Below are 51,816 nucleotides of genomic sequence, written 5' to 3'. Positions count from 1 at the left end.
AGCCAGGATCAAACTCTCCATAATAGTGTTTCCGTCCCGAAGGACTTCCACCTTACAGAAGCTTAATTACTCAAGCTTTGCTAGCTTTTTAAAACCTTTATGACAGGTCACTCATGTTCAGTTTTCAAGGAACAAATGTCTAATTTAGTTCTTCGTGTTGACCGCCATTCTCTCAGCGGCGACTTGATTAATATAACACATCCGCCTAGTTAATTGCAAGCTTTATTTTTTATTTTCTTTTAAATAAAAAACTGTGCTATACTCTCAGGCCAAAAGCGGCAAGAAATAATATAGCACAGTTTAGATTGCTAGGTCAATACCTTTTTAAGAATCCATTTTGTTCATGATCTCTTCTATATAGAGCTGACGTTCAATTGATAAATTTACAATGGTTCCATTAATAGATACCCAAGGTCTTGTCGGATAATTGCGGTCTGAAAAGACAATTTCTCCTATGCGGTCATCGCTCAGCCTTACAATCGTACCATTGTGAAACTGGGTTACTTTATCAATGAAGGTCTGAACATAAGCCGGTTCGAGTTTACCGAATGAATCCTGTTGGATCTGTTCAAGTACCATGTACGGCGAAGTCGCTTTACGATAAATTCGTTTCATCGTCATCGCATTAAAGATATCCGAAATTGCCACCAGCTTCGCGTACGGGTGAATCTTCGCGGATACAACACCTAAAGGATAGCCGCTTCCATCGACTCGTTCATGGTGCTGCAGCGCCGCGAGCTTCACACCTTCGTTAATGGCCGTTACTTTTAATAGGATCTGGTAGCCTAATACGGTATGCCGTTTCATCTCTTCCGCTTCTTCAGCGGTCAATTTGGTAGGCTTATTCAATATGGCCCTGTCTATCTTGGCATTGCCGATATCATGAAGGAGACCGGCAAGTGCTGCCGGAATCCAATCCTTCTTCGGAAAATCATTCCACTGTGCGAGCATGTAGCAGCTCATTGCCGACATAACACTTTTGTGATAAAGATAATCTTCATTCTTAACCGAGCTCGGTGAGAAGGTTAAAATTTTGTACTCTTGAATATGTGAGAGAAGAGCTTCTAGTTGATTGCGTATTTCAAGAATAGAATTACCCATTCCGCTCATGACTTGATTAGAGACGCCTTTGAGCAGTGCAACTGTACGATCATATTGGTCCATAATAGGAGATTTTGGTGATGCGTCTTTTGCCTGTTCCTGCACTTTATCGCCGGCAGCGGCAGCTTCTTCTTTCTTATCTCCTAATGAACCAACGACGACGGTAGGGATTAAAAATGCTTGAAGGATTTCAAGCTCCCGAGGAGTTATAACTTTTCCCTTATGAAAAAGAACACTGCCAAGAGGGGTAAGAACGTCCTGTACAATCTTATCCCCGAGCTTAATTTGCGATACCGCTACCGTTGCCATTGCTCTCTCCTCCACCTATATGCGGTGAGTCACTCTTCTTAAGTCTCATCCGTTTCCGAAGATGTTCCTTCCACTTGAGCATCTTCTTCCAGCTCTTCATTCGTTTCCTGCTCATCACTTCGAGCTACGCGCGTGACGGTAGCAACGGAATCCTCCTCACGGATATGAATCAGCTTCACACCCTGAGTATTACGACCCATTGTCGAGATTCCATCCATGCTCATACGAATCATTGTACCTGATGATGTCATAATCATCAGATCCTCATCGTTTTGAACCACTTTAAGACCTACGATTGGTCCGTTCTTCTCAGTTACATTGAGTGTTTTAATTCCTTTACCACCGCGAGTTTGGATCCGATATTCACTGATCGGCGTCCGTTTACCATAACCTTTTGAGGTAACAATAAGCACTTCGTTCTCCGGCACGACAACGTCCATATCAATAACAAAATCATCGTCATCACTGTTGATACCTCTAACCCCGGTTGCCGAACGGCCCATCGGACGTACATCCTGCTCAGGGAATCGAATAGACATCCCTTGGCTTGTTCCCATGATTATTTCCTGGTTGCCATCCGTCAGTTTCACACCTATCAACTCATCGTCTTCACGAAGGTTAATCGCTATCAGACCAATTTTGCGGATATTAGAGTAATCATCAAGAGGCGTTTTCTTCACAACCCCCTGCTTGGTAGCGAAGAAGAGGAATTGTTCCGATTCAAATGACTCAACCGGAATAACCGCATTAACCGTTTCGCCCTGTTCAATCTGAAGAAGGTTAATAATCGGTGTCCCTCTTGCTGTCCGGCTCAAATCTGGAATCTCATACGCCTTCAAGCGGTAGACTTTGCCTTTGTTGGTGAAGAACAGCAGGAAGTGATGCGTATTAGAGACGAAAAGATGCTCAACAAAGTCATTATCCTTCGTATCCATACCAATTACACCTCTACCGCCGCGCTTCTGGCTGCGGTAAGTGGTAACCGGCAGACGCTTCACATAGCCGGAATGCGTCACCGAAACGACGACATCTTCACGAGGGATAAGGTCTTCATCTAGAATCTCATCATCGCTTGCCATCAGTTCAGTCCGGCGCTCGTCTCCGAATCTTGATTTCACATCCTCAAGCTCTTCGCTGATGATTTGGAGAACCAACTGCTCATCAGCAAGAATCGCTTTTAATTCCGCAATTTTCTTCTGGAGTTCAGCGTACTCTGCTTCAATCTTATCCCGCTCTAGTCCAGTAAGTCTTTGCAGACGCATGTCCAAGATAGCCTGTGCTTGATCGTAAGTTAGACTGAAACGTGAGATTAGACCATCTCGCGCTTCCTCAGCAGTCTGAGAAGCTCGAATAAGTTTAATAACCTCATCCAAATGATCGAGTGCAATACGCAAGCCCTCTAGAATATGTGCGCGAGCTTCGGCTTTCTTAAGATCGAATTCCGTACGCCGGCGTATAACTTCAATTTGATGCTGCAGGTAGTAGTACAGAATATCCCTCAAATTAAGAACACGCGGTTCACGATTAACAAGAGCCAACATGTTGTAGCTGAAGTTCATCTGCATTTGAGTTTGCTTGTATAAGTTATTCAATACGACGCTTGGCGTAATATCGCGGCGCAGCTCAATGACAACACGCATACCATTGCGATCGGACTCATCACGGAGATCCGTAATACCTTCAATTTTCTTCTCTCGTACGAGCTCTGCAATTTTCTCAACGAGACGAGCTTTATTGACCTGGTACGGCAGCTCGTGCACGATAATCCGTGCTTTACCGCCATTCTCCTCAATCGTTGCTCGTGCACGCATCGTTACTGATCCGCGTCCGGTTGTGTAAGCTTGGCGAATGCCTTCGCGCCCCATTACAAAGCCTGCTGTTGGGAAATCGGGACCTTTTATATAATCCATCAGTTCAATTGGAGTGATATCCGGGTTGCGGATCATAGCTTGGACACCATCAATAACCTCGCCCAAGTTATGCGGAGGAATGTTTGTAGCCATCCCTACCGCGATACCAGTCAATCCATTGACCAATAAGTTTGGAAAACGCGCGGGTAAAACGGTCGGCTCATGCTCTTCTCCATCATAGTTGGGAGCAAAGTCGATTGTTTCTTTATTTATATCACGGAGCATCTCCATCGCAATCTTAGATAGACGCGCTTCGGTATACCGCATCGCAGCTGCAAAGTCTCCGTCAATCGAACCAAAGTTACCATGCCCATCGATCAGCATGTAACGAAGCGAGAAATCCTGTGCCATACGGACCATTGTTTCATAGACTGCAGAATCGCCATGGGGGTGATACTTACCGATGACTTCGCCAACAATCCTCGCGGATTTCTTATACGGCTTATCTGAAGACATGCCCAGTTCTGACATCGCAAATAAAATGCGGCGGTGCACCGGTTTTAATCCGTCTCTTACGTCGGGGAGCGCGCGGCTTACGATAATGCTCATCGCATAATCCATAAACGATTCTCGCATCTCGACGCCGATGTCGCGATCTCGTACTTGCGAACGTTGTTCTTCCGCCATTGTTGACCTCCTAAAGTTTCGAAGAAAAACACACTTCGATAGCATTACCTTTGTAACAAATAATGGAAATCTCTTTGTTATAGTTTTTGCACAATAACGCCTTTATTAAACCTTCCGGAAGATAATCTTTGCTGCACTCGTATTTTTCGTCATTGATCCGGAAGTGGTAGGTATTCGCCCTGGCCGCTTTAACTGTATTGCCATAAACTATTCAAGTGACAGCATGCTCAAACCACAGGTCAAAAAATAGGCATTATCTTTATTATAACATCGTTTTTAATCGATGTCTCCTGCATGCTTATACGTCCTTAGAATTGCAACTAGAGAAATCGAAAGGCGGAGCCTCTTTGGCTATTCAACGGGTTAGTAGTAAGTGGGCAAAAACCAATGTGCTGATTAAATCTGAGGAACTGCGGGATCAGATACCGGTAACTGTGGAATGGAGCCAAGATGCATTAAACCAGATGCTGAATAAATATGGAATGGTTTATGTAAAGCCTGATTTCGGCACTTACGGTTCAGGAGTTATCCGGGTTCAGAAATCAAGCAGTGGGAACTATTCGTTCCAGGTTAAAACAAAGAAACGAGCCTTCCCCTCCTTCGAGCAAATGATTGTTCCTCTGCAGCGGATTATATCCAATCGTCCGTATCTCATACAGCGGGGTATTTATCTTTTAAAATATTCCCGCCGGCGATTTGACCTTCGAGTCATGGTTCAGAAAAATGATACGAATGAGTGGGAGTCCACTGGGATCATCGGTCGGCTCAGTCATCCTCGCAAGATTGTAACAAACTATCACAGCGGCGGCACACCTATGTCGATTGAGAAGCTGATGGGACGGCATCTCTCACATGCAGACATCGCTGCTTACAAAACTCAATTATGCAAACAAGGGGTTGCAATCGCAACTCAACTGCAAACGAAATATCCAAGACTTAAAGAGATTGGTGTCGATGTGGCCGTTGATACATCGCTTAAACCTTGGATTCTTGAGGTTAATACACTTCCTGACCCTTATATATTTCGCAAATTACAGGATAAGCGTATTTTCCGTAAAATCAGGCGCTATTGTAAATTATACGGCCGCTTATGAGAAAAGCCGTCCGGCTGAAACCGGACGGCTTTATGAATACTGAGTCCTATACGTCTAAGTTCTTAACAAACTTAGCGAATTGTTGGATGAAATCACGACGAGGCTCAACGTTGTCACCCATTAAGGTTTCAAACATGTTATCTGCTTCAATCGCATCATCAATCGTTACCTGCATCATCGTACGGCTCTCTGGATCCATCGTTGTTTCCCAAAGCTGGGTCGCATTCATCTCTCCAAGACCTTTATAACGCTGGACATTTACTTTAACGCCATCTCCGAACTCAGCAATGATCTGATCACGTTCTTTCTCACTTTGAGCATAACGGATCACTTTATTGCGTTCAATTTTGAAGAGCGGCGGTTCTGCGATATAAATATAGCCGGCTTCGATGATTTTGCGCATGTACCGGAAGAAGAACGTGAGCAGCAGTGTACGAATATGAGCGCCATCGACGTCCGCATCGGTCATAATGATAACTTTATGGTAACGAGCTTTGGTAATATCAAAGTCTTCGGCAATACCTGTGCCAAGCGCTGTAATAATTGCCCGAATCTCCGTATTGGACAAAATACGATCCAAACGTGCCCGCTCAACATTGAGGATTTTCCCGCGCAAAGGCAGAATAGCCTGGAAATGACGATCCCGTCCTTGCTTGGCCGATCCACCCGCGGAGTCACCTTCTACGATGTAAATTTCACTGATGGAAGCATCCTTGGAAGAACAATCAGCAAGTTTACCAGGCAGAGAGCTGACTTCAAGCGCGCTTTTCCGTCGTGTTAACTCACGTGCTTTTCGCGCAGCTTCACGCGCACGGGCTGCTTGCAGGCCTTTATCCACGATTTTCTTTGCAACCGATGGATTCTCATCTAGAAACTCAATAAGCTTCTCAGCGAACAGCGATTCCACTATACCGCGAACTTCACTGTTACCCAGCTTTGTCTTGGTTTGACCTTCGAATTGCGGTTCAGGAATTTTGACGGAGATGATCGCGGTCAGTCCCTCACGAACATCATCACCTGACAAGTTCGAATCATTCTCCTTAATCGCATTCATTTTGCGGGAATACTCGTTAATGATCCGGGTCAGAGCACTCTTGAATCCTGATTCATGCGTGCCGCCTTCATGCGTGTTGATATTATTGGCGAAGGAGTAAATATTCTCTGTATAACTGTCATTGTATTGAAGCGCTACCTCGACAGAAATATTGTCCTTAAGCCCTTCCACATAAATTGGATTCTCATGCAGAGATTCCCGGCTGCGGTTTAGATATCGGACAAACTCAATGATACCGCCTTCGTATTTATACGTGTTGGTCGCTCCAGTACGTTCGTCGAGCAACACGATTTCAATGCCTTTATTTAAGAAAGCAAGCTCACGAATCCGGTTTTGAAGGACTTCATACTCATAGACAAGCGTTTCTGTAAAAATTTCATGATCCGGCTTAAAACGGGTAGTCGTTCCCGTTTCATCCGAATCACCGACGATTTTGACATCATATTGCGGAGCGCCGCGGCGATATTCCTGCTGATAAATCTTGCCTTCGCGTTTAACTGTAACAATAACCTGCTCAGACAAGGCATTAACAACCGATATACCAACTCCGTGAAGACCGCCGGACACCTTATAACCTTCTCCGCCAAATTTTCCTCCGGCATGAAGAACCGTCATAACGACTTCCAGGGTTGAACGTTTCATCTTCGTATTCTCGCCGACAGGAATTCCCCGTCCGTTATCAATAACGGTAATACTGTTATCTTCATGTATAGTCACTAAAATGCGATCGCAATATCCTGCGAGCGCTTCGTCAATACTATTATCCACGACTTCCCAAACCAAATGGTGAAGCCCTTTGGAGCTTGTGGATCCGATGTACATACCCGGACGTTTCCGTACGGCTTCTAAACCTTCTAGTACTTGAATTTGATTCTCATCGTACCCGTGCTGCTGATTTACCGACATTCTCGAATTCACTGCTCCTCTCAACTGCTCTTGCCACATCAATTAGTCTAATCGCCTACACATGCCGCTTAATTCGTCACCAATTGATGCGATCGTTTCTTCAACGTGGAGGATGATATGGGCGAATAGTATATTTTGTGCTGCGTAACAACAATCGATTTCGCTTCTTCTTCTCCTATGACTTCAACGTCTTTCCGCTTTCGTGCCTGCGCAACGAATTGCTTGGACAGTTTGGAGGATTGCTCGATAGAAATATCAAAAATCGCTACAAGCTCTGCAGCGCGAATAATTTTTTCTCCACCCAAATGAATGTACATGGGAGCCTCCACCCTTCATTCCTAACGTGCTACCTGACCATCTCGCACATGATAGATACGAGAATCTTGCAGCTTATTGACATTAACGCTTTCAAGACCGGTCGTTGTAATAAACGTTTGTACTTTACTTTGAAAGGTTTCAATCAATTGCGTCTGTCTGTTCTGATCAAGCTCAGACAAGACATCATCGAGCAGCAGAAGCGGATACTCACCAATTTCTTCATGGATGAGCTCGATCTCTGCTAATTTAAGCGACAGTGCGGTCGTTCGCTGCTGCCCTTGCGAACCGTATACGGACGCCTCTTTGCCATTTATATAAAAGGCCATATCATCACGATGAGGACCGACAAGTGTAAGCCCTCGGCGGAGCTCCTGATCCTTTACCTGTGTTAACTTTATCATAAACTGCTCAAATAAAACAGATTCTTCTTCGATGCCGTCCGATTCGAAGGACGGGCGGTATACGATTGTTAACTCTTCTGAACCAGCAGTTATGCCTGCATGGATCTGCTGGGCCCACTTTTGGAGTTTATAAATAAAGTTTTGCCTTTTTTTCACGATTTTAACACCATGCTCGGCAAGCTGCATATTCCACACGTCCATCATGGCCTGCTGCGTGCTTCCAGGTGAAGCCGTCTTTAAGTAATTATTGCGCTGCATCAGGACTTTGGCGTATTGGCCGAGTGAATGCAAATAACCGGGCTGAACCTGGCCGATTTCCATATCAAGAAATCGCCTGCGAATGCCCGGTGTACCTTTGACAATTTCTAAATCCTCCGGCGCAAACATCACAACATTCAATGCACCGACAAAATCACTCAATTTCCGCTGTTCGAGTCCGTTAATCTTCGCCTTCTTGCCTTGTGTCGACAACGTTAAATCAAGTGTAAGCCCTCCGTACTTCTTATCGACTTCACCTCTTATTCGCGCTTCCGAGGACTGCCAGCCAATAAGCTCTTTATCCTTGCTTGTTCGATGAGACTTCGTGAGTGCCAGCACGAAGATGGCCTCGAGCAAATTTGTTTTCCCCTGAGCATTGGGACCAATAAATAAATTCACTTGACTATCCGTCTTAATTTCAAGCTGCTCATAATTGCGATAATGGTTTAACTGAATCGAATTTAAGTACACCCCGCTGCCTCCCGGTTCTTGCTCGCGAATAAGCCCTTTGGCGCTTTAACGCTTCACGACCGTAAAGACTTCGAATCCTTCTACCTTTACTTTGTCACCAGGGTAGAGCTTGCGTCCCCGGCGATTATCCGGCTCCCCATTGATGACAACCTTCTTCTCCTGCAGAAAAAACTTGGCCGCTCCGCCAGTATCGATACATCCTGACAGTTTCAAAAACTGTCCAAGGGGGATATATTCTGTCGTTATTTCAATTTCATTGTCATTCATTGTTTATCGCTCCTGTTTAGCCGGTTGTCCGGTACGGCAATATTAGATGCAAGCTGTGTGGGTGATCCGTCGGCTTAATTATTATAGGGCTCATTGCTCCAGTAAAGCCAATAAACAAATATTCGCTGTCGATGACTTTAAGCGCATCGAGCATATATTTGGAATTAAACGCAATACGAAGTGCGTCTCCATTCATTTCTTTAACCTCTAATTGCTCGGTTACCCGCCCAAGTTCTGTGGAGCTTGAGGAAATTTCGATCGTGCCGTCTTCCTGCGTAATAAGGCGAACAATGTTCGTTTTTTCTTCACGTGACATGAGATAAGCGCGGTCGATGGCATCGGTTAGTTTTTTTGTGTGCAGAACGAGTTCTGTTTTGAATGTCTGCGGAATAATCTTAGAAGTATCTGGATAAGTACCGTCCAAGATACGGGAATAAAACAGCATATTACCCATTTTGAACAGTACTTGATTGTCTGCAACGACGATTTCAACTTCGCTGCTGTCATCGGGTACAAGCTTGGATAATTCATTAAGCGTTTTACCTGAAATGACAATGTTTGAAAAACGATAGTCAATGCCCGCGGTCACTGCTGCGGAGCGGCTAGCCAATCGGTGACGGTCTGTAGCAACAAACTTTAATTGGCCTTCCGCCAAATTCCATAGTGCGCCGGTGAGAATAGGGGTTTGCTCACTGGTCGATGCAGCGAATACCGTTTGACGAATCATGGATTTAATCAAATCGCCCGGAACGGAGATGGTTTCACTTTCTTCGATTGTTGGCAGTATCGGAAATTCTTCAGGATCAAGGCCGACCATTTGAATATCCGTGGATCCTGAGCGAATCATCGTTTGGTGATGTTCTTTAACTTCAATCTCGATTTCATCGGAAGGCAGTTTTTTAACAATCTCAACGAAAAATTTTGCAGGAAGGACTACACTTCCGGGTTTTTCTACTTTCGCTATAACATATTCTCCGTTTTCCACTGGAATAAAGCTTTGAATTGAAATATCGGTATCGCTTGCCGTTAAAGTAACGCCTTGATGGGTTACATCAAATTTGATTCCGCCAAGAATAGGGATAGCCGGCCTTGATGACGATGCTTTGGAAACTTGTTGGATAGCATCGTTTAATTGATCTTTTCTTATTGTTAATTTCATGATTTCACTCCTATGTGCAGGGTATGCGAAAAAGGTAAGAAATTCGCAGTTTTGCACTTTATATTGATGATGTTCTTTAGTTATTTAAAGCTAGTCGTAGTAGTAGGGACGCTGAATATGTGGATAAGTGGATAAAGTGCCGATAAAGTAAGCCTATCCACATGTGTATAGAGTGTGCATAGGCTTAAAAGTTGTTCACGTGTGATTTTTAATTTTTTCGGTCAGCGTTTGAACGATTTTATGGAGCTCCGAATCGATCTTCAGCTGCTGCGTGATTTTCTCATGGGCATGAATGACCGTGGTATGGTCCCGGCCCCCGAAGGCTTCACCGATTTTGGGAAGCGAATAGTCGGTTAATTCTCGAGACAGGTACATGGCAACTTGCCTTGGGAACGCGACAGCTTTGGTTCGTTTGCGAGCCTTGAATTCTTCTAGTTTCAGGCCGTAAAGCTCTCCAACCTTCTGCTGAATGTCCTGCATGGTGATCATTTTCGGTCTGCCGGAAGGAATAATGTCTTTGAGGGCCTCTGCAGCAAGGTGGGATGAAATATCTTCGTTTATAAGCGAGGAATATGCCACAACACGGATTAGAGCACCTTCAAGTTCCCGAATGTTCGTATCAATATGACTGGCGATATAAGCCATAGCCTCGTTTGGAATCTCCAGGTTCTCAGCTTTGGCCTTCTTTCTTAGAATCGCAATACGAGTTTCTAAGTCAGGAGGTTGAATATCGGTTATAAGTCCCCATTCAAAACGGGAGCGCAGTCTTTCCTCGAGCGTCGGAATTTCTTTCGGCTGCCGGTCACTGGAAATAACGATTTGCTTGCGTTCCTCATGAAGCGCATTAAATGTGTGGAAAAACTCTTCCTGCGTTTGTTCTTTACCCGCGAGAAACTGAATATCATCAATGAGAAGAACGTCGATATTTCGATATTTATTACGGAAACTCTCTCCACGGTTGTCCCGGATCGCATTAATAAATTCATTCGTAAACTTCTCAGAAGACAGATAAAGGACCCGTGTACTTGGATTATGCTCCAAAATATAATGACCAATTGCATGCATCAAATGCGTTTTCCCAAGTCCTACTCCCCCATATAGAAATAACGGATTGTAGGCCTTGGCAGGCGCCTCCGCTACGGCTAGCGACGCTGCATGGGCAAATCGGTTATTTGCTCCAATAACGAAATTATCGAACATATATTTGGGATTAAGCATATGAGAAAACGTTTCTTCCGGCCCGACATTAACGGTAGGCAGGATTTGAGGCTGAACGACAATTGGCTCAGGAGGCTTATTCTCTTCAATTACAAATTTAATATCATATTGACGGCCCATAAATTCTTGCAGCGTAGTCCGCACAAGCTTTGTATAGCGACTTTCAAGCCATTCAGCTGCAAAAGTCGTAGGCGCTGTTACAACAACCATTGAATCGCCATTAAAAGAAGCCTTAGTAGCTTTGAACCAAGTGTCAAAACTTGGCTTACTGAGCTTCGTTTGAATGATCGACAGCACCTGCTGCCACATTTCATGCGTATGGCTATCCACAGATTGTCACTCCTTATCAAATTCACCGAAAACGCTGTTGTTGTGCATATAGGATGTCGAATTTTAAGAAATAGTGTAGTTTGATCCACAATACTAAGGATATGCACATGAATTTATCAGAAGGGGAGAAATGTTGTTCACATTGTTATCCACAGGCTGTTGATAATGCACAGAGTCTTGCGAAGTCATCCACATCAAAAACAAATCTATCATAGCAAAATAACCCTTGATATTCAACGATTCCGCGGAATTTATCCACAAATTCTATAGGTTGTGTATAAAAGTTATAGACAACACTAGATATTGTTTATATCTTGTTACTAGTTCGACATAATGCGGGAAATCAAGAAAAATGTATCCACATGTTATTAAAATTTTCCGAGATGCCCATATTTTTTAGGTTATCCACAAGTGTGCCTGGCTAGTCGATTCGGTTGACTTTTGTGGGGTGGCATGGTTTAATTAAAAAAGGCGTTTTTTCGCGATTACCGTTCGCAGTTGAGTACGCGAACTGCGAAGCTGTTTACCGCTTTTTGAGAAAACTGACCCTTAGCGATCGTGAATAACGACGAGAAATAGGTTTTCGCAAGGCGCATTTAGTTAGGAAATAGGAGGTGCTAATGAAATGAGACCGACATTTAGACCGAATGTGAGCAAACGTAAGAAAGTTCATGGCTTCCGTAAACGTATGGCTTCTGCTAATGGACGTAAAGTATTGAGCGCGCGCCGTCAACGTGGAAGAAAAGTATTGAGTGCGTAAGTATAAGACCACTTCGTGTGGTCTTTTTTTCATTTATACGGGAATAATGAAATTATGAGGGTCGTAGGAGAAGAATGAGCCGTGCAAAGAAAGCTGCGATTACGTAACCGCGAAGATTTTAGCCGGATTTATCGCAATGGCAAATCGTTCGCCAATAATCAATTTGTCGTTTACTGGTCTCGCCAATCCAAAGCGGATCCTTTGCGGCTAGGTGTCTCGGCCAGCAAAAAGATCGGCAATGCCGTCGTACGGAACCGTATGCGCCGGCTTGTGAAGGAGATCGTGCGCCACCATACGGATCGGATTACAGGACAGCTTGATATTATCGTCATTGTCCGTAAACCTGCCGTCGGCTTGAAGATGCAGGAACTGGAGAAAAGCATGCTCCATGTGCTAAAACGCGCAGGACTATTGAAGCAGTCCCGTTAACGCTTGAAATCGCTTTTTTCAAGCACCGGAGGCTTGTTTCTTTGTGCCATAAAATGTGATATAGTTTACGAGAATGAATTTGCTGGCGGTCAGTCCTTCGGACTTGACGCTTTGATGGTGCGCAGAGAGGAGTTTTACATGTTGTCCCGTATTTCGAAACGTACATGGTTAACTGCATTTGGCTTACTTGCGGTGATGCTTTTGTTGAGCGGATGCTCATCAGCTACGCACCCTGTTTCAATGGATCAGCTGTCACACGGAAACTTCTGGCAGCGGAATGTAGTGTATTATTTTTCACTAGCGCTTGAAAATTTTGCAAAATGGTTCAACGGAGAGTATGGAGTCGCGATTCTTCTGATGGTTATTATCGTCAGAACGCTAATTCTTCCTCTTACATTGAAGCAATACCGCAGTTCAAAAGCGATGCAGGCACTTCAGCCAGAACTGGCTAAATTGAAAGAAAAGCATAAGGACAACCCTCAAAAGCAGCAGGAAGAAACGATGAAGCTGTTTCAGCAGCATCAAGTTAATCCGCTTGCAGGATGTTTGCCATTACTCGTACAGATGCCAATCTTTATCGCATTGTATAACTCGATCTATATGAATGAAAACATACGTGAGCATACATTCCTGTGGCTTCAGCTTGGAGAGAAGGATCACACTTATGTTCTGCCGATCCTGGCGGCGATAACTACTTTTATTCAATCCAAAATGATGCAGTCGCAGCAAAAGGCAATGCCTGCTATGCAGGGGATTATGATGATTTTCCCTGTCTTGATCTTTGTAATGGCGCTTAACTTCCCAGCGGCACTTCCGCTTTACTGGATCTTCAGTAATATCTACACGATTATCCAAAACTATTTCTTGTACGTACGCAACTCTAAGGACAAGGAGAGTGTACCTGCAAAATGACGAAAATCGTAGCATCGGGAAAAACGATCGAAGATGCTGTACGTAAGGGTTTAACGGAATTGCAAGTGACCGCCGATCGTGTCCAGGTAACGGTGCTTGAACAGCCTTCCAAAGGGCTGTTCGGGTTCATTGGCACGAAGGAAGCGAAGGTTGAGCTTGAGCTCATACCTGAGATTGCGGTAGTTGAAGCAGATGTAACGGTCGACCCTATTGTGGAGACGGAGCGTTTCGTTACAGATGTAGCACGTACGATGGGGCTTGACATTACCATTGCTCGACAAGATTCGAAGGATGGTTTAATACTCGCACTTTCCGGAAGCGGTGATCTTGGCATGCTGATCGGACGTCGAGGTCAAACGTTGGACGCTTTGCAATACTTGGTCAATATAGTGGCCAACCGTTATTCTGACAGTCATCTACGGATCATTCTCGATGCTGAGGATTTTCGAGAGCGCAGGCGTAAGACCTTAGAGGATTTATCTGACCGATTAGCGGGGCATGTCATTCGTACGAGGAAAGAAGTTGTACTCGAGCCCATGTCGCCGCAAGAGAGAAAGATTATTCACGCGCAGCTTCAAAATCATACAAAAGTTAAAACAATAAGCAAGGGCGATGAGCCTAATCGGCGTGTCGTCATTTCACTTAAATAACGACCGCATACTGTCCTAATCTCAGCAATGGCTCTCTTGTGGTCATTGCTCATTTTTTTAAGAACGCCTTGGAGGCTTATAAACACATGATGAACCATGATACAATTGCCGCCATCTCGACTGCTGTCGGAGAGGGCGGCATTGCCGTTATCCGGGTAAGTGGACCGGATGCAGTAGGTGAGTCGGCAAAATTGTTTCGTTCCAAATCGAAAATAACGGAAGCTGAATCCCATACCGTGCATTATGGTCATATTGTGGACCCTAAAACGGGAGATACAGTTGAAGAAATCATATTAACGATCATGCGCGGGCCGCGCTCTTTTACGGCTGAGGATGTAGTAGAACTTAGTACGCACGGCGGTGTTGTCGCTGTGAAGCGTGTGCTTGAGCTGCTGCTGCGTGAGGGTACTGTAAGAATTGCGGAACCTGGGGAGTTTACGAAGAGAGCTTTTCTTAATGGCAGAATCGACTTAACCCAGGCGGAAGCGGTCATTGATTTGATTCGATCAAAGTCCGACCGTGCGTTCTCGATTGCGATGAAACAGTCCGAGGGGGCGCTGTCTAAACGCGTGAAAGCGCTGAGGCATACACTAATTGAGCTGCTTGCTCATATTGAGGTCAACATTGATTATCCTGAGCATGATGTAGCCGATATGACAAGCGCCTTTATCAAAGAACGCTGTAAGGAAGCGGAAGCGGAAATTAACAAACTGTTAAAAACCGCGCGCGAAGGGAAAATATTAAGAGAAGGCATCGTAACGGCTATCGTGGGTCGTCCAAACGTCGGGAAATCCTCGCTGCTTAATGCGTTAGTGCAGGAGAATAAAGCTATTGTTACCGATATTCCGGGTACGACGCGCGATGTCATTGAAGAATATGTGACCCTTGGCGGTATTCCGCTTAGGCTGCTGGATACTGCAGGAATACGCGAAACCTCGGATGTTGTCGAACGAATTGGGGTAGAGCGATCCAGGTCTGCACTTGAGGAAGCAGATCTGATCTTGTTCGTCTTGAATGTGAATGAGCCCCTTCATCCTGATGACCGTTTGCTGATGGAGCAGCTGCGCGATCGACGAGTGGTTATTTTGCTTAACAAAACGGACTTACCCACAGTGCTTGAAATTGCTGAACTGGAGTCGGTTTTTGCAGCTGATTCTATCGTACGTTTGAGTGTGCTTCAGGAAACCGGTCTTGATGTGCTGGAGGGCGTCATCAGCCGGATGTTCTTCAGTGGTGAACTGGAGACTGCCGATCTGACTTATGTCAGCAACGTTCGACATATTACGCTTCTTGGTCATACGCTGCAGTCGCTTGCTGATGCTGTGGAGGCAACGGATATGGGGATTCCGATTGATATTGTGCAAATTGATGTAAGAACCGCCTGGGAGCTGCTTGGTGAATTAATAGGAGATTCGGTATCTGAATCGCTGCTTGATCAAATTTTCTCCCAATTCTGTTTGGGTAAATAAAGATAAATTAATGAGTTGAGATAAGGTAAGGAGGGATAGCAGATGGGATATGTTGCAGGGAAATTTGATGTCATTGTTATTGGAGCGGGTCATGCTGGATGTGAGGCTGCATTAGCTGCGGCACGTATGGGGTGTGAGACGCTTTTACTTACGATTAATTTGGATATGGTTGCTTTTATGCCATGTAATCCTTCGATTGGCGGTCCGGCAAAAGGGCATGTCGTTCGGGAGATTGATGCATTAGGCGGAGAAATGGGTCGGAACATCGATAAAACCTTTATTCAAATGAGAATGCTCAATACAGGTAAAGGTCCTGCTGTTCATGCTTTGCGTGCACAGGCTGATAAATTCATGTATCAACATTTAATGAAGCAGACCATTGAGGCTACCGAACATTTAACACTGCGTCAGGGGATGGCTGAGGATTTAATTGTTGAGGATGGAGTTTGTGTTGGTGTTGTTACGAAAACGGGGGCGGAATATCGTGCTACCTCGATCGTTGTGACAACCGGTACGTATCTGCGCGGAAAAGTGATTATGGGCGAACTGATGTATGAGAGCGGACCGAACAATCAACAGCCGTCCATTAAGCTTTCGGCAAGCTTGAAGGCGCATGGCTTTGAGTTGGTTCGTTTCAAAACAGGCACACCGCCGCGGGTGCACGGGGATACGATTGATTTTAGCAAAACCGAAATCCAACCGGGCGATGAGAAACCAAAATTTTTCTCATATGACACTGAGCATTCGGACAATGAACAGCTTCCATGCTGGCTCACGTATACATCAGAGGAAACGCATAAGATCATTAACGATAATTTGCATCGTGCTCCCATGTTCTCCGGTGCAATTGAAGGTACGGGTCCGAGGTACTGTCCTTCTATTGAAGATAAAATTGTCCGTTTTGCGGATAAACCGAAACATCAGATTTTCTTGGAGCCAGAAGGTAAGAATACTTCGGAGTATTATGTACAAGGACTTTCGACAAGTATGCCTGAGGATGTGCAATTAGACATTCTCCGTTCTATTCCAGGTTTGGAAAAAGTTGAAATGATGCGCACGGGCTATGCGATTGAGTATGATGCTGTTGTTCCAACTCAGTTATGGCCGTCGCTTGAGACGAAGCTGCTGCCTGGACTTTTCACTGCAGGTCAAATCAACGGGACGTCTGGTTATGAGGAAGCTGCCGGTCAGGGTGTTATGGCAGGGATTAATGCCGCCCGTAAGGTGCAAGGCAAGACTCCCGTAATTATAGATCGTTCACAGGGTTATATTGGAGTTCTTATCGATGATCTTGTGACAAAAGGAACTTCTGAGCCTTATCGACTTCTGACTTCGAGAGCTGAATATCGTCTGCTGCTCCGTCATGACAATGCTGATCTGCGTTTAACTCCAACCGGTTATGAGATTGGACTTATACCGGAAGCAAGACATGTGAAGTTCATGCGCAAGAAAGAGCTGGTTGAACAAGAAATCGAACGTCTAAAAACAGTTAAGGTGCGTCCGGATGAAGAGGTTCAAGCACTACTTGCAGAATCGAACTCAACAGCAATTCAAACAACTACCGACGCACTCTCACTGCTTCGCCGTCCTGAAATTACTTACGCTTTCGTCGATGCCGTTGCTCCATCTCCAGAACCTTTGACAGAGGAAATGAAGGAGCAGGTAGAGATACAAATTAAGTATGCAGGATATATTGAGAAGCAGCTTATTCAGGTGGAGAGACTTAGCAAGATGGAGAAAAAACGGATACCGGAGGATATCGACTACAACGCAGTTCATAGCTTGGCTATGGAGGCTAAACAAAAGTTATCGAATATTCGTCCGTTATCGATCGGTCAAGCATCACGTATTGGCGGTGTAACCCCTGCTGACATTTCAATCCTGCTTGTTTACTTGGAACATTATAATCGGGTCGTTGCAGCACGGGGGTAAATAAAATGAATGAAACAGAAGAATGGTTTTCTCGTTTGCTTCGTGAACATAGTATAGAGCTGTCGGATAAGCAGCTTAAACAATTCGATATGTATTTTTGTTTATTGGTTGAGTGGAATGAGAAAATGAATTTAACGGGCATCACGGAGAGAGAGGCGGTATATGAGAAACATTTTTTTGATTCCGTTTCTCTTTCCTTCGTTAAAGACATAAATGATGTACTGAAGCTTGCAGACATCGGATCTGGGGCGGGTTTTCCAAGTATTCCGCTTAAAATTTGTTTTCCGCATCTTCAACTAACGATCGTTGATTCATTGAACAAACGTATTCAATTTCTCCAACATGTTGTTACTCGGCTTGGGTTGGAGAATGTCACTTGTGTACATGGGCGTGCGGAAGATATTGCTAGACTTCCTGAACATCGAGATCGTTATGATCTTGTTACCGCACGGGCAGTAGCTAGGCTTGCGGCGTTAAATGAGCTCTGTCTCCCATTTGTTCAAAGCAAAGGCATATTTGCAGCAATGAAGGGTGCGGATCCTGAAGAAGAGCTTTTGGAATCAAAACGCAGCATGACTGAATTGAAAGCAAAATGGTTATCTTCTCATCATCTAAAGTTACCCTTCGAGCAATCAGATCGACATCTTATCTTAATAGAAAAGTTAAATGGAACACCGAGTAAATATCCAAGGAAGGCCGGCCTTCCTCTAAAGCAGCCGATAGTATAGCTTGGTTGAAAATCGTCCGTGTTGATTGTTCCACGTGAAACAATTCTTTTGTGTTTTAACACACATTATCTTTAAGTCAAGCAGGAAATCAACTTAAAGCCGACGAATTAATAAAGACGACAATCCTCGGCACTTTGAAATCGGGTGGTAGTTGACGCGATGAAAGAACAATTTTCACGACTATTTGGTCTTAGTGATCATAAAAGCAATCAAGATGAAGTGAAACAACTTACGTTAAGCGAGGTTGATCCGAGTCCTTACCAACCCCGTACCGTATTTGATGATGATCGCATTGATGAACTGAGTCAAACGATTAAGACGCATGGTGTTATTCAGCCTATCGTCGTTCGGGTACGCAACGGCCGCTTTGAAATTATTGCGGGGGAACGTCGATATCGGGCGGTTAAGAAACTAGGGCTGGAGACGATTCCGGCTATCATACGTGAGTTTAATGATTCACAAGCAGCTTCAATTGCACTCATCGAAAATTTGCAGCGTGAAGGCTTGACGGCTATTGAGGAAGCTTTTGCTTATCAAAAGTTGATTGACCTTCATAATTTGACTCAAGAGAGTCTGGCGCAGCGGCTCGGTAAGAGTCAATCCACAATTGCAAATAAGATCCGATTGCTTGGTCTTGGCGATACCGTTAAAAATGCGCTTATGGAGCGTAAAATAACAGAGCGTCACGCTAGAGCATTATTATCACTCGATAGTGAAGAACTGCAAGAGAAGGTTCTCGAGGATATCATTACAAAAGAACTGAATGTGAAGCAGACAGAATCGCGTGTAGCTTTCTTTAAAGAAGCGACAGCACCGGCAAAGTCTAAACGCATTTCGTTTACAAAGGACGTTCGACTTGCATTAAACACGATCCGGCAGTCAATCGATATGGTTTCAGGGTCAGGGCTGCAAATCAAGACAAAAGAACAGGACTACGAGGATCATTACGAGATTGTCATTAAAATTCCTAAGCGTTAACCTTAATTCAAAAATATATCCGATGAAGAGCCGTCCTGGAATTAGGACGGCATCGTCGTTTCTGTATTCAAATATAGTAAATGTTCTTAGTGCTCACCGTTGCTATCCGGCGGTGAACTTTTGAGGTTTACCGCATCAACAAGTTATCTACGTAGAGGTGAATGGTTTGTCCAAAACGATAGCGATTACGAACCAGAAGGGCGGTGTCGGAAAAACGACAACGTCCGTCAATTTAGGAGCCTGTCTAGCCTCGTTAGGTAAAAAGGTGCTTCTAGTTGATATAGATCCCCAAGGGAATACGACGAGCGGCATTGGAATAAACAAGGCGGACGCTGCCTATTGTATATATGATGTGCTTATTAATGATGTTCATCCTAATGATGCGACAGTAGCTACTAAAATTGAAGGACTAAATATTATTCCTGCAACGATTCAGCTTGCTGGAGCAGAAATTGAGCTTGTACCAACGATCTCTCGTGAGTTGCGATTGAAAAAGGCACTTTCCTTAGTTAAAAATCAATATGATTATGTCTTAATTGATTGCCCGCCGTCTCTTGGCATATTGACGATTAATTCTCTTACGGCATCTGATTCTGTAATTATACCGATTCAATGTGAGTATTATGCGCTTGAAGGGTTGAGCCAGCTTTTGAATACAGTTAGACTTGTTCAGAAACATCTGAATACCAGCCTTCAGATAGAAGGGGTACTGCTGACGATGTTTGATGCTAGAACGAACTTAGGTATTCAAGTCATTGAAGAGGTTAAAAAATATTTTCAGCAAAAGGTTTATCAAACGATAATCCCTCGTAATGTTCGTCTAAGTGAAGCCCCTTCACACGGACAATCGATTATTACCTATGATCCTAGATCTAAAGGGGCCGAGGTTTACCTTGAACTCGCGAAGGAAGTGATTATGTATGAGCAAGCGGCTAGGTAGAGGTCTTGATGCGCTGATCCCGTCGCTTTCTGTTAATGAAGACGACAAAGTCACGGAAATCCCGTTAACTCAACTTAGACCAAACCCATATCAGCCACGTAAAACATTCGATGATGATGCAATTAAAGAGCTTGCAGAATCAATTAAGCAGCATGGAGTTATCCAACCGATTATTGTTCGAACTGTTCTAAAGGGTTATGAAATTATTGCAGGGGAGCGGCGTTTCCGGGCATCCCAGTTATGCGGCAGTGATACAATACCTGCAGTAATTAGAAACTTCTCTGATCAACAGGTTATGGAAATCGCGCTAATTGAAAATTTACAGCGTGAAGATTTGAATGCGATTGAGCTGTCAGTTGCGTACCAAGCATTAATGGATAAGTTTGATTTAACACAAGAAGAGCTTTCTATGAAGGTTGGAAAATCAAGATCACATATAGCGAACTTTCTTCGGCTGTTAACATTGCCGGATCAAATAAAAGATAATGTTTCACGTGGAACATTATCGATGGGACATGCAAGGGCATTGGTAGGTGTGAAAGATGATACTCGCAAAAAAGAGTTGGCTGAACATGCGATAACTAATGAGTGGAGCGTAAGGGATTTAGAAGAAGCCATTCAAAAGCTGGATCAGCAGGTTCCATTGAAGACGAAACCGACTTCTAAGAAACGTGATCCTTACATTGAAGAAATCGAAGAAACATTAAGAGGCCAGTTTAAAACGACTGTGAAGATTAAACAGCAGAAAGATAAGGGAAGAATTGAACTGATGTATTATAATAAACAGGATCTTGAAAGACTGTTGGAACTGCTGCAGCAGTTTGCGTAATGATTAATCATAACTGATTCATCTATAGCATACTTGAACGGTTATCTTCGTTATAGATGCCGATCGAGTGTGCTATTATTAACATTAGGAAGATAAAGGTTGTCTCATTGCGGGGAAAAGAAAGGCGCATTGGCGATACTAACATAATGTCGAATGGGATATTATCTGGAACATGTGAAGGAAGAGTTATGGAAGCGGTAAGACGAATTGAGGAAAGCTGTGGAGGAGCTTTGAAAGAACCAGGGCAAGCTGTAGAAATGATAGGGAAAAGTTGAGAAAGAGCTTAGGAAGAGTCAAGGAAGAGCCAAGGGAAGCTCGGAAGAGGAAAAAAGAACCGAGCAGGATTGTGGTTGATAAGGAGGTAAGTGTGGGAATGGCAGAAGCGGAATCAATTATCTATTTAGACCATGCAGCAACGTCCTGGCCTAAACCCCCTGAGGTTATAGAAGCAGTTGTAAGAGCAATGGAGCAGGATGCGGCAAACCCTGGGAGAGGAAGCCACCAAATGGCAGTACGGGCAAGCAGGGTGCTGTTTGATACGCGAAAAAGCCTTGCGAAGCTTTTTCGGATTCACAATCCCAATGATATTGCTTTCGCATTAAATACGACGATGGCCCTTAATATGGCTATTAAGGGGTTGCTCCAGCCGGGTGATCATGTGATTGCGACAGCAATTGAGCATAATTCCGTGAGACGACCGTTAGAATATTTAAAACGAGCGCTATCGGTTGAGGTTACATATGTTGAACTTGGCGCAACAGGTGAAATGAATGTTAAACAATTGGAACGATCTATTCAAGCAAAAACAAAATTAGTGGTGGTAAACCACAGCTCGAACTTGCTTGGCTCGATAATTGATATTGCCGCAATTGGAGAGATTACACGAAAAAGAGGTATAAAGCTTCTCGTAGATGCTGCACAAACGGCAGGACTTGTTGATATTGATGTGGAAGCGATGGGGATCGACATGTTGGCGTTTCCGGGTCATAAAGGGCTGTTAGGGCCGCAGGGCACAGGGGGGTTATATATTCACCCTGATGTAGAACTGATGCCTCTCATGCACGGCGGTACGGGCAGTCAATCGGAGTCGGTCGAGCAGCCGACGGTGAGACCCGACCGGTATGAGGCAGGCACGCAGAATACGCCAGGGATTGCTGGATTAAAAGCAGGGATACAGCATGTGCTGCATGAGACGATTCAAAAAATCCATACTAGAGAATGGATGCTTACCCAGAGGTTAATGGAGGGCTTAAGTGCAGTAAATGGAGTTCGGATCCTTGGACCTGCGTTAGGCCGATCCAGAACAGGAATTGTTTCATTTATCATTGATGGAGCAGATCCATCGGAGACCGCTTTTATTCTGGATCAGCATTATAAAATCGCTGTTCGGTCAGGATTTCATTGTACACCGCTTGCGCATGGGACTGCAGGCACATTGGAGACTGGAGCAGTTAGGGCAAGCGTGGGCTGCTTTACAACGGAGTCCGAGGTAGACACCCTAATCAATGCCGTGAAGGAAATCAAACAACACTACAGCTAATGGGTTTATAGGGGAGCGGAATCAAACAATGGATCAATTCTTACAACGTCCTGCAGATTGGTTAACGGTAGGACTGGCAGCGGCCGTTATTATTTTATTCATCAGAAGTTTTGTGCTTGGAAACAGGTTGAAAAGGATCAAACAAAACTTTAATGAGTTTATGAATGGAACTGGTGTGGAAGATTTAGAGCAGATTATCATTTCGATGAAGGAACGAATCAGCCAGCGGGAAGCAAGTCATGAGAAGCTAAAACTCAGCGTTGAAGCAATAGCTGAGAGAATGAAGAACAAAAAAGGAAATGTCGGTTTTCTTCGTTATAATGCATTCGCAGAAAAAGGGAATGATCTTAGCTTCTCGATTGCCGTAGTGGATGATCAAGAAGATGGAATGGTCTTGAGCGGACTGCATAGCCGGGATCAAACCTTCGTATATGCGAAACCTGTGAAACAAGGAGAGTCGCAATACACGCTAACTCCAGAAGAAAAAGAAGCAATCACTCAGGCTGCGCGATCGAAATAGAAGAGGAGCGAATGCTTCTGGCAATTGCAGCGTGCAGACTCTGAGCGATGATCTCTGACATACGCATGACGAGATGCAGGCGAGTGTTTTGCAAAACGAAATATTCCATAAATCCGCCGACGTTGACGATTCCCGTAATATGAATGTCACCAACAGGAGGAAGATCCTTATTGACACCGGCACCGGGACGAACAGGTCCTGTACCCACTTGAATACAGCCGACGCTGGATGTTTGGCCGAGGCAAGCATCAATTCCGATTATAAAGGGCTTACGGTAATACTTATTGATATCAATTAACGTATCATCTAAATTCATGGCGTGAACAGGTTCTTCAAGTGTTCCATACAGCTCGAAATAAGGGCTGCGGTATTTACTAAGAGATGTACCGACTAGAGGGCCGAGGGAATCACCTGTAGAACGGTCGGTCCCTACACAAACGACAATGATTTGGCGTTCCTTGGGCAAGCTGTCGAGTAAGTAAGATAGGCGGTTAATAAGCAGGTTAGTGATATTTGGATCGGTGTAAGGCACTTTAAGCGATGAATCCTTCACTCCAGATAGTTTCATAGATTCCCCTCCCGCAATCTCTACTCACAACAACACAGGTCATAGAAACGGCTCTCAATTACTACTGGTTACTAGTATATGGATGGGACAACCATTTTATACTTGAACGTGAGGGGAAATAATGAATATTCATAAGGAAGGAGGGAGAACGATGCTGATTGCTTTCGACTCTACCCAGCAGGCCCTTCGTGCAGAGATGCTATTAGAATATGCGGATATTGATATAGACATCTGTCCGACCCCCAAAGGAATAACGGCAGGCTGCGCACTATCGATTCATTTTCCGGAGGATGATCTGCTAGTCGTGAAGACGGTTATTGCCAACGAGCATGTCGAGATTCGAGGATTGTTCCGCGAAGGTGAAGAGGGATTCGAGCAGGTCTTTATCTAAATGAGGTAGAGGAGAAGAGGGGGAGTAGAGGCCATGGAGAGAAAACAATTTGAGCTCGGCGATATTGTACAGATGAAGAAGCAGCATCCTTGCGGGACAAACGAAATGGAGATTATCCGGATGGGCATGGATATTCGGATCAAATGCGTGGGCTGTAAGCATAGTGTATTGATTCCGCGGGCGAAATTTGAGAAAAACATGAAGAAAGTGCTGCGGTCTGGAAGTGCAGATGCAGGGGGAGAAGAATAGTCTCGAATAAAAGCAGAGGCTGGTTTAATTTTTAGGATAAGACACTTGCAATCGAACAGGCACCATGATAAAATAATTTTTGCTGACACAATGGAGAGGTACCCAAGAGGCCCAAGGGGGCTGACTCGAAATCAGTTAGGCGTGTCAAAGCGTGCGTGGGTTCGAATCCCACTCTCTCCGCCATACTTAATTACTGGAACGGTCCTATAAGGAACCGTTTTTTTGTTGTCTCCAAAAAAATAGGGAATGAAACCGAATCGTTATATTGGCAGCGTATCGAAAAAAGCAAATGAAAAAAGGGCTCTTGCGAGCCCTTTTCCGACGGTGGTTAATCGAAACGTAATTAGTCATCACTACAAGCTTTTGTTAGAAAACCTCGGTTCACCGGTTTTTATCCAGTGTGCGTGTGTTACAGACAATAGTCTTTGGCACATCCCTCCGCTTCTATGCTGAGTGGACAGAATCACTTTGCGGTTCTTGCTCCATACGGTTCAATGGAACCACACCTCTCTTTTCACCGTCACGAATTATAATGCACAACTATTGCTGAAGCTATTCATCATGAAAAAAAAATTTTAATGCATTCGTTTCCACTTGCGATCTTTGTTTGAGGTCGCGGGGAATTGTTCACCTTTATGAAGGGATACCTTCTTTGGATGATTAACTCCCATGTGGAAAGAAGCTTCACCAATCTCAATATAGGTCCCGTCATTCGGCGCACGATCGCCGGGTCTGAATTCAGTCCATTCACCCATAGCTGGCTGCATCTCCTTCGCAACAATAATGTTTGGACAAAGAATAGTCCGGTGCTTAGTGTGCGACTTTGAGGGAGAGATGATGAGCGGAAGAATGAGGGAGTAGCAAATTTGCCAATATCTAATCGCTACTTGCCAGGAGCCTATAGTATTTGGTATAGTATTCAGGTATGTGGTATGCGAGTAAATCTCGCTCCTTGCTCCCAGTGATGGGGGCCGCTAGTCCAAGAGGAGGTGAAACAAATGCGCAAATATGAAATAATGTACATTATTCGTCCGGACGTGGAACAAGAGGCAGTTCAAGCACTGACTGACAAGTTCCAAGGCATCATCGGAAACGGCGGAGAAGTCACGAAGCATGATGTGATGGGTAAACGCCGCCTTGCGTATGAGATCAACAAGATTCGTGACGGTATTTACGTACTGGTACATTTCAATGCAACTCCAGAAGTTGTAGCTGAACTTGACCGCGTCATGAAAATTACGGATGAAATTATCCGTTTCTTGATCGTCAAAGACGTAGCTTAGTCTTAAATAAGCGCAAGGATTGTCTGATTGGAGGCGAAAACGATGTTGAACCGCGTTATTCTCATAGGTAGATTAACGAAGGACCCTGAAATGCGTTATACGCCAGCAGGTGTTGCGGTAACGCAATTTACACTTGCGGTGGATCGACCGTTTACAAGCGGCGGCCAAGGTGAACGAGAAGCGGATTTTATCCCGATTGTCACTTGGCGTCAACTAGCAGAAACATGTGCGAACTATTTGCGCAAGGGCCGTTTGACAGCTGTTGAAGGCCGCATCCAGGTTCGGAATTATGAGAACAACGAAGGTAAGCGCGTCTATGTGACGGAAGTCATTGCAGACAACGTTCGTTTCTTGGAATCCGGTAACCGTGATAGCGGTGGCTCACGTGAAGAAGGAAGCAGTGGATTTAGCGGTGGCCAAGGTGGAAACCAAGGCGGCTACGGCGGCGGTTCACAAGGTGGAGGCAGCCGTTCAGGAGGCTCACAGAAGAACGACAATCGTGATCCGTTCTCAGATGACGGACGCCCGATCGACATATCGGAAGATGATTTGCCATTTTAATCGAAAGGACGGATGAACATGAGCTTTAAGCAAAGAGATGGCGGCGACGAGCGTCCAGAACGCAAATTCGGCGGTCGTAAAGGCCGTAACAAGCGCCGTAAAGTATGTTACTTCACAGCTAACAAAATTACACACATTGACTATAAAGATACGGACCTGCTTCGTAAATTTATCAGCGAACGCGGTAAAATCTTGCCACGTCGTGTAACAGGAACAAGCGCGAAGTACCAACGTCTACTGACAATCTCCATCAAGCGTTCGCGTCAAGTAGCGCTTCTGCCTTACACAACGGAATAGATTGCATGAAGAGAAGAGCAGCCGAAAGGCTGCTCTTTTTTTATAAGTAATCCCCCGAGAAACACAAAAAGCCACCTTTGGCCAAGACGGCTTTTGAGTAAGGATATGGAATTAGAATTTATTGGCCTGCTGTTCCGCGTAATCGCCGATTATTGGTAGTTTGAACCATTTGCCCTGCAGAGCAAACAGCATTAACACAATCCAGAGTACAAATGTCAGAGGTGACAATATTAATCCAAGAAGCCAGCCGATAATCGGGATAAACCCGAGCACAATATTAATAACGACCAGAACGACCGTTACGATGATGGATTGCATCGCATGAAACTTAACGAAGCGGCTTTTCTTCTCAAGGACAAGAAAAAGAAACCCGGTAATGAACATGCCTAGGTAGCAGAGCAGACCTGCAACTTTAGGGTCAATCCCGGTTGATGACGGTTCTGGATCGAATGATGATGATGACATTCTTATTCACCCTTTCCAATAGATTCTCTTTTTATGTATTCTAATTTAAACAGATGTATGCAGACCCTGGAAAATAAAGAGTTGTAAACATTGCCCGAATTTGTCATCATAAAATCGTTAATGATTTGTAACTTTCGGATATAGGCAATCGTTTAAAATAGAAGAGAACGGTGTAAGTAGATAAAGGAGAATAGGAGAGGGCTTTATCATTATGGAAAAATCAGCAGGGCAGCCATCATCGCGAAGAAAAAAGTGGTTGTTATCGATACTAGTTCTTGTTGTTGTCGCAGGTATTGCTGGTTATTATAACCGCTCCGCTTTGGCGCTGTGGGGCTTTGATTTTTTTCTGTCGGATAACGTAGAGAAGAAGCTCCAGAATTCATACAAGCCGCTTGAAGGCCGTGTAACAACGCCGGTCGTCTATAAGAAAGAAGACCCTTTCTCGTTGCTGCTGCTTGGCGTCGACCAGCGTGACAAGGAAATCGGCCGTTCGGATACGATGATTTATACAGTGGTTAGACCCATTGACGGAGCGATTCTAATGATATCGATTCCGCGGGATACGTACACGGCAATCATCGGTAAAGAGACAAAATCAGGAAAACAATGGGAAGACAAAATAACGCATGCCTATGCTTTTGGCGGTGCGAAAATGTCCGTGGAAACAGTCGAGAATTTGTTTGACTCGCGTATTGATCATTATGCTACAATAAACTTCCAAGGCTTCCGTGATGTGATTGATGCCATGGGCGGCATTTCACTGCCAATTACGGAAGACCTGGTAAATGATGATGCTGATCATGAGAAATTCGTCGTGAAGGCCGGCCAAGATTTGTACAATGGTAAGGATGCGCTTAATTATGTGCGCTACCGGGAAGATGCAGGCGGCGATACAAGCCGGGCAGGACGTCATCAGGTTTTTCTGAATGCCATTATGAACAAAGCTTCTCAAGTGGGCCAATGGGCCAAAATTCCGGATTTAATGGACACGATGGGCCAAAATTTCAGCACGGATCTTACACCGGAGCATATGATTGATCTGGCAAAAAGCATGCTCCAAGCAGGCAACAGAACAATTTACAGCCATACCCTCAAAGGGAACGGCCATCGTAAAGAGAACCATGGCGCATGGTATTATTTTGCCGATGAAGAGGATTTGGCAGCTACACAGCAATTGATCAAGGCTTGGTTGGATCCTGCCAAAACAAAGGCGGAGCTGCCTTTGCCGGAGGAATACCAAGTGAAGGACAAAAAGCCGGTGGAGTCGCTGTCGGCGACATCGGAAGCAGTCAGGAGCAAGAACTAACGGTCTATGGCCGGGGCCCGTTACTTAGTGCCTCCTTAAGTCTGCTAGGGACTTAGAAGAACGAAAGTGGGCGAAATCATTGAATATTGCTTTTTTCTTATTACCTAAGCAAGAGGTCATTTGGCTGACTCTGGATGCAACGCTGCGCCAGACACTCGAGCGAATGGAACATCATCGTTATACGGCGGTGCCTATTCTGGATAAAACGGGCGGATATGCCGGTACCCTTACCGAAGGCGATCTGCTGTGGTTCATGAAAAACAATCCGAGTGTGTCGTTTGAACATGCCAACAAGGTGAGGCTGTCGGACGTACAAATGCGGCTGAATAATCAGGCGGTTCGTATCGATGCGAACATGGTGGATTTGGTTTCTTTAGCGAAGGTACAGAACTTTGTACCTGTTGTTGATGATATGAACCGGTTTATCGGCATCGTCAGGCGGAGTGATATTATCGATTATTGCGAGCAAATGATCGTAAGCGGCGGAACAGCAATTGACACGGAGATGGCTACCGGGTAGTGACCGGGTGAGGTTTGCGCTCATGCCAGAAGCATAGTAGGATATAGGTAACAGTTGGAAGAATCTTCAGATTCGTAAAGGCGTCATCCTCTGGATGACGCTTTTTTATGCGCAGGAGGTAGGAGAACAATGAGCAGGAGTCAGAGAAGAAGATCCGGCAGGAAGGGTCCGTCTCGCGTATTAATGGCAATCGGTTTCTTGGTCGTTCTAATTGTAGGCGGATATTTGGTGTACGGTTTATATCAATCCGATGAAACGGTTCCTGGCAAGAAGCCTGAGCAAACAGAGGGGACAGGCACTGGGGGAACAATCAACGAGGGTAATGATACATCCGGCGAAGGCAGCGGTGCAGGAGATCCAGATGAAACAGGCAGCGGGCACCAAGATAATCAGCAGCAATCGCCGGCAGAGCTGCTTGAAGCAGGTGTGACCGATGCGGATCTTGCAAAAACATATGATATTGTCATTGCTGGGGGACGTGTCATTAATCCGGAGACGAAGCTCGATCAAGACGGCTTAAATATCGGAATCAGCGGGGGAACGATCGGTGTTGTAACCGCAAAACCGCTTCAGGGTAAACGAGTAATCGATGCGAAAGGGCTCGTCGCAGCACCAGGTTTTATTGATAATCTGTCGTACGACCCTAACCCGCTCGGCGTTTGGCAGAAAATCGGCGATGGCGTAACGTCGAATATTGCCATGCACGGGGGGACATCTTCACCGGGCAAATGGTACAGCTATTATGAACGCAATGAGACGCCGGTTAACTTCGGAGCGTCCTACTTCTATACACAAGCCCGCAATCAGTTTAAGCTGAGCCGGTATGATGCAGCGAATGCCAGCCAGATTGCGGAGCTGAAGAAGCAGGCAGAGAAGGCGCTGAATGATGGAGCGCTCGGGATTTCATTCAGCCTCGAGTATGTGCCGGGTATTGAAGCGGCCGAGATTTTACCGCTCATGGAGCTTGCTGAAGAGTACAACGTGCCTGTGTATTTCCATGGACGTTACTCCGATGCGAGCGAGCCTGGAACCGAGCTGGAAGGAACGCAAGAGCTCGTTGATTATGCGGAGAAAACAGGCGCAGCGGTACATATTGACCACATTAACAGTACGGGCGGAACATTCTCCATGCCGGAGGCGCTGGCGATTATTGATGCAGCCAGAGCGAAGGGCTTTGATATTACAGCTTGTACCTATCCATACGATTACTGGGGTACGTATTTGAACTCAGCCCGTTTCGATACAGGCTGGCAGGAGCGATTCCGGATCACCTATCATGATCTGCAAATCGCCGGAACGACAGAAAGGCTGAATAAAGAAACCTTCTCGATGTATCAAAAGGAAGGCAAGCTTGCGGTTGCTTATGCGATTCCGCCGGAGGCAGTTGTGGAAGCTTTCAAGGAGCCTTATGTCATGATCGGCAGTGATGCGATTCTTGAGCCGGGATTCAATAATCATCCGCGGGCATCCGGTACGTTCGCAAGAACGATCGGCTTGTATGTCCGGGATCAGAAGGTGATGTCTCTGATGGACGGGATTGCAAAGCTTAGCTTGCTTCCTGCACAGCGGCTTGAGAAGCAGGCGCCTGCACTTAAGAAGAAAGCCCGGCTCGCTAAAGGGATGGATGCGGATATTGTGCTGTTCGATTACAACACGATTAATGACCGATCAACGGTTGAGCATCCGGATCTGATGTCGGCAGGCATTCAATATGTGCTGCTCGCCGGTCAAGTGGCTCTGGACGATGGGAAGCTGAACAAGAAGGTACGAGTCGGAGAACCGATCCGCAGTCATTTTGACCGTGTAGCTGAACTGGCTGGAAACCTGCAGTGGGCGGATAAGAGCTATCCGCTGGTTAGCTATAACAGTGCCACCTATGTGGACTTGATGTCGTTGCAAGAACATGGTTATGCGGTGAAGTGGGACAAGGCTGCCAATACGTACAGCATAGAGAAAGGCAGGGCTTCGTCAGATCAGGCAGCGGTTAGTCCGGCCAAAGCACCAAGCAAAGGAGAGCTTATGCTGGAGCGGGGTTACGCGGCTAAGGCTAAAGACCAGTCCACAGCCGTTTTATCCATCGGTAAACGTGCATTCGTACCGGTCTCCTACTTCAAAGCAATTGGGTTGGATGCAGAGAATGACGGAGATGTATGGACCATCCAATAATCTGAAGCAGCATGATACTGATGGGCAAGCGGCTATCCACCGGACAACTCCAATTCTGTGTTGTCCGGTGTTTTGTGTTATAATGGGGAGTAAAGCTTAGCTATGATAAGAGTAACTTGAGCAAGAGGTGAACGGTTTGAAGACCGGAGTTAAATCTATTTTGTGGAGTGGCGCTGCACTCCTGCTGCTGCTGTCAATCGCAGTGCCATTGTTGAATGCGATTACCGCATTCGTCATGTTGGTGCCCATGGTTATTTTGTACACAACGCTTTCTAAACGGGCATTTACACTGCATATGCTTGGCGTATACGGCATAGCGATGGTGGTGCTTGGACCGCCGGCTCTAATAATCGGACTGTTCTTCTTAGTTCCGTCCATTGTAATGGGTCATTTATACCGCAAACAAACGCCAGCGCGTAAGGTTTTGACGGCTACTCTTTTAGTATTTCTGGCACAAATGCTGCTGGAGCTCGTCATGTTCGATCTCTTGTTCAATATGTCGCTGCTGAGCGAAATCAGAAAGCTGGTTCGTCAAACGGTCGACAACCTTAATTCGCAGGGATTGTTGATGGATAGTCTGTCAGCGGAATTCACGGACAATTACATCCAAGTGCTGATTCATTCGATTCCGATGGCGTTCATTACGGTTTCTTTTTTGTTGGCTGTTGTAGCACATGCAATTGCAAGACCTATTCTTAGGTCGATGCGATTATCCGTTCCAGGCCTTCAGCCAGCGAAGGATTGGATGCTGCCGCGCATTTTCGTCTTTTATTATTTGATCGCTCTCATGGTCGATATGGCCACTCCGGACAATGGTAATTCGTTTCTGACGGTTATGCTGCTGAACTTAGTTCCGCTCATGCGGCTAGCTTTTTCGATTCAGGCTATGGGCTTCTTCTTCTACATTGCAGATCAGCGCAAATGGAATCGGGCTGTACCATTTTTTTTATGCGCTTTAGTGGCTATTTTCCCACCGCTTAGCTTGATCGGTGTTATAGATGCAGGCTTTCCGATTCGAAAAGCGTTTAAGAAACCTTGATCACAGGGGCGAGTGAGTAGATGCCAAAGTTTCTCGTAAAACGATGGCACGGTATGCACCATTTATGGGCATTCGTGCTGATGATTCTGCTGACGGTTACGTTAGCTTCGTATGAATGGAAGCTGGGGCTGCTCGGATTGGTATTATCCGGCGGCGTGGGGCTGTACTCCGTCTTGGCGGAGCGGTCTTTCCGGCGTGATTTGAAGTCTTATCTCGGAACCTTGTCTTATCGTGTGAAAAAAGCCGGCAACGAGGTTATCAGCGACTTGCCATTCGGTATTATTTTGTACAATGAGGAAAAGACCGTTGAATGGCATAATGCATTCGTCACTCATATGCTCGAGAAGGATTCCGTTGTCGGGGAGTCTCTATACGACTTGTTCCCTACGCTGTCACAGGCGAAGGAGCGGGAAGGGACAATCGAGGCGGCTATCGGCAATTCGATGTATGAGCTGATGTTCCGTTTCGATGAGCGGCTCGTGTATGTTCGCAATATCACTCACCGCTGGCAGCTTGCAAAGCGTTATGAGGATGAGAAGCTGGCGCTTGGGATTGTCATGATGGACAATCTCGAAGAAGTGACGCAGGGAATGGATGACCAGCAGCGCGCAACGCTGATGTCCAAGGCTACCGCCGAAATTACGGAGTGGGCAAGTAAATTCCACGTCTACCTGAAGCGATTAACCTCGGACCGGTATATGGTGATTACCGACCAGAAGACACTGAAGCAGCTGGAGCTCTCTCGTTTCGTTATTCTAGATGAGGTTCGGGAGATGACCGGGGAGAACAAAATTCCCATGACGCTCAGTATCGGGTTTGCTGCAGGTGCGGAGAGCATTGTAGAGCTCGGCCATTGGGTTCAGACCAGTCTTGATTTCGCGCTTGGAAGAGGTGGAGATCAGGCGGCGGTCAAAGTCGGACAGAGGCAATCTTTCTACGGCGGCAAGTCCAATGCGGTAGAGAAACGGACGCGGGTAAGGGCAAGGGTCGTTGCACATGCGCTTCGTGATCTGATTAAAGAAAGCGACAATGTAGTCATTATGGGTCATAAGATGCCGGATATGGATTCGATCGGCGCGGCCATCGGCATATTAAAGGCTGCACTTGTCTTCAATAAAGAAGCTTTTATCGTCTTAGAGGGAATTAATCCGGCCATCCAGAAAATGATGGAGATGCTCAAAGAAGATGAGCGGTTCACCAAACGTTTTGTAACGCCGGAGCATGCGCTGGGAATCATTGGATCAGGGACCCTTGCCGTTGTTGTCGACACGCATAAAGTCTCCATGGTCAAAGAACCGAAGCTGATTGCGCAGACGGAGAAAATCGTCGTTGTGGATCACCATCGCCGCGGTGAAGAGTTTATCAACAACGCGATCCTTGTGTATATGGAGCCATATGCATCATCCACATGTGAATTAGTGACAGAGCTGCTCCAATATATCCATGATCGCATTATGCTGGATGTAAGGGAGTCAACCGCGCTGCTTGCGGGGATAACGGTTGATACGAAGAGCTTCTCGCTCCGTACCGGCTCGCGTACGTTCGAGGCTGCCTCGTTCCTGCGCCGCAATGGTGCAGATTCGATGCTGATCCAGCGGATGCTGAAGGAAGATCTCGCGGAATACATCAAGAAAGCGGACATCATCAAACATGCGGAGATCGTCTATGAGCATATTGCAATAGCCGTTACGGAACAGGGACGGCAGTATTCACAGCTGCTCATTGCACAGTCTGCCGATACGCTGCTGAATATGACGGATGTCCTTGCGTCGTTCGTTATCGGTGAGCGTTTGGACGGTTTAATTGGAATCAGCGCCCGTTCGCTTGGACATATGAACGTCCAGATCGTGATGGAGCGAATGGGAGGGGGCGGACATCTAACCAATGCCGCTGCCCAGCAGGAAGGTACAGTAACCGAAGTGGCCCAGCGCCTCAAGCAGGTGCTGCAGGAAATTGAGAATGAAGAGGGGTTATTCGAATGAAAGTAATCTTTTTGCAGGATGTTAAAGGGCAAGGCAAGAAGGGTGAAGTGAAAGAGGTATCCGAGGGGTATGTACGTAATTTCCTGCTTCCGAAGGGGCTGGCGAAGCTGGCATCGGACGGTAACCTGAAGACGCTTGAAGTACAAAGCGCCGCTGAGCTTAAACGCAAGGCGAAGGAGAAAGAAGATGCGAAGGCGCTTGCGGAACGCCTTGAAGCGATGACGATCGTCGTAAAGACGAAAGCAGGTGAAGGCGGCAAGCTGTTCGGAGCGATTACGAGCAAACAAATTGCAGAGGCATTAGAGTCGCAAGGACATAAAGTCGACAAGCGCAAGCTTGAGCTGGAAGAACCGATCCGTACGCTTGGTGTAACGGAAGTCATGCTTAAGCTTCATCCCGAAGTGAAAGCGAAGCTTCGTGTACAGGCAGCTGAGGAATAAATTGGATATAAAGAGAAGGAGCCATACGAACCATGAGCAATGAGCTGATGTTTGACCGTGTGCCCCCGCAGAATATTGAAGCTGAACAAGCGGTGCTGGGTGCAATACTGCTGCAGACGGAAGCGTTAATTACGTCGATGGAACGGCTTCGCGACGAGGATTTCTATAATCCGGCGCATCAGCTTATCTTTGAAGCGATGGTGGAGCTCGGAGAAGCCAGTCAGCCAATCGATTTGGTGACGTTGACGGCTTACCTGCAGGACCGGCATCAGCTGGAGGAAATCGGAGGGGTCAGCTATCTGGCGAGGCTGGCCAATTCCGTTCCTACGGCTGCTAACGTAGATTATTACGCGCAAATTGTAGAAGAGAAGTCCATGCTGCGACGGTTAATCCGGACAGCTACCAATATTGTTTCAAATGGATATGCGGCTGAGGATGATGTCGGCATTCTGCTGGGTGAAGCGGAGCAGCGTATTATGGAGCTCTCCAACCGCCGTTCCAGCAGCGGCTTTATCTCTATTCGCGATGTGCTGATGGAGGTATTCGAGAAGGTTGAGCTGCTGTATTCGCAGAAGGGCGGAACGACGGGTATTCCTTCCGGGTTCACGGATCTCGACAAAATGACGGCGGGCTTTCAACGAAATGACCTTATTATCGTTGCGGCCCGTCCTTCTGTTGGTAAGACCGCATTTGCCCTTAACATTGCTCAGAATGTCGGCGTTCGCGCACGGGAGACCGTTGCGATCTTCAGCCTTGAGATGTCGGCTGCGCAGCTGGTTCAGCGGATGATCTGCGCGGAATCCAATGTAGATGCCGGCAGACTTAGAACAGGGTATTTAGAGGGCGATGATTGGGAAAAGCTAACGATGGCGATTGGATCGCTGTCTGAAGCGCAAATTTATATTGATGATACGCCGGGTATCACGGTATCGGATATTCGGGCCAAATGCAGGCGGCTCAAGAAGGAACGCGGACTTGGCATGATTCTGATCGATTATTTGCAGCTCATCCAAGGACGCGGCAAAGCGGGCGAGAACCGTCAGCAGGAAGTATCTGAAATATCCCGTACATTGAAACAAATCGCCCGTGAGCTTGAGGTGCCGGTTATCGCACTGTCGCAGCTCAGCCGGGGCGTTGAGCAGCGGCAGGACAAGCGGCCGATGATGTCTGACCTTCGGGAATCAGGATCCATTGAGCAGGATGCCGACATCGTAGCGTTCTTATACCGGGATGATTATTATGATAAGGAATCCGAGAAGAAGAACATCATCGAGATTATTATCGCCAAACAGCGGAATGGTCCCGTAGGTACGGTGGAGCTGGCTTTCCTGAAGAACTTTAATAAATTTGTGGGCTTGGACCGGCAGCACCAAGAGCCAGGACAAGCTTCATAAAACAAGATATATGCATCACATTGATAAGCTAATTCCGAACAATTGTATAGGGAACTGTACAATTGTTCGTTTTTCGTTGACTTTAACGAGTCACACTGCTAAACTAATAATGCTGCCTGAGACTGGCAGTCATTTTGGTTGTGCGCAAAACATGTAATGGGGGTATATCCATGTCAACGGTAGTTGTAGTTGGAACGCAATGGGGAGACGAAGGCAAAGGGAAAATTACCGACTTTCTAGCAGATGGTGCAGATGTTGTAGCCCGTTATCAAGGGGGAAACAATGCCGGCCATACCATTCTCATCGGCAACAAAAAGTACAAACTGACTATGATTCCTTCCGGAATTTTCAATCAAAATAAAGTATGCGTCATCGGAAACGGCATGGTCATCAACCCATCTGCCCTAATCGACGAAATTAACTATATACATGAGCATGGATTCTCATCCGAGAATTTGAAAATCAGTGACCGTGCGCATATCATCATGCCTTACCACCTCGTGCTGGATGGTCTTGAAGAAGAGCGCAAAGGCGATAACAAAATCGGCACAACCCGTAAAGGGATCGGCCCTTGCTATATGGACAAAGCTGCCCGCAACGGTATCCGCATCGCGGATCTGCTCGATGCTGAGGAGTTCGAAGGCAAGCTTCGCCGTCTTATTGTGGAGAAGAACCAAGTGATCCAGCAAGTATACGGCGGAGAGGCGCTTGACTGCGATGCGATCTTGGCGGAGTACCTTGGGTATGCAGAAGTTCTTCGTCCCTATGTAACCGATACTTCTGTCGTATTGAATGATGCGATTGACGGAGACAAGAAGATTCTGTTCGAAGGCGCGCAGGGCGTAATGCTCGATATCGACCAAGGTACGTACCCATACGTTACCTCGTCGAACCCGACTGCAGGCGGCGTTTGTATCGGGTCCGGCGTCGGTCCATCCAAGATTCAACAGGTCATCGGCGTGGCCAAAGCGTATACCACCCGTGTAGGAGATGGGCCGTTCCCAACGGAGCTTAACAATGAGACAGGCGACTGGATCCGTGAGCGCGGACATGAGTACGGTACGGTTACAGGCCGTCCGCGCCGTGTCGGCTGGTTCGACAGCGTAGTTGTTCGTCATGCCCGCCGTGTAAGCGGAATTACAGGGTTGTCGCTCAACTCTCTGGACGTGCTGTCCGGTCTTGAAACGGTCAAAATTTGCACCGGCTACAAGCTGCGCGGCGAAGTTATTGAGCATTACCCAGCCAGCCTGAAGCTGATCTCGGAATGCGAAGCGATCTATGAAGAGTTGCCAGGCTGGAGCGAGGATATTACAGGTGTGAAAACATTGGCAGACCTGCCGGTTAACACGCGCCGTTATGTAGAGCGGGTATCGGAGCTGACAGGCATTCCGATTGCAATCTTCTCCGTTGGCCGTAACCGTGAGCAAACGAACCAAGTTATGCCGATCTACATTTAATCGGTATCGACATGACGATATGAAGAGGACAGCGATGTTTCGTTGTCCTCTTTTTTTTGGTTAAATGGTCAAGGTAACACGGTTCGTGCGGATCGTCAGCAAGGTTCGTTTCTACCCTTGTACCCCTAGTAGTAGACTGATTTTATATCCAATGTTGCGGGTAGGATTGCTTTAGCACAACGTGATAGAGTAATAGCAATTAAGAGAGCGCCATTCTATATGATGACGCTTACATGCAGTAGGGACTTAAAGTAAGCTATTAAGGAGGTTGGGTTGTCATGATCCGATTATTTCAGACGAATAAAGTACGTATTCAGCAGGAATTAGAGGGGGACTGGGATTTTCAGCCGATCGGTCAAGAGGATGAGGTACCGCTTACCTATACATACCGGCTGCCAGTCCCAGGATGCTGGGAAATGCACCCGCAATTTCTGACGTACCGGGGAAAAGGCGTCTATCGCAGAGTTATAGAGGTCGATTCGCATACGGCGGTCCGATTGTGTTTTAAAGGGGTCAGTCACACAGCCGATGTTTACTTTGACGGCAAGCAGGTTGGCCATCACTACAATGCGTATACGCCTTTCACGGCAGTTATTCCGGATGTGGAGCCCGGCCGGCATGAGATTGTGATTGTGGTTGATAATTCGTTTCATGATTCCTCTTCACTCCATCTGCCAAACGACTACTACAGCTATGGCGGCCTCATCCGTCCCGTTGTAATGGAGTTCATACCTGATTTATATATTGAACATATTCATTTCAAACCTATTTTTACGGATGATGGCTGGCAGGGTGAGATTAAGGTTGCCCTGCGGAATATCGGGAGCGAGGAAGCAAGCTTTCACTTAAGAGCAGAGCTCGGAGAAACGTTAGTTGAATGGGAAGAGAGCCGCGTTCCTGCAGGCCATACCAGCAGCTTCACTCTACTGCAGGAGTTCCCTCACGTTCGGGAATGGTCGCCATCGGAACCTCATTTGTATCAGCTGGCTGTTCAATTATTCACCGAAGGAGGCTTCAGTCCCCAAGATGACCTAATCGAGCGGGTAGGATTTCGGACTGTCACCGCGAATAATGGCAGAATCCAAGTCAATAAGCAGGATGTGGTCTTAAAAGGTTTCAACCGGCATGAGGACCATCCGATGACAGGAGCTGCCATCCCATATCAGCTAATGGTTCAAGATATGGAGCTGATCCTGGATATGGGCGCCAATATGGTTCGCACGAGCCACTATCCGAATGATGAACGGTTTCTTGATTTATGCGATGAACGGGGAATCCTGGTATGGGAGGAAAATCACGCGCGAGGACTCAGTCTGCAGCAGATGCAGCATCCGCATTTCGAACAGCAGTGTGAAGACTGCAACCAAGAAATGGTGGTCAATCATTATAATCACCCGAGCATTATTATTTGGGCCATCTTGAATGAATGCGCCAGCGATACCGCCCAAGGGCGGGAGATGTACAGCAGGCAGCTGAAGCAAATCCGCGCTTTGGATCCATCCAGGCTGCTCAGCTTTGCCAGTCATCACCGGGATAAGGAGCTGTGTTTTGATCTTGTGGATGTGGTTTCGTTTAATTTATATCCGCTTTGGTATACGGACGAGGATCCGGCTGAGCTCTGCGAGCAAGCAAGACGTTGGGCGGATGAGCTGGGCGGCTTAGGCAAGCCGATGATCATGAGTGAATTTGGCGCCGACGGTTATTACGGCTTCCGTGAACCAAGCGGGGTGAAAGGCACGGAAGAGCGGCAGGCAGAAATAATAGACCGGAATTTAGCGGCGTATTTAGCCAGGCCGTTTATCTCGGGCATGCTGATCTGGCAGTTTAGCGATTGCAGAGTAACGGAGGGAACAGGCTGGCTCTTGACGAGAGCCGGGACGCAGAACAGCAAAGGAATTGTCGACCGGTACCGCCGGCCGAAATTAGCCTGCCAAGTCGTGAAAAAGCATTTTAACAGCTAGTTTGCCAAAGCTGCTGCAGCCCCCGCAGACCTTCAGCATTTCGGTGATCCGTCACTGAATGCTGAAGGTTTTTTATGATGGGAGGAAGTTGTCATAAGTAAGCAGCACGGAGATCAGCGCCATAGGAAAGAGAAAAGACGAAGAAATGACAGCTTAAGATGAATGCTTCCTCTGCCGGCTGCCCATACTAAGAAGTATGTGTTAAAAGCAGTTACGATAAATGGTTACTCTATTTCGCAGATAGAAGGGCGGAAAGGGCTGACCTGGTGGAGGATGATAGAGATGTGGAAAATGACAGGATGGCTGGCCAAATCGGTCGCTGCAGGATTAATTATCAGTTTTTTGTCGATATGGACGACCGGTTACATCGTGAACAGCTATGTGGAGACGCTGCTGAAGCAGTTTAACATCCCGCTGGAAGAGAAGCCTTTTGCGCTGAATGGGGTATGGGGCAGCATCTGGGGCGCTGATCCCGCGTTGAAAACAGACGGGGCAGCAGCTGACGGCAAGAAAGCAAGCAGCGGGGATGGAGAATCGGCAGCTGGAAAAGACGACACAGCGGATGAGGGTACACCGCCGGTTGCTGTCGATGCGTTCGGCGATCTTCCGTCCGGGGCACTTAGCGACATCGGAGGAGGTTCGGGGCCTAAGGGGAACAGCGGATCGGAGGATTCAGCCGCCGGAGCTGATTCTTCGGCAGGCAGTTCAGGGGCGGCAGGCAATGACAGCGGCAATGGAAGCAGCAACAGCGGAAGCACGAGCGAAGCGGATTCATCCAGCGGCAGCAGTGGGAGCGGGGCGGATGAGGCTTTGAAGGACGGAGTAGCGATGACGACAGACCAGCTGAATGAGGCCAAGAGTAAGCTGAGCGCTGCGGATAAAGACGAGCTGTTCAATGTGATGATGAAGAAGCTTCCGCAGAACGCTTGGCAGCAGATCTCAGGCTGGATGGAAGGCGGCTTAACGGCTGAAGAAATGACGCAGGTTCAGCAGCTGATTGCACAGTATCTGGATCGTTCGGAGTACGACAGTATGATGAAGATTCTGAATAAATATTAATCTACCGTAAAAGGCCGTTTTGTTGATCCTTTATGTGGCGTTATGTTACAGTAGATCTCGAGCTAAAGTTGTAGAATTTGCAGTCGAAATTCATCGAACGATAGAACGAGAACGCGAAAAGGAGACGATCATGGCCTTTTTTCCAGGTAAAGATCGGATTCGAGAGGGCTGGAATTCCATTCGACAGACCTTTCGGGCTAACCGGTCGCAACAGACGCAAAGTAACTCAGAAGTCAAGATAAATGGCAGTGCTGCATCTCGATTAATGCGTAAGAAGCCAATTACTTTGGCAGTTGGAGCAATCATGCTGCTGGCTGCTGTGGGGTTTAGCGGTACGCAATATGTGAAAGCACATTTTGACGATTATGTAGAAGTATATAGGAACGGCAATCTTGTAGGGGAAGTTGATTCTCAGGACCAGGTTAGCCAGCTTATAAGCCGCAAACAATCCGAAATTACGACAGCCAATCCGGATGTCACGATGGAGCTTGAAACAGGCGAACTGAAATTCGAGCATAAGAGCGCCTACAAAGCAGAGCCGAAAACCACTGCCACCCTTCAGAAGCTGGAATCGATGATAGGTTCCCATGCCAAAGGCGTGGAGCTTGAGGTTAACGGCAAGCTGATCGGTATTGTAAAGGACCAAGCGACTGCCGATTCGATTATGAAGCGGATTGAGGGTAAATATGCCCCGAAGGCTGCAGTGAAAAAGGCTGCCAATGAAGTCATGGCGCTTTCGTACTCCAAGTCAGCCGAGACCTCGGACAAGACCAATACGGCCTTGAAATCGGTTAAGATTGTGGAGAAGGTAACGACTGAATCGGCGAATGTAGAGCCGGGCGATATCTTGAACGCGGACCAAGTATACCTGATGATGGTGAAAGGTACGGTCAAACCGACGAAATATACAGTTAAAGAAGGCGATTGCGTTGGCTGTATCGCGGATCGTTTTGATATCTCCAAGCAAGTGATCTACGAACGCAATTCATGGATTCAAGATGATATGATCAAGGTTGGCGACGTGCTTGATCTGACCGTGCTGAAGCCGCAGGTGACTGTTGAGACGGTAGAGAATGTGACGGAGACGATCGCCATAGAGCCGATTACCGTCATTCAGAAAAACAGCAACATGCGTGCCGGAGAGCAGAAGGTTATTCGTAAAGGCCAGAGCGGCAAGAAGCAAATGGTGTACAAGCTCACCAAGCAGAACGGCTACTTAATGAGCGAAGAGCTCGTTATGCAGCAGGTGCTTGAGAATTCCGTCCCGGCGATCATTATGAAAGGGACCAAGGTTATTCTAGGCGAAGGTACAGGCCAATTCTCCTGGCCGGTATCCGGTGTAAGAATCACGAGCGGCTTCGGTACGCGCTGGGGCAGAATGCACAAAGGTGTAGACCTTGTGGGTAACCATAATATTATGGCTGCCGACAACGGGGTCATCGCCTTCGCAGGCACGAAGAACGGTTTGGGCAACTGTATCATTATTAACCATAAAAATGGCTATGAAACCACATACGGTCATTTGAGCAAGATCTCCGTGAAGAAAGGTCAAACGGTCGAAAAGGGAGATAGAATCGGTATCATGGGTAATACCGGGCATTCCTTCGGCACTCATTTGCACTTTGAGGTTCACAAGAATGGGGAGCTTCAGAACCCGTTGAAATATCTATAAGACAAAAGAGGAGCACTGCCCGGCGAGAATTCGCTGCGGCGGTGTTTTTTCATGCGTGAGACTGGTGCAAAAGGTTCCCAAAACATCCATAAGATGAGGGAACTTTCATTGGGAACAAAGACATATCCTATGGTAGAATAGAAGGAGATTTACTGAGCTTGATGAAGCTAGAGCATGATTGTAGTTTCAATTGCAAAGTAGGCACAAGCGACGACGGGCGGTGTAAGGATGCACGGAAAAATTTTAGTCGTGGACGATGAACAACCGATTGCGGATATTATAAAGTTTAATTTGGAAAAGGAAGGCTATCAGGTGATTTGCGCCTTTGACGGCGGTGAAGCGGTTCGGCTTGCTTTTGAAGAGCTGCCGGATTTGATTCTGCTTGATTTAATGCTTCCTGTTAAGGACGGAATGGATGTATGCCGCGAGGTGCGAGCCCGGCTGCAGACTCCGATTATTATGCTGACAGCCAAAGACACGGAGCTTGATAAAGTGCTTGGACTCGAGCTTGGTGCAGATGACTATGTGACGAAGCCTTTCAGTACGCGCGAGCTGCTGGCCAGAGTGAAGGCTCATTTGCGCCGTCAAAAAGCGGAGACCGCAGTAGGTACGGCCTTGATTAGCGGGGGTGCGGCCGGAGCGGGTTTATCAGGTTCTGAGGACAAGCAGGGGCTTGCGATCTTTAATCTGTTTATCGATACGGATATGTATGTGGTCTACAAGGACAATGAGCAGCTTGATCTGACTCACCGCGAGTATGAATTGGTTTATTACTTAGCCCGCAACAGCGGGAAAGTGATGACGCGCGAGCATCTGCTGCAGGCGGTATGGGGCTTTGAATATTTCGGCGATGTGCGTACGGTCGATGTAACGATCCGCCGTCTGCGGGAGAAGATTGAGGATGACCCGAGCCGTCCGGAGTATATTCTTACAAGGCGCGGCCTCGGTTATCTGATGCGTAATCCAAAATCCGGAGGCTTCGGGTACGGATGAACGGGATCCGGTTTTTCCGCACGATCCAAGTCAAGCTGATCATTATTTATGTGCTGCTGATTCTCATTGCAATGCAGCTGATCGGTGTTTATTTTATTAGCACGATGAAGACCTCGCTGACGTCGACCTTCACGAACAATATGAATGAGCAGGCGAATCTGCTCTCTGAATTTGCAGCGCAAACTCTGCCTAATACGGCGGATAAAACAGGCGGGCAAACGACAGAGGAATATCTCAGCATGCTCGTCAGCAGCTTGTTCAGCCTCAATGAGGCGGAGATACAGGTGCTGGATGCGAGCGGCAAGGTGCTTGCGACCTCCCTGCAATCACATCAATCGTATGTCGGCAAGAAGAATACGTCGCTTGCGGTCAGCCGAGCGCTGCAGGGAATTCGGGATAATGAGCAGGAATTCATCGATGAGGATGGTCTGCGCAAGAAGATCATTACGAAACCGATTATATATAGCGGCAAAATCGTTGGGGCGGTCTATATGGTTGCTTCGATGAAGGAGCTGTACCGGACGGTCGACCGCATCAACCGGATCTTCATGTCCGGTATGCTCATTGCGCTTGGTCTAACGGGCGTTCTGGGCATCCTTCTGGCACATACGATTACAAGTCCGATTAAAGGATTGACGAGGCAGGCTGCGGCTGTTGCCGAAGGACGGTTCGATCAGCAGGTTCCTGTTCTCGGCAACGACGAGATTGGCCGGCTTAGCGAAGTGTTTAACAACATGACGATCAGGCTGCGCGATGCGCTCTCGGCCAATGAAGAGGAGAAGGACAAGATTGCTTCGATTCTCGCCAATATGAGCGATGGCGTCGTAGCTGCCGATGAACGCGGCGTCGTCATGATTACGAACCGGCGCGCGCGGAAGATGCTTGGTCTGGGTGAGAGCGAGAACAACCGGTTAACGGAGCTGTTCGACTTGGACAATGGGCAGCTGCAGGCCATGATGAACGGGCATGAGCCGTCCGTTATGATCCATCATGTACAGACAGATGGCGATGAGGACGAGCTTATGCGGGTAACGTTCACACCGATTCACCGGGGGGATAAAGAAGTCTCCGGTACGATTGCGGTTCTGCAGGATGTTACCGAGCAGGAACGGCTTGAGCAGTCGCGCCGTGAATTCGTCGCGAATGTATCGCATGAGCTGCGTACGCCGCTCACGACGATTAAGAGCTATGCGGAGGCGCTCGACGATGGAGCGATGGACGAGCGGGAGCTCGGGGCTCGGTTCGTGGGCGTTATTCGCAATGAGACCGAGCGGATGATCCGGCTGGTTACCGATCTGCTTCATCTATCCCGGCTGGACTCCAATCAGTCGACGCTGCGCCGTCAGCAGACGAATGTTCCGGAGATGCTGGAGGAAGTGGCGGATCGCTTCTCCTTCCAGCTGCGCAAGAAAGCCATTCGCGCGGGCGTTCGCGTAGAGGATGAGATTCAGTCCATCTGGCTTGACCGAGATCAAATTGATCAGGTGCTTGATAATTTGGTATCGAATGCGATCAAATATACGCTCGACGGCGGTCGGATTGAAATTGCCGCCCGCAGGGTGGACGGCGGCTTCATCGCGATCAGCGTCAAGGATACGGGAATCGGCATTCCGAAGAAGGATTTGAGCCGCATATTCGATCGTTTCTACCGTGTCGATAAGGCGCGCTCACGTAATATGGGCGGTACCGGCCTCGGTTTATCTATTGCCCGGGAAATTGTGAAAGCCCACGGAGGCTCAATATCACTGGATTCCGAGCTGAATGAAGGAACGACAGTAACCGTCGTGCTGCCTGCTCTGCAAGCGGGAGGTGAGTCCGCATGATGGAGAAATTCAAGACAGGGCTGCTCGCGGTGCTCGTTATTCTGAGCTTAGGTCAAAGTTATTTGCTGGCGTACAGCATGCCTGGACTTGGTGCGACTACCAACTCGCCGCAGGATTATATCAAGGGCGCTGAGCCGATGGGGCAAGAAGAGCAGGTAGAGAATGTTATTTTTCCTCAGGATATGGTTCTTCATCTCGGCAAAGGGAAGCATACTTTGCTCTATCCCGGCACCAATTTCTATAATTTAATCTATGGGAAGCTGCAAAGCCGGGAATTCAAGGGCTTCCAGCGCAATACGCTCTCGGTTGTGGACTGGAATGATGTCCGTAATAACGATGAGGGACTGGAGCTGCGGTTTGGACAGGGTGTTCCGGCCAAGCTGCTGAGCAAGGCGCTGAAGCTGGAAGGCGATCCTGTCTTCCAGGAGGATACCATCAACCGGATCTGGATCTTTAAGAACAGCGGCCGCGATGAGGTTCGAACCTACTTCTTCAGCGGCGACGGATTGACGATCTATGAATCGGTAAGGGCGGATCTGACCTCGCAAGACGTTCAGATGTATGTTGGATACGGGGAATATCAGGTGCAGTACCAGATGGTTGGCAATGATTTGTATACGCCGCTTGGGCCGGTAGAAGGACTTCAGGCCTTGGTTGGATTTGACCGATATTCAGCCGAACAGATGCAGAAGAATTTGTTCTTGGATCCGGCTGTGACGCGAACGATCAGTGATCGGAGCGGGTCACAAATCTATACGGACGGCAAGCGCGGTCTGCAGGTTGAGCAGAACGGCAAATGGATCAGCTTTACGGACCCCGTTGCCGGACAAGCTCAAGAAGATAATGAGAGTGAGAATGTGTATACTGCAATCTCCTTCATTAATCAGCACGGCGGCTGGGACGGGCTTCACCGGTTTATTCATACCGGAACGCTTGAAGACAGTCAGATGGTACTTTTCCAGCAGTATTACAGCTCGTACCCGATTCTGCCGGTAGAGTCTTTTTTGTTCGGCGAGATGAAGCTGCGGCTGCAGCAGGGAGTCGTCTCGGAGTATGAACGCTCGCTGCTTACCCTTCGCAAGAAAGCGCAGTCGAAGGAAATTCGCTGGCTGCCAGGCGGGGAGCTGCTCAAGACCACGTTAGAGGAGTACCCGCGCAGAAGTGAAGTAACGGCTTTATATCCGGCGCTGCTTGCCGCTCCGGTGGATACGGAGATCATCAAGCTTGAGCCGGTGTGGGCGGTTCGTCTGCGGGATGGCACGCAGCAGGTTCTGCTGGGTGCAATGCCTTATGGCATGAAGCCGCAGCCAGGAGAGCCTGGCGGACCGGCATTATCGCTTGAAGGCGAAGGCGGCAGCAAGAAGAATTCGGATCAAGCAGGCAAAGTGAACGGCTAAGACGTGAAAATGTAGATTGAGGTGAACGGATGGACTGGGGCAGAGCGAAGAGTGTGTTGATTTTTGCTTTCCTATTGCTGAATCTGATGCTTGGCTACCAGCTCTGGTCCAATATCCGTGAAGGACTGAGTACGAGTGCGGGCGTCAATGATCTGCCGGCAGAGACGCTTAGCTTGATGAACCAGAAGGGCATCAAGCTCAAATTGGCAGAAAGCATTCCTTCGGAAACACCGGAGCTTGGCGGCTTGACGTTTAAGCTCCGCAAGGGTGAGATCGTTAAGCTGAAGCAGCCGGTGGAGAGTAAGATCGTCTTTAATGCAAAGGAACTGCAGGAGGGGCTTGGACCTATCATTCCGGAGCTCAATAAATATACGTTTGACGCTGCATATGACAAAGCTTACGACACCGCGTTCGTTCTCTATCGGACGGTGAAGCAGCTGCCGATCTTCGATGTGAAGCTGGAACTGTACTACGATAATCAGAAAATCACTGCCTATCGGAAGGACGTTATTGAGCTTGTGGATGCTCAGGACTCGCCCGCACAGTCGGTGCTGCCGGCGGCAACGATTCTGAGAACCTTAATTGAACGCAATCTGCAAAACGGAGCGGTCATCAAAGATATTAAGCTTGGGTATCATGGGCCCAATTTTGCGAACTCGGAGACACAGGTGTCTGCTCCTTCATGGCGTATTATGCTCGAGGATGGCAATCCAAGCGTGTATTATGTGAATGCGATCAGCGGCGAAGTTGTGACGGAATAAGGCGAGGTTTGTCATAGCTTCGCTTGCCGGAGCTTGCGAACGGGGAAAGGACAGGTTTAAGGGAGCATGGGACTTCGATTTACGGTTTTGTCCAGCGGGTCGACGGGGAACGCGACGATAGTTCAAAGCGATAGTGCGACGGTGCTGGTGGATGTGGGATTAAGCGCGAAGAAACTCGAGGAGCTCATGCGTGAGCGGGGCGTGGCCGGCCATCATGTGGATGCCATCGTCGTGACGCACGAGCATTCCGATCATATTAAAGGTTTGGGCGCCTTTGCCAGAAAATATAATCTGCCCATCTATGCGAATTCGGCGACTTGGGATGCTCTTGAGCGCCATGTCGGGACGATTGCGCCGGAGAAGCGGGTTATTATGGAGACGGGCGAAGATATCTGTTTCGGATCGCTGAAGGCGAAATCCTACGCGATCTCGCATGATGCCGCTGAGCCGGTCGGGTATGTTTTTGACGAGGATGGGGTTAAGCTCAGTTTGGCTACCGATCTCGGTTATGTCAGCGATAAGGTTAGAGTGATGATAGAGGATTCGGACGTATTGGTGCTGGAGTCGAATCACGATGTGGGCATGCTGCGCATGGGACGTTATCCATGGAATATCAAGCGCCGCATATTAAGCGATATCGGGCATTTATCGAATGAAGCGGCAGGCGAAGCGTTATGCCAGCTGCTGACGGATCGGACGAAGCGGGTCTATTTGGCTCATTTGAGCCTTGATCATAATTTAATGGATTTGGCCAAGCTAACGGTGAATAGTATATTAGAGAGCAACGGTTTTTTCTTCAAAAAGGACGAGTGTCCACTGCGGGATACATATCATGACCGGCCTACCCCATGGGATGAAGTGAAGCGACGATAAGATCTTCGAGCTCCGTATCGAGTGCAGCTGTTTTCAACTCGAGCTCTTCACGGGTAAGTATACCTTTATCGATCAACAGCTCAGTCATGGCGCTAAGCGAGAGCAGGATTCGATAGTGATCTTCTTTGAGATCTGCTAGTTTCGCAACGAGATTGAGATGATCGAGTGCAGAAGCGGCTTTTCGGGTCATGGGCAGTTGCTCCTTTTTCCTTCATTTGGATGAGAAAATAAAGTGGATTGACAGCTGTGAAGCTGCCCTGTTAAGGCTGCTTTCATGCTATAGTAAGTGACAGGCAATAATGTTTGTGAGTGCTTGGGGCACGAGGCGAAACTCGCAGCGCTCCCTATTAACTCTCTATACTATTGTAGTCGATTATTCGAATATCATTCCTAGATTTGTAAATAAAATGATCTTGATGTCCAGGGCATCGAGAGGAGAGATAATAGATGAGCTTGTTCGATGACGATTTTTATTCCACGCGCGTCTCACGCCGTGCCCGTGTCGAGAATCTGGCTGAGAAGCAGATTCCTTTCGGGAGAAAGAGCGGAAGAGGCTGGTCTTCTACACGTATTGCGATCACATCGTCAGTCGCAAGCGCAGTCGCAGCGATGCTGGTCTTCGGGATGTTCACCGGGTTTCACCGGGGCGGCGTTGAAGCTGCGACTGTAAGTACACCGCTAAGTACCGTGCAGGCGGGAGCAAGCGACCCTCTGGAGAAGACCATCTCGGCAGCGGCTAAGGTGAGACCCGCGGTCGTCAGCATTATCAATGAACAGGCAGTTCCTGAAGGTGCTCAAAGTTCAGATGCAAGCGCTGATGCGGGAGATGGCTCAGGCCTGCAGGAGGCTGCACTTGGCTCGGGGTTTATTTTCGAGAAGGTGAAGGGCAAAGCTCATATTATAACGAATAATCACGTCATTGCCGATGCAGTCGCGGTAAAAGCGGTTCTGAGTAATGGCGAGACGCGGGATGCGAAGATTATCGGTACCGATGAAATTACGGATCTGGCTGTGCTGGAGATTGATGATAAAGGCATCGATGCGGTGGTGAGCTTCGGTGAGTCGGATAATCTTCGCGCGGGACAATGGGTGATGGCGATCGGCAACCCGCTTGGTCTGAGCGACTCGCTGTCCATGGGCATTGTGAGCAAAACGAAACGGATTATCCCGGTATCCCTCAGCCAGGACGGCGTGTATGATTGGGAGCAGGAAGTTATTCAGATTGACGCCTCGATTAACCAAGGCAACAGCGGCGGACCGCTGATTGATCTGGACGGCAATGTGGTTGGCATAAACAGCATGAAGATTGCCGATTACGGGGTAGAAGGCGTCGGCTTCGCGATTCCTTCGCATATTGCGATGCCGATCGTGGAAAGTCTGCTGGAGTATGGCAAAGTGAAGCGGCCTTATCTGGGCGTATATACGATGGATCTGGATTTATACCTTGCGCAGCAGCAATCAACAGGCGGTATTACCGGGCCTGATGGAGCTGAAGAGGGCGGCGCAGGCGGCGATGATCCGGGTACGGATGGGGATTCGAATGCGGATTCCTCGCAGAACGATAATGCCACTTCGGATGACGGATCGGGTCTGACGCTTCCGCAGGGAGATCTGAAGCTGCCTGATGACGTGGATCAAGGGGTTATCGTGCTGCAGGCGAGCGGCCCTGCGGAGAAAGCCGGTCTGGAATTCAACGATATTATCGTGAAGCTGGATAAACAGCCGATCACAAGCACTATGGATCTGCGCAAATATCTATACGGCAAGAAAGAGATCGGCGACGACATCGAAGTGACCTATTACCGCGATGGCAAGAAGCAGACGGTGACGTTTAAGCTGGAAGAGAAGACGGAAGATTGAGCTGGAAGCTCAATCTTGATGACAAGCGGTAAGCTGATGTATCTCTAGCTTAGTGTAAGATTAAGAGATACCAGCTAATGCCTGAGGCTGTTTAAAGGGTAAGAGATGCAAGATAATGTCTAAAGCTAAGTTATGGGTAAGAGATAAAAGCTAATGCTTAATAAGAGATGCAGATTACGATGTTTAAGCGTTGTGCTTAGGCGGAAGAATAAGAGTAGGAGCGAAGTGGATCAGCTCTGTGCAGGTAAGCCGTTGAACAGGCTTGCCGGCAGGGGCTGATCCATTCGTGTGTTTGGCCGGAAGATGGTAAGATAGAGCTAACAGACTATGAAGACAGTTAAGGGGATTAGGGACAGATGTATTGTGTATGCAAACAGCATGTGGAGCTGGCGATTGATAAGTTCGTGGATGAATACGAGGATGCGCCGGATATCGTGAGCTTGATGACGACGAAGTTCACGGACTGGGAAGCGCCGGCAACATGCGATATGTGCGATGACATTGCCGAGTATTTGGTGGTGTAGCGGATGCTGATTCAGATTGCGGCGGTTGGGAAGCTGAAGGAGAAGTATCTCGTGCTCGGCATCGCCGAATACGCGAAGCGTCTTGGGCCTTACGTGAAGCTTGTGCTCACGGAGGTGGCCGATGAGCGGGCGCCCGAGACGATGAGCGCAGCCGAGGAAGCCATTGTTCGCGAGCGCGAGGGTGAGCGGCTGCTCGCGCAGATTAAGCCGGAAGCGCATGTCGTTGCGCTTGCGCTGGACGGGGAGCTCTGGTCGAGCGAGGATCTCGCGGGCCAGCTCGATCGATTAGCCACGTATGGGCGGAGCCACGTGGCTTTTGTCATTGGCGGGAGCAACGGGCTCGCGCCTGCGGTGCTGAAGCGCGCCCAGCAGAAGCTGAGCTTCGGGCGCATGACCCTGCCGCATCAGCTAATGCGGCTGGTGCTGGTGGAGCAGATTTACCGGGCGGTGAAGATAAATCGGGGGGAACCGTATCACAAGTAACAACAAGTTTTTTGCGAGCTCTTCGACTGGTAAGCAGTCGCAGGAGATTTATGTGTAGCGGATATTTCCTCCGTTTACATGTAAGATCTGACCCGTCACATAGGCCGAATCATCAGAGGCTAGGTAAACATATGCAGGAGCCATTTCGAAGGGTTGACCTGCTCGCCCCATTGGAATCTTAGCCCCGAAGGTATGTTGATGTTCCGCCGGATAGGTGCTCACTGTGAGTGCAGTCCACGTCGGTCCCGGTGCGACACCGTTTACCCGTATGCTTTGACCGACGAGTGAAAGGGATAAACTTCGGGTGAAGGAAACAATTGCGCCCTTGGTTGCCGAATAGTCGAGCACATGTTCATCCCCTTCGTAGGCCACTCTGGACGTGGTGCTGATAATTGAACTTCCTGGTTGTAAATGAGGCAATGCGGCTTTGGTCATGTAAAACAGCGGGAAAACATTGATGCGGAACGTATCTTCTAATTGTTCATCCGAAACGTCGAGGATGCTACTTGTATAAGGCTGTACGGCGGCATTATTTACTAAAATATCCAAACGCCCGTATGTATCGACACTAAGTTTCACCGCCTTAGAAGAGGTGTCAGGAATCCGCAAATCTCCGGGTAGGAGTAAGCAACGAACGCCTAGTGCCTCCACATATTGTTTCGTCTCATGCGCATCTTCATGCTCATTAAGGTAGACAATGGTTAGGTCAGCACCTTCCTTAGCATACGCAACGGCTACCGCTCGACCGATTCCGCTATCTCCGCCTGTGACAATTGCCGCTTTCCCCTTAAGTTTTCCGTTCCCTGTATAACCGGGATTATCAAAAATAGGCCGGGGATCCATCAGCTGCTCGATTCCCGGTTGTCGGTCCTGATGTTGAGGCGGAAAAGTAGCTGAGTTCGTTACCGATTGTTGTACCTTACCAATGTAAGGATAAACAGGATAAGATGGATTCATGGTTATACTCTTTCCTTTCGCTACAATGTATGTCACACACCGCAAAGTATCTGTATTGAGCATTATTATTATTCCAACTTTACATAAACTTACAGTTACCGACAGCACGGTGACCTGTATCGTAAGTGAGGCACTCATTACGGATGATTTAAACGAAAGGGGCTGTCCCAAAAGCATGTAAATTCACACCAAAGGACAGTCTACTTTCTTAAAAAATGACCAGCA

The 51,816-nt window shown here is 47.4% G+C and carries 50 protein-coding genes and 1 tRNA gene; 38 read left to right on the top strand and 13 right to left on the bottom strand.

Annotated elements, in window-relative coordinates; all coding sequences use genetic code 11:
* Positions 1-324: 324 nt before the first annotated feature.
* Complete coding sequence (locus ACFPYJ_RS29665) at positions 325-1,410, bottom strand: HD-GYP domain-containing protein (protein WP_379191864.1); 1,086 nt, start codon at positions 1,408-1,410, stop codon at positions 325-327.
* A 38-nt stretch (positions 1,411-1,448) separates the two neighbouring features.
* The gene (gene gyrA, locus ACFPYJ_RS29660) at positions 1,449-3,947 is read right to left on the bottom strand and encodes a DNA gyrase subunit A (protein WP_379191863.1); all 2,499 of its coding nucleotides are present in this window, start codon (positions 3,945-3,947) and stop codon (positions 1,449-1,451) included.
* A gap of 347 nt (positions 3,948-4,294) precedes the next feature.
* Between gyrA and ACFPYJ_RS29655 the strand changes: the two genes are divergently transcribed.
* The gene (locus ACFPYJ_RS29655; protein ID WP_379191862.1) at positions 4,295-5,041 is read left to right on the top strand and encodes a YheC/YheD family protein; all 747 of its coding nucleotides are present in this window, start codon (positions 4,295-4,297) and stop codon (positions 5,039-5,041) included.
* 46 nt (positions 5,042-5,087) lie between these two features.
* Here the strand turns inward: ACFPYJ_RS29655 and gyrB are convergent, their stop codons facing one another.
* From gyrB to dnaA, 6 genes are all read right to left on the bottom strand, one after another.
* The gene (gene gyrB / locus ACFPYJ_RS29650) at positions 5,088-7,001 is read right to left on the bottom strand and encodes a DNA topoisomerase (ATP-hydrolyzing) subunit B (protein ID WP_379191861.1); all 1,914 of its coding nucleotides are present in this window, start codon (positions 6,999-7,001) and stop codon (positions 5,088-5,090) included.
* A 68-nt stretch (positions 7,002-7,069) separates the two neighbouring features.
* Complete coding sequence (gene remB, locus ACFPYJ_RS29645; protein ID WP_379191860.1) at positions 7,070-7,318, bottom strand: extracellular matrix regulator RemB; 249 nt, start codon at positions 7,316-7,318, stop codon at positions 7,070-7,072.
* 21 nt (positions 7,319-7,339) lie between these two features.
* Entirely contained in the window at positions 7,340-8,449 is a 1,110-nt protein-coding gene (gene recF, locus ACFPYJ_RS29640; protein ID WP_379191859.1) for a DNA replication/repair protein RecF, read from the bottom strand.
* 45 nt (positions 8,450-8,494) lie between these two features.
* Positions 8,495-8,716 carry a S4 domain-containing protein YaaA gene (gene yaaA / locus ACFPYJ_RS29635; RefSeq protein ID WP_379191858.1) on the bottom strand — a complete coding sequence of 74 codons (222 nt, stop codon included), beginning with the start codon at positions 8,714-8,716 and terminating at the stop codon, positions 8,495-8,497.
* Between the two features lie 16 nt (positions 8,717-8,732).
* Positions 8,733-9,875 (bottom strand): DNA polymerase III subunit beta, encoded by a 1,143-nt coding sequence (gene dnaN, locus ACFPYJ_RS29630; protein WP_379191857.1) that lies wholly within the window; start codon positions 9,873-9,875, stop codon positions 8,733-8,735.
* Between the two features lie 195 nt (positions 9,876-10,070).
* Positions 10,071-11,423 (bottom strand): chromosomal replication initiator protein DnaA, encoded by a 1,353-nt coding sequence (gene dnaA, locus ACFPYJ_RS29625; RefSeq protein ID WP_379191856.1) that lies wholly within the window; start codon positions 11,421-11,423, stop codon positions 10,071-10,073.
* Positions 11,424-12,048: 625 nt separating this feature from the next.
* Between dnaA and rpmH the strand changes: the two genes are divergently transcribed.
* From rpmH to ACFPYJ_RS29565, 12 genes are all read left to right on the top strand, one after another.
* Positions 12,049-12,183 carry a 50S ribosomal protein L34 gene (gene rpmH, locus ACFPYJ_RS29620; RefSeq protein WP_090574515.1) on the top strand — a complete coding sequence of 45 codons (135 nt, stop codon included), beginning with the start codon at positions 12,049-12,051 and terminating at the stop codon, positions 12,181-12,183.
* Between the two features lie 81 nt (positions 12,184-12,264).
* Positions 12,265-12,612, top strand: a complete 348-nt coding sequence (gene rnpA / locus ACFPYJ_RS29615) for a ribonuclease P protein component (protein WP_379191855.1) — start codon at positions 12,265-12,267, stop codon at positions 12,610-12,612.
* 138 nt (positions 12,613-12,750) lie between these two features.
* Positions 12,751-13,524, top strand: a complete 774-nt coding sequence (locus tag ACFPYJ_RS29610) for a YidC/Oxa1 family membrane protein insertase (protein ID WP_379191854.1) — start codon at positions 12,751-12,753, stop codon at positions 13,522-13,524.
* Positions 13,521-14,174 carry an RNA-binding cell elongation regulator Jag/EloR gene (gene jag, locus ACFPYJ_RS29605; RefSeq protein ID WP_379191853.1) on the top strand — a complete coding sequence of 218 codons (654 nt, stop codon included), beginning with the start codon at positions 13,521-13,523 and terminating at the stop codon, positions 14,172-14,174. The genes ACFPYJ_RS29610 and jag overlap by 4 nt, the downstream gene beginning before the upstream one ends.
* Before the next feature lie 89 nt (positions 14,175-14,263).
* A complete protein-coding gene (gene mnmE, locus ACFPYJ_RS29600) occupies positions 14,264-15,643 on the top strand; it encodes a tRNA uridine-5-carboxymethylaminomethyl(34) synthesis GTPase MnmE (RefSeq protein ID WP_379191865.1) in 1,380 nt (459 codons plus the stop codon).
* Positions 15,644-15,685: 42 nt separating this feature from the next.
* Entirely contained in the window at positions 15,686-17,575 is a 1,890-nt protein-coding gene (gene mnmG / locus ACFPYJ_RS29595; protein ID WP_379191852.1) for a tRNA uridine-5-carboxymethylaminomethyl(34) synthesis enzyme MnmG, read from the top strand.
* A gap of 5 nt (positions 17,576-17,580) precedes the next feature.
* On the top strand, positions 17,581-18,303 hold the full coding sequence (gene rsmG, locus ACFPYJ_RS29590; RefSeq protein WP_379191851.1) for a 16S rRNA (guanine(527)-N(7))-methyltransferase RsmG: 723 nt from the start codon (positions 17,581-17,583) through the stop codon (positions 18,301-18,303).
* Positions 18,304-18,462: 159 nt separating this feature from the next.
* Positions 18,463-19,281, top strand: coding sequence for a nucleoid occlusion protein (gene noc, locus ACFPYJ_RS29585; RefSeq protein WP_379191850.1), 819 nt, complete (start codon positions 18,463-18,465; stop codon positions 19,279-19,281).
* Positions 19,282-19,447: 166 nt separating this feature from the next.
* On the top strand, positions 19,448-20,221 hold the full coding sequence (locus ACFPYJ_RS29580) for a ParA family protein (protein WP_379191849.1): 774 nt from the start codon (positions 19,448-19,450) through the stop codon (positions 20,219-20,221).
* Complete coding sequence (locus ACFPYJ_RS29575; RefSeq protein WP_379191848.1) at positions 20,202-21,050, top strand: ParB/RepB/Spo0J family partition protein; 849 nt, start codon at positions 20,202-20,204, stop codon at positions 21,048-21,050. The genes ACFPYJ_RS29580 and ACFPYJ_RS29575 overlap by 20 nt, the downstream gene beginning before the upstream one ends.
* Positions 21,051-21,423: 373 nt before the next feature.
* Complete coding sequence (locus ACFPYJ_RS29570; protein WP_379191847.1) at positions 21,424-22,590, top strand: aminotransferase class V-fold PLP-dependent enzyme; 1,167 nt, start codon at positions 21,424-21,426, stop codon at positions 22,588-22,590.
* Between the two features lie 28 nt (positions 22,591-22,618).
* Positions 22,619-23,110 (top strand): DUF4446 family protein, encoded by a 492-nt coding sequence (locus tag ACFPYJ_RS29565; protein ID WP_379191846.1) that lies wholly within the window; start codon positions 22,619-22,621, stop codon positions 23,108-23,110.
* Here ACFPYJ_RS29565 and yyaC read toward each other — a convergent pair.
* Positions 23,085-23,678 carry a spore protease YyaC gene (yyaC, locus tag ACFPYJ_RS29560; RefSeq protein ID WP_379191845.1) on the bottom strand — a complete coding sequence of 198 codons (594 nt, stop codon included), beginning with the start codon at positions 23,676-23,678 and terminating at the stop codon, positions 23,085-23,087. The genes ACFPYJ_RS29565 and yyaC overlap by 26 nt on opposite strands.
* A 151-nt stretch (positions 23,679-23,829) precedes the next feature.
* Here yyaC and ACFPYJ_RS29555 point away from each other — a divergent pair, with 151 nt between their 5' ends.
* The 3 genes from ACFPYJ_RS29555 (at position 23,830) to ACFPYJ_RS29545 (ending at position 24,501) form a co-directional block, all read left to right on the top strand.
* Positions 23,830-24,069, top strand: coding sequence for a putative Se/S carrier protein (locus ACFPYJ_RS29555; RefSeq protein WP_379191844.1), 240 nt, complete (start codon positions 23,830-23,832; stop codon positions 24,067-24,069).
* A 33-nt stretch (positions 24,070-24,102) separates the two neighbouring features.
* Positions 24,103-24,318 (top strand): DUF951 domain-containing protein, encoded by a 216-nt coding sequence (locus tag ACFPYJ_RS29550; RefSeq protein ID WP_379191843.1) that lies wholly within the window; start codon positions 24,103-24,105, stop codon positions 24,316-24,318.
* Between the two features lie 92 nt (positions 24,319-24,410).
* Positions 24,411-24,501 (top strand) — tRNA-Ser (locus tag ACFPYJ_RS29545).
* 392 nt (positions 24,502-24,893) lie between these two features.
* On the opposite strand, the gene ACFPYJ_RS29540 is transcribed toward ACFPYJ_RS29545, so the two are convergent.
* On the bottom strand, positions 24,894-25,073 hold the full coding sequence (locus ACFPYJ_RS29540) for a YjzC family protein (protein WP_379191842.1): 180 nt from the start codon (positions 25,071-25,073) through the stop codon (positions 24,894-24,896).
* A gap of 243 nt (positions 25,074-25,316) precedes the next feature.
* Between ACFPYJ_RS29540 and rpsF the strand changes: the two genes are divergently transcribed.
* The 3 genes from rpsF to rpsR are packed head-to-tail and all read left to right on the top strand — an operon-like array spanning position 25,317 to position 26,459.
* On the top strand, positions 25,317-25,601 hold the full coding sequence (gene rpsF / locus ACFPYJ_RS29535) for a 30S ribosomal protein S6 (protein WP_379191841.1): 285 nt from the start codon (positions 25,317-25,319) through the stop codon (positions 25,599-25,601).
* A gap of 42 nt (positions 25,602-25,643) precedes the next feature.
* Complete coding sequence (gene ssb, locus ACFPYJ_RS29530) at positions 25,644-26,162, top strand: single-stranded DNA-binding protein (RefSeq protein WP_379191840.1); 519 nt, start codon at positions 25,644-25,646, stop codon at positions 26,160-26,162.
* An 18-nt stretch (positions 26,163-26,180) separates the two neighbouring features.
* Positions 26,181-26,459: a 30S ribosomal protein S18 gene (rpsR, locus tag ACFPYJ_RS29525; RefSeq protein ID WP_220351009.1), complete on the top strand. Its 279-nt coding sequence runs from the start codon at positions 26,181-26,183 to the stop codon at positions 26,457-26,459.
* A gap of 111 nt (positions 26,460-26,570) precedes the next feature.
* Here rpsR and ACFPYJ_RS29520 read toward each other — a convergent pair whose 3' ends face one another.
* Positions 26,571-26,924 (bottom strand): DUF4870 domain-containing protein, encoded by a 354-nt coding sequence (locus ACFPYJ_RS29520; protein ID WP_379191839.1) that lies wholly within the window; start codon positions 26,922-26,924, stop codon positions 26,571-26,573.
* Positions 26,925-27,135: 211 nt separating this feature from the next.
* Between ACFPYJ_RS29520 and ACFPYJ_RS29515 the strand changes: the two genes are divergently transcribed.
* From ACFPYJ_RS29515 to ACFPYJ_RS29440, 16 genes are all read left to right on the top strand, one after another.
* On the top strand, positions 27,136-28,230 hold the full coding sequence (locus ACFPYJ_RS29515; RefSeq protein ID WP_379191838.1) for an LCP family protein: 1,095 nt from the start codon (positions 27,136-27,138) through the stop codon (positions 28,228-28,230).
* A gap of 79 nt (positions 28,231-28,309) precedes the next feature.
* Positions 28,310-28,750 carry a CBS domain-containing protein gene (locus ACFPYJ_RS29510; RefSeq protein ID WP_379191837.1) on the top strand — a complete coding sequence of 147 codons (441 nt, stop codon included), beginning with the start codon at positions 28,310-28,312 and terminating at the stop codon, positions 28,748-28,750.
* A gap of 129 nt (positions 28,751-28,879) precedes the next feature.
* Positions 28,880-30,916 carry an amidohydrolase family protein gene (locus ACFPYJ_RS29505; protein ID WP_379191836.1) on the top strand — a complete coding sequence of 679 codons (2,037 nt, stop codon included), beginning with the start codon at positions 28,880-28,882 and terminating at the stop codon, positions 30,914-30,916.
* A gap of 136 nt (positions 30,917-31,052) precedes the next feature.
* Positions 31,053-31,955 (top strand): DUF2232 domain-containing protein, encoded by a 903-nt coding sequence (locus ACFPYJ_RS29500; protein WP_379191835.1) that lies wholly within the window; start codon positions 31,053-31,055, stop codon positions 31,953-31,955.
* A gap of 20 nt (positions 31,956-31,975) precedes the next feature.
* The gene (locus ACFPYJ_RS29495; RefSeq protein WP_379191834.1) at positions 31,976-33,937 is read left to right on the top strand and encodes a DHH family phosphoesterase; all 1,962 of its coding nucleotides are present in this window, start codon (positions 31,976-31,978) and stop codon (positions 33,935-33,937) included.
* Positions 33,934-34,377 (top strand): 50S ribosomal protein L9, encoded by a 444-nt coding sequence (gene rplI / locus ACFPYJ_RS29490; RefSeq protein WP_379191833.1) that lies wholly within the window; start codon positions 33,934-33,936, stop codon positions 34,375-34,377. The genes ACFPYJ_RS29495 and rplI overlap by 4 nt, the downstream gene beginning before the upstream one ends.
* Positions 34,378-34,409: 32 nt before the next feature.
* Positions 34,410-35,771 (top strand): replicative DNA helicase, encoded by a 1,362-nt coding sequence (gene dnaB / locus ACFPYJ_RS29485; RefSeq protein ID WP_379191832.1) that lies wholly within the window; start codon positions 34,410-34,412, stop codon positions 35,769-35,771.
* Between the two features lie 170 nt (positions 35,772-35,941).
* Positions 35,942-37,228, top strand: a complete 1,287-nt coding sequence (locus tag ACFPYJ_RS29480) for an adenylosuccinate synthase (protein ID WP_379191831.1) — start codon at positions 35,942-35,944, stop codon at positions 37,226-37,228.
* Positions 37,229-37,506: 278 nt separating this feature from the next.
* Positions 37,507-39,189, top strand: a complete 1,683-nt coding sequence (locus ACFPYJ_RS29475) for a glycoside hydrolase family 2 protein (RefSeq protein ID WP_379191830.1) — start codon at positions 37,507-37,509, stop codon at positions 39,187-39,189.
* Positions 39,190-39,471: 282 nt separating this feature from the next.
* Complete coding sequence (locus ACFPYJ_RS29470) at positions 39,472-40,248, top strand: hypothetical protein (RefSeq protein WP_379191829.1); 777 nt, start codon at positions 39,472-39,474, stop codon at positions 40,246-40,248.
* A 130-nt stretch (positions 40,249-40,378) separates the two neighbouring features.
* Positions 40,379-41,920, top strand: coding sequence for a peptidoglycan DD-metalloendopeptidase family protein (locus ACFPYJ_RS29465; RefSeq protein ID WP_379191828.1), 1,542 nt, complete (start codon positions 40,379-40,381; stop codon positions 41,918-41,920).
* Between the two features lie 228 nt (positions 41,921-42,148).
* Complete coding sequence (gene yycF, locus ACFPYJ_RS29460; protein WP_379191827.1) at positions 42,149-42,913, top strand: response regulator YycF; 765 nt, start codon at positions 42,149-42,151, stop codon at positions 42,911-42,913.
* Positions 42,910-44,736 carry a cell wall metabolism sensor histidine kinase WalK gene (gene walK, locus ACFPYJ_RS29455; RefSeq protein WP_379191826.1) on the top strand — a complete coding sequence of 609 codons (1,827 nt, stop codon included), beginning with the start codon at positions 42,910-42,912 and terminating at the stop codon, positions 44,734-44,736. The genes yycF and walK overlap by 4 nt, the downstream gene beginning before the upstream one ends.
* Complete coding sequence (locus ACFPYJ_RS29450; protein ID WP_379191825.1) at positions 44,733-46,133, top strand: YycH family regulatory protein; 1,401 nt, start codon at positions 44,733-44,735, stop codon at positions 46,131-46,133. The genes walK and ACFPYJ_RS29450 overlap by 4 nt, the downstream gene beginning before the upstream one ends.
* Before the next feature lie 29 nt (positions 46,134-46,162).
* On the top strand, positions 46,163-46,894 hold the full coding sequence (yycI, locus tag ACFPYJ_RS29445; protein WP_379191824.1) for a two-component system regulatory protein YycI: 732 nt from the start codon (positions 46,163-46,165) through the stop codon (positions 46,892-46,894).
* Positions 46,895-46,960: 66 nt separating this feature from the next.
* Entirely contained in the window at positions 46,961-47,767 is an 807-nt protein-coding gene (locus ACFPYJ_RS29440) for an MBL fold metallo-hydrolase (RefSeq protein ID WP_379191823.1), read from the top strand.
* Here the strand turns inward: ACFPYJ_RS29440 and ACFPYJ_RS29435 are convergent.
* Positions 47,736-47,957: a hypothetical protein gene (locus ACFPYJ_RS29435; protein WP_379191822.1), complete on the bottom strand. Its 222-nt coding sequence runs from the start codon at positions 47,955-47,957 to the stop codon at positions 47,736-47,738. The genes ACFPYJ_RS29440 and ACFPYJ_RS29435 overlap by 32 nt on opposite strands.
* A 257-nt stretch (positions 47,958-48,214) precedes the next feature.
* Here ACFPYJ_RS29435 and ACFPYJ_RS29430 point away from each other — a divergent pair, with 257 nt between their 5' ends.
* The 3 genes from ACFPYJ_RS29430 to rlmH all read left to right on the top strand — a co-directional run bounded on the left by ACFPYJ_RS29430 (position 48,215) and on the right by rlmH (position 50,634).
* The gene (locus tag ACFPYJ_RS29430) at positions 48,215-49,627 is read left to right on the top strand and encodes a S1C family serine protease (protein ID WP_379191821.1); all 1,413 of its coding nucleotides are present in this window, start codon (positions 48,215-48,217) and stop codon (positions 49,625-49,627) included.
* 356 nt (positions 49,628-49,983) lie between these two features.
* Positions 49,984-50,151 (top strand): CxxH/CxxC protein, encoded by a 168-nt coding sequence (locus ACFPYJ_RS29425; RefSeq protein WP_379191820.1) that lies wholly within the window; start codon positions 49,984-49,986, stop codon positions 50,149-50,151.
* A gap of 3 nt (positions 50,152-50,154) precedes the next feature.
* A complete protein-coding gene (gene rlmH / locus ACFPYJ_RS29420; protein WP_379191819.1) occupies positions 50,155-50,634 on the top strand; it encodes a 23S rRNA (pseudouridine(1915)-N(3))-methyltransferase RlmH in 480 nt (159 codons plus the stop codon).
* Positions 50,635-50,682: 48 nt separating this feature from the next.
* Here the strand turns inward: rlmH and ACFPYJ_RS29415 are convergent, their stop codons facing one another.
* Positions 50,683-51,591 carry an SDR family oxidoreductase gene (locus ACFPYJ_RS29415; RefSeq protein ID WP_379191818.1) on the bottom strand — a complete coding sequence of 303 codons (909 nt, stop codon included), beginning with the start codon at positions 51,589-51,591 and terminating at the stop codon, positions 50,683-50,685.
* Positions 51,592-51,816 lie beyond the last annotated feature (225 nt).

The organism is Paenibacillus solisilvae (assembly GCF_042656405.1).
Taxonomy (GTDB): domain Bacteria; phylum Bacillota; class Bacilli; order Paenibacillales; family Paenibacillaceae; genus Paenibacillus_Z; species Paenibacillus_Z solisilvae.
Note: the sequence above shows the minus strand (reverse complement) of the source record. Positions and strands in the feature narration are given on the sequence as shown.

Bases quoted from the DNA above. Each gene is read 5' to 3' on its own strand.
- ACFPYJ_RS29665 (WP_379191864.1), bottom strand. From the start codon at position 1,410: ATGGCAACGGTAGCGGTATCGCAAATTAAGCTCGGGGATAAGATTGTA.
- gyrA (WP_379191863.1), bottom strand. From the start codon at position 3,947: ATGGCGGAAGAACAACGTTCGCAAGTACGAGATCGCGACATCGGCGTC.
- gyrB (WP_379191861.1), bottom strand. From the start codon at position 7,001: ATGTCGGTAAATCAGCAGCACGGGTACGATGAGAATCAAATTCAAGTA.
- remB (WP_379191860.1), bottom strand. From the start codon at position 7,318: ATGTACATTCATTTGGGTGGAGAAAAAATTATTCGCGCTGCAGAGCTT.
- yaaA (WP_379191858.1), bottom strand. From the start codon at position 8,716: ATGAATGACAATGAAATTGAAATAACGACAGAATATATCCCCCTTGGA.
- dnaN (WP_379191857.1), bottom strand. From the start codon at position 9,875: ATGAAATTAACAATAAGAAAAGATCAATTAAACGATGCTATCCAACAA.
- rpmH (WP_090574515.1), top strand. From the start codon at position 12,049: ATGAGACCGACATTTAGACCGAATGTGAGCAAACGTAAGAAAGTTCAT.
- ACFPYJ_RS29610 (WP_379191854.1), top strand. From the start codon at position 12,751: ATGTTGTCCCGTATTTCGAAACGTACATGGTTAACTGCATTTGGCTTA.
- jag (WP_379191853.1), top strand. From the start codon at position 13,521: ATGACGAAAATCGTAGCATCGGGAAAAACGATCGAAGATGCTGTACGT.
- mnmE (WP_379191865.1), top strand. From the start codon at position 14,264: ATGAACCATGATACAATTGCCGCCATCTCGACTGCTGTCGGAGAGGGC.
- mnmG (WP_379191852.1), top strand. From the start codon at position 15,686: ATGGGATATGTTGCAGGGAAATTTGATGTCATTGTTATTGGAGCGGGT.
- rsmG (WP_379191851.1), top strand. From the start codon at position 17,581: ATGAATGAAACAGAAGAATGGTTTTCTCGTTTGCTTCGTGAACATAGT.
- noc (WP_379191850.1), top strand. From the start codon at position 18,463: ATGAAAGAACAATTTTCACGACTATTTGGTCTTAGTGATCATAAAAGC.
- ACFPYJ_RS29575 (WP_379191848.1), top strand. From the start codon at position 20,202: ATGAGCAAGCGGCTAGGTAGAGGTCTTGATGCGCTGATCCCGTCGCTT.
- ACFPYJ_RS29570 (WP_379191847.1), top strand. From the start codon at position 21,424: ATGGCAGAAGCGGAATCAATTATCTATTTAGACCATGCAGCAACGTCC.
- ACFPYJ_RS29565 (WP_379191846.1), top strand. From the start codon at position 22,619: ATGGATCAATTCTTACAACGTCCTGCAGATTGGTTAACGGTAGGACTG.
- yyaC (WP_379191845.1), bottom strand. From the start codon at position 23,678: ATGAAACTATCTGGAGTGAAGGATTCATCGCTTAAAGTGCCTTACACC.
- ACFPYJ_RS29555 (WP_379191844.1), top strand. From the start codon at position 23,830: ATGCTGATTGCTTTCGACTCTACCCAGCAGGCCCTTCGTGCAGAGATG.
- ACFPYJ_RS29550 (WP_379191843.1), top strand. From the start codon at position 24,103: ATGGAGAGAAAACAATTTGAGCTCGGCGATATTGTACAGATGAAGAAG.
- ACFPYJ_RS29540 (WP_379191842.1), bottom strand. From the start codon at position 25,073: ATGGGTGAATGGACTGAATTCAGACCCGGCGATCGTGCGCCGAATGAC.
- rpsF (WP_379191841.1), top strand. From the start codon at position 25,317: ATGCGCAAATATGAAATAATGTACATTATTCGTCCGGACGTGGAACAA.
- ssb (WP_379191840.1), top strand. From the start codon at position 25,644: ATGTTGAACCGCGTTATTCTCATAGGTAGATTAACGAAGGACCCTGAA.
- rpsR (WP_220351009.1), top strand. From the start codon at position 26,181: ATGAGCTTTAAGCAAAGAGATGGCGGCGACGAGCGTCCAGAACGCAAA.
- ACFPYJ_RS29520 (WP_379191839.1), bottom strand. From the start codon at position 26,924: ATGTCATCATCATCATTCGATCCAGAACCGTCATCAACCGGGATTGAC.
- ACFPYJ_RS29515 (WP_379191838.1), top strand. From the start codon at position 27,136: ATGGAAAAATCAGCAGGGCAGCCATCATCGCGAAGAAAAAAGTGGTTG.
- ACFPYJ_RS29505 (WP_379191836.1), top strand. From the start codon at position 28,880: ATGAGCAGGAGTCAGAGAAGAAGATCCGGCAGGAAGGGTCCGTCTCGC.
- ACFPYJ_RS29495 (WP_379191834.1), top strand. From the start codon at position 31,976: ATGCCAAAGTTTCTCGTAAAACGATGGCACGGTATGCACCATTTATGG.
- rplI (WP_379191833.1), top strand. From the start codon at position 33,934: ATGAAAGTAATCTTTTTGCAGGATGTTAAAGGGCAAGGCAAGAAGGGT.
- dnaB (WP_379191832.1), top strand. From the start codon at position 34,410: ATGAGCAATGAGCTGATGTTTGACCGTGTGCCCCCGCAGAATATTGAA.
- ACFPYJ_RS29480 (WP_379191831.1), top strand. From the start codon at position 35,942: ATGTCAACGGTAGTTGTAGTTGGAACGCAATGGGGAGACGAAGGCAAA.
- ACFPYJ_RS29475 (WP_379191830.1), top strand. From the start codon at position 37,507: ATGATCCGATTATTTCAGACGAATAAAGTACGTATTCAGCAGGAATTA.
- ACFPYJ_RS29470 (WP_379191829.1), top strand. From the start codon at position 39,472: ATGTGGAAAATGACAGGATGGCTGGCCAAATCGGTCGCTGCAGGATTA.
- ACFPYJ_RS29465 (WP_379191828.1), top strand. From the start codon at position 40,379: ATGGCCTTTTTTCCAGGTAAAGATCGGATTCGAGAGGGCTGGAATTCC.
- yycF (WP_379191827.1), top strand. From the start codon at position 42,149: ATGCACGGAAAAATTTTAGTCGTGGACGATGAACAACCGATTGCGGAT.
- walK (WP_379191826.1), top strand. From the start codon at position 42,910: ATGAACGGGATCCGGTTTTTCCGCACGATCCAAGTCAAGCTGATCATT.
- ACFPYJ_RS29450 (WP_379191825.1), top strand. From the start codon at position 44,733: ATGATGGAGAAATTCAAGACAGGGCTGCTCGCGGTGCTCGTTATTCTG.
- yycI (WP_379191824.1), top strand. From the start codon at position 46,163: ATGGACTGGGGCAGAGCGAAGAGTGTGTTGATTTTTGCTTTCCTATTG.
- ACFPYJ_RS29440 (WP_379191823.1), top strand. From the start codon at position 46,961: ATGGGACTTCGATTTACGGTTTTGTCCAGCGGGTCGACGGGGAACGCG.
- ACFPYJ_RS29435 (WP_379191822.1), bottom strand. From the start codon at position 47,957: ATGACCCGAAAAGCCGCTTCTGCACTCGATCATCTCAATCTCGTTGCG.
- ACFPYJ_RS29430 (WP_379191821.1), top strand. From the start codon at position 48,215: ATGAGCTTGTTCGATGACGATTTTTATTCCACGCGCGTCTCACGCCGT.
- ACFPYJ_RS29425 (WP_379191820.1), top strand. From the start codon at position 49,984: ATGTATTGTGTATGCAAACAGCATGTGGAGCTGGCGATTGATAAGTTC.
- rlmH (WP_379191819.1), top strand. From the start codon at position 50,155: ATGCTGATTCAGATTGCGGCGGTTGGGAAGCTGAAGGAGAAGTATCTC.
- ACFPYJ_RS29415 (WP_379191818.1), bottom strand. From the start codon at position 51,591: ATGAATCCATCTTATCCTGTTTATCCTTACATTGGTAAGGTACAACAA.